The organism is Shewanella sp. 0m-6, from assembly GCF_052977325.1.
Window position 1 is genome coordinate 115,343 of record NZ_JBRIMD010000009.1, and the last position, 57,671, is coordinate 173,013.

Sequence of the window (57,671 nt, forward strand, 5' to 3'; positions counted from 1 at the left end):
GAGCTGAATTTGCCTTTATCAGCGACAAGACTCCCGACTCAGTGAACCCATCACTCTATCGCCAAGCCCAGCTCAATATGGTACCGAATGGTTTATACAAGGTTAGCGATGGGATCTACCAAGTTCGTGGGACTGATTTATCGAACCTAACCCTTATTCGCAGTGACAATGGCTGGATAGCCTACGATGTCTTGCTAACTAAAGAAGCTGCAAAGGCATCACTTAAATTTGCTTTAGCTAACTTGCCTGAAGACGGCGAGCTTCCCGTGGTTGCCATGATTTACTCCCATAGCCATGCCGATCACTTTGGTGGCGCTCGTGGGGTACAAGAGATGTTTCCTAATGTCAAAGTCTACGGCTCAGATAACATCACCAAAGAGATTGTTGATGAAAACGTGCTCGCTGGTAATGCCATGAGCCGCCGAGCCGCTTACCAATATGGTGCAACACTAGGCAAGCATGATCACGGTATTGTTGACGCCGCATTAGGTAAAGGCTTATCAAAAGGTGAGATCACTTATGTGGCACCTGATTACACCTTAAATGGCGAGGGTAAGTGGGAAACACTCACTATTGATGGTCTAGAAATGGTGTTTATGGACGCATCTGGTACTGAGGCTGAATCAGAAATGATCACCTACATTCCATCAAAAAACGCACTTTGGACTGCAGAGCTGACTTACCAAGGAATGCACAATATTTACACCTTGCGTGGCGCGAAAGTACGTGACTCACTCAAATGGTCAAAAGATATTAACGAGATGATTAATGCCTTTGGTAATGATGTTGAGGTGCTGTTTGCCGCTCACTCAGCGCCGGTCTGGGGTAACCAGGAGATCAATGAATTCTTGCGCCTACAACGAGATAACTATGGCTTAGTGCATAACCAAACCTTGAGGTTGGCAAATGATGGCGTAGGCATTCAAGATATTGGCGATGCGATTCAAGATACAATCCCAGAGTCCATCTATAAAACTTGGCACACTAACGGCTATCACGGCACTTATAGCCATAATGCCAAAGCGGTATATAACAAGTATCTAGGCTACTTTGATATGAATCCAGCCAACCTAAATCCGCTGCCAACTCAACAAGAGTCGGCAAAGTTTGTCGAATATATGGGCGGAGCAGATGCTGCGGTTAAACGTGCTAAAAATGACTACGCTCAGGGTGAGTATCGCTTTGTCGCTACGGCACTAAATAAGGTCGTGACCGCCTATCCTGAAAACAATGAAGCGCGACAACTTCTTGCCGATTCTTACGAGCAATTAGGTTATCAGTCTGAAGGCGCAGGGTGGAGAAATATCTATCTTACTGGTGCGCAAGAGCTAAGGGTCGGCATTCAAGCAGGTGCACCTAAGACCGCATCAGCAGATGTCATTAGTGAAATGGATATGCCAACACTGTTCGACTTCCTTGCCGTTAAAATTGACAGTCAGCTCGCCGCAAAGCACGGCTTAGTTAAGATGAATATTATCACCCCAGACACTAAAGACATTCTTTACGTTGAACTTAGCAACGGCAACCTAAGTAACGCCGTTGTCGATAAGGAGCAACAAGCAGATGCCAACCTCATCGTCAACAAAGCGGATGTTAATCGCATTCTACTCGGGCAGGTAACCCTTAAAGCGCTATTAGCAAGCGGTGATGCAAAGCTGACAGGCGATAAAGAAGCCTTTGGCAAAATAGCCAGCAGCATGGTGGAGTTCAATCCTGACTTTGAGATTGTACCGACCCCAGTAAAGTAAGCGGTTAGCTCACTAGCGCAAAGCTCAGTAAGGTAAAGTTCGCTAACAAAAGTGGTTAAACATAAAACGGGGCTATTTGTTGAGGCCCCGCCTTTATTACTCAAAATCCACAAATCACTCTGCTAATATTAATCCGCTAGCATCAATCGGCTAATAGTGACTTTAAGTTAACCTCTGCCGCGTTAATGCTTGCCTGATGGCAGGGGCCAATACTCAGCGCAAAACGATAGTTAGCATCCAAGTGCCCAAGCCAGCAGTGCCAATCTTTAGCAACCGTCATCTGCTGTGGCCGCGCCTTCATTTCGTCTTGCCCATCCCCATGACCTTGAGCTATCGAGAGGCAAATGCTCTGCTTAAGAGGAATGCCCTGTTTAAGGTCAATATTGTGTTTAACTGGAATGTTCTGATTAACAGGAAGATGAGCTGTATCGAGCTCACTTGTAGCAGTCTTTATTGTCGGGCTAATGCTGACTGCTCCATCAAGCTCTAATGACGTTTCAATCAAGGGCGCAAAATCGAAGGCGAAAGATTTCAGCGACAAAGCTAAACCTAAGCCTTTAGCTTTAATGTATGACTCTTTAAGTGCCCATAAGTCGAAAAAGCGCTCGCGCTGTAACGCTGTTGGTAATGCCAACAATGCAGTCTTTTCAGGCTCAGAGAAATAATGACTTAAAATCGAATGAATATTGGTACTACTGCGGCAACGCTCAATATCGACCCCAAACTCAATTGCACCAGTCTGGTTAGCATGCTCAGATCGGAAATTTGATTGAGAATTTGAGTGGGAGTTTGACTGACAGATCCCCACCAGTAGCCAGTCGCCGCTATGGCTGATATTAAAATGGATCCCGGTTTGTTTAAACTGGGCTGCACTTAGCCTAGGCTTGCCTTTATCACCATACTCAAAACACCATTCATGGGGCTTCAAGCTAGCCTGTTTGGATACTTGTCTAGATAAAAGTGCACGCAGATAGCCTCTCACCATCAAGCCTTGATCTTTAGCTTCTTGCTTGATGTAACGATTAACTTTATCGGCTTCATCTTGCGGTAGCCAAGTCTTAATTAAGGCCGCAGAGTCAGCATCGAGCGTCCCTAACCTTAACGGACAAAAATACAGTTTAATTGAAGTAAATTCAGACAAGACGAGCTCAAATGTAAACTTAGGTAATAAGGCTATTGTGGCCTGTTTTAATTAAAAACAACAGTCACAAACTAAAATGGCACCACAATAGCCAAAACCACTGAAATCAATCTTTTAACGCATTAACGAAGACTGCACTCTATCGGGAACCACATCGTAACGGCTAAAGCTCATTGAAAACTGCCCCTCTCCTCCTGTCATAGATTTAAGCCTGGTGGAATAATCTGCAACATTTGCCAGTGGCGCTTCCACACTCACCTCGACCATGCCATTAGTTTGCGCCTGTGTACCACACACTATGCCTCTGGATGCGCTAATATCGCCAGTGATATCACCGACCTGATTCTGTTCAACGCAAATCTGCATATCTACAACTGGTTCAAGAATGACTGGCTGCGCCGATGTGACCGCCTCCATAAAAGCCCGCTTGCCCGCCATCACAAATGCGATCTCTTTTGAATCAACGCTATGGTGCTTACCATCTAATATAGTGACCTTAATATCTTGCATTGGGAAACCACCTAAGCCTCCAGCTAACATCGCTTCACGCACCCCTTTCTCTACTGCGGGGATATATTGACTCGGTACAGAACCACCCACCACTTTACTCACAAACTCAAAGCCCGCGCCACGGGATAGAGGCTGAACCAGCAACTCCACTTCACCAAATTGGCCAGAGCCTCCCGATTGCTTCTTATGACGGTAACGATATTTGGCTTCTCCCAAAATCGTTTCGCGATAAGCAACTGCCGGTGTATCGGTATCCATATCAACGTTAAATAAGGTTTGCGCTTTTTCTAGAGCAATTTGAAGATGTAAGTCTCCTTGGCCTTTCAACACCGTTTGCCCCTCAGCGTCACTTCGACTGATCTGTAAACTCGGATCTTCTGCCACTAACTTGTTCAGCACTTCCGATATTTTTTGCTCATCGCCACGTTTTTTGGGTGATACAGCTAAACCAAAAATTGGCAGAGGCAGAACGAGCTCAGCCAAGTGCAACTCATCTTCATCGTGGCTATCATGTAAAACGGTGCCCACCTCTAACTCTTCAACTTTAGCGATTGCACAAATATCCCCAGGGATAGCCTGGCTAACCTCAATATGTTTATCACCTTGTAGCTTCGTCAGGTGAGTCACTTTAAAGGGCTTGCGGCCACGACCAAGAAACAACTTCATCCCTACGTTTATCGTGCCTTGATAGAGACGAAATACGCCCATGCGGCCAAAAAATGGGTCTATCGACACTCTAAATACATGCGCTAATACATGATCGTTGGCTGACTGGCTAACATCAATTGGCTTAGCCTCATTGGCAAAGCCCTTAAAAAATTGCGGCGGGTTCGCCTCTAACGGACTCGGCATTAATTTAACCAATACCTCAAGTAATGAACTGATCCCAATATCTCTTTCAGCGCTGGTAAAACACACTGGCACTAAATGCCCCATACGTAATGCAGTTTCTAACGGTGCATGCAGTTGCTCTGGTGTTAAAGATTCGCCCTGCTCAAGGTAGAGCTCCATTAATTGCTCATCTTCTTCAAGTACGGTATCGACCAGTTCATCTCTTGCCGATTGCGCCCCAATAAATGCGGTTTCAGTGTGATGATCGTAATGAAGATAGCAATCAACAACGCCATCACCTGCAGTGTTAGGTAGATTAACGGGTAAGCATCGGTGACCAAACTGAGTTTGAATACTTTGCAATAACGCCGCCAACCCCGCCTCATTGCCGTCGATATGATTGATCGCAATCAGTACCGCCTTACCTTGACTTCGGGCGGCATCAAAGGCTCTTTTCGTCACAGGTTCAATACCGACTGCCGCATGGATAACCAAGATCACCGACTCTACACCGGGTAACGGCAATAAAGCGCGTCCAAAAAAGTCAGGCAGACCGGGAGTATCGATGAGGTTGATATGGTGAGAGCTGTAATCAAGATTAAGAAAAGAGGGTTCTAAACTGTGACGGTGGGATTTTTCTTGGGCAGTGAAATCAGCATGATTTGTGCCCCTATCGACCCTGCCCTTTAATGTTATCGCTTTAGCGCGAAACAGCAACGCCTCCAATAGCGATGATTTCCCTGAACCTGTGTGTCCGAGCACCGCAAAATTGCGGATTTGCTCAGTCGTAAACGTAGCCATATTGGCCTCCTTTTATCACATTATTAAATCATTCCATATTTCATCAAGACACGTGTTTCACCTTTGTTAATTGCAAGTATAGATCTGTTAAAAAGCTTAATGCTTGACCTAGATCACCCTTTAATCCACCTACTTAATTCACACAACAAAACAACAATCTAACTTACAAGTGTTCGCCGAATCTGGTCGTATCAGCAATTATTAAGTCCCAGGTGATTGTATTGCCTTATCAGCTCAGGTAGTCTGCTCTGCCATTAGCTTGAAATTATCGACGAAATTGTGATGACAGCAGACTTAGAACTGGGGTTCTAGCGCTATTTGACCATGTAGTCCCAACAGATTATTAACGGATACCCGCTAAACTGATGGCAGAAATAAATAGTGCATACTTAAAAGAAGTTAACAACAACTCGAATAAGTGTACGCAAGTTGACAACGAAACAAGGCATCGCAATGCCACTACGACTCCTGAGATGCGTCGATTCATTCAAGGATCCGAGCTGGGGGTGAGTCAACTCTCAAAAATATTGAATATCAGTGAAGCCACCGTTCGTAAATGGCGCAGACGCGACTCTGTCGAAAATACCCCCAATACACCGCATCACCTCAATACCACGTTAACCCCGCTACAAGAATATGTGGTAGTAGGATTGCGTTATCAATTGAAGATGCCGCTAGACACCTTATTAAAAGCCACGCAGAAATTTATTAACCCTAATGTGTCGCGCTCTGGTTTAGCTCGGTGTTTAAAGCGCTATGGGGTCTCACGGGTCAGTGACATTACTAGCCCTAACGTGCCGATGCGTTACTTTAATCATATTCCGGTCACCCAAGGCAGCGACGTGCAAACCTATACCTTGCATTACGAAACGCTCGCTAAAACCTTAGCTCTTCCGAGCACCGACGGCGACAACGTAGTACAGGTGGTTTCACTCACCATTCCGCCAAAGCTAACACAGCAGCAACCTAGCTCTATTTTACTCGGCATCGATCCCCATAGTGATTGGATCTATCTCGACATATATCAAGATGGCAATACTCAAGCCACCAACCGTTACATGACCTATGTCCTTAAACATGGGCCATTCCATTTACGAAAGTTACTCGTGCGTAACTATCACACTTTTTTACAGCGCTTTCCTGGTGCGACGCCAAATCGCCACACCACAAAAGATAAGCCTAAAACAAACAACAAGACGCCTGATAATCAGGCATCCAGTGGAGACTCATAATGAGCCAGACCTCTAAACCTACACAATCAGCTAAAGCGACTGAGCAAGCACAAGAGTCACAAGCTGATTCACGCTTAAACAAGCGCCTTAAAGATATGCCGATTGCCATCGTTGGCATGGCGAGCATCTTTGCTAACTCTCGTTACTTAAATAAGTTCTGGGATCTTATTAGTGAAAAAATTGATGCTATCACCGAGCTACCATCGACTCACTGGCAGCCAGAAGAATATTATGATGCCAATAAGAGTACGCCAGACAAGAGTTACTGTAAGCGTGGTGGCTTCTTACCAGAAGTCGATTTCAACCCAATGGAATTTGGCCTGCCGCCAAATATCCTAGAGCTAACAGATTCTTCACAGCTACTTTCGCTTATCGTGGCGAAAGAAGTCTTGGCCGACGCCAACCTACCTGAAGGTTACGACAGAGATAAGATTGGTATCACCTTAGGTGTCGGCGGCGGTCAAAAAATTAGCCACAGCCTAACAGCGCGCCTGCAGTACCCAGTGCTAAAGAAAGTATTCGCTAGCAGTGGCATCAGTGACACTGACAGCGAAATGCTGATCAAGAAGTTCCAAGACCAATATGTGCATTGGGAAGAGAACTCATTCCCAGGCTCTCTAGGTAATGTAATTGCTGGTCGTATTGCCAACCGATTTGATTTTGGTGGCATGAACTGCGTCGTTGATGCGGCATGTGCAGGCTCACTCGCCGCGATGCGTATGGCGCTCACAGAGCTGACCGAAGGTCGCTCAGAGATGATGATCACAGGTGGTGTCTGTACCGATAACTCACCATCTATGTACATGAGCTTCTCAAAAACCCCCGCCTTTACCACTAATGAAACCATTCAGCCATTTGATATCGACTCTAAAGGCATGATGATTGGTGAAGGTATTGGTATGGTGGCGCTTAAGCGCCTTGAAGATGCCGAGCGTGATGGCGACCGGATCTATTCAGTGATCAAAGGTGTAGGCTCATCATCTGATGGTAAGTTTAAATCTATCTACGCCCCTCGTCCGTCTGGTCAAGCAAAAGCGTTAAACCGCGCTTATGATGACGCAGGTTTTGCACCGCACACACTTGGACTTATCGAAGCCCATGGTACTGGTACGGCAGCAGGCGATGCAGCAGAATTTGCCGGTCTTTGTTCAGTGTTTCGCGACGACAATGACACCAAACAGCACATTGCACTGGGCTCAGTTAAATCTCAAATTGGCCACACTAAATCAACTGCAGGTACTGCGGGGCTTATTAAAGCCGCACTTGCACTGCATCATAAAGTGCTACCGGCAACAATTAACGTTAGCCAGCCAAGTCCAAAGCTTGATATCGAGAACTCGCCGTTTTATCTAAACACTGAAACCCGTCCGTGGTTACCACGTACTGATGGTACGCCGCGCCGTGCGGGTATTAGCTCGTTTGGTTTTGGTGGCACTAACTTCCACTTTGTATTGGAAGAGTACAATAATGAGCATAAACGCGATGATAGTGAGAAGGCTAAGTACCGCCAACGCCATGTAGCTCAAAGCTTCTTAGTCAGCGCTAGCGATAAAGCGACATTGATAAAGGAGCTAAACACACTTGCAGCATCAGCAGAGCAAGCTGAATTTAACCTCAAAGATGCTGCTGCAAACTACGCCTTACGTGAGCTTGATACAACTGCGCCACGTCTTGGTTTAGTGGCAAACTCTCGCGAAGAATTAGCCAACCAAATTAAGCAAGCGATTGCAAAACTGTCATCGAGTGATGATGCCGCATGGCAGCTGCCTGGTGGCACGAGCTACCGCACAGCCGCGATTGAAGGTAAAGTCGCCGCATTATTTGCAGGCCAAGGCTCTCAGTATCTGAATATGGGCCGCGAGCTTGCCTGTTACTACCCAGAGATGCGCCAGCAGTTTGTGACTGCCGATAAAGTTTTTGCCGCCAACAACAAAACACCATTGTCGCAAACGCTATATCCAAAGCCTGTATTTAATAAAGACGACTTAACAACCCAAGAAGCGATTCTGACCAATACCGCCAATGCACAAAGTGCTATCGGCGCGATCTCTATGGGTCAGTATGAGCTGTTCACCGCTGCAGGTTTTAATGCCGATATGGTGGCGGGTCATAGTTTTGGTGAGCTAAGCGCCTTATGCGCCGCAGGTGTGATTTCAGCTGATGATTACTACAAGCTGGCTTTTGCTCGTGGTGATGCCATGGCCACTAAAGCTAAAACGAAAGACGGTCAAGATGCTGATTGTGGCGCCATGTTTGCGGTTATCCATAAAGCGGATGATTTAGGTACACTTGAAAACACAATCGCCAAGTTCGACGGCGTAAAAGTCGCTAACTACAACGCCCCAACGCAATCGATTATAGCCGGCCCAACCGCCACCACAGCGGATGCCGCCAAAGCACTAGGCGAGCTTGGTTATAAAGCGATTAACCTACCCGTATCTGGCGCTTTCCACACCGAACTTGTTGGTCATGCTCAGGCGCCATTTGCCAAAGCGATTGATGCCGCCAAGTTTACTAAAGCGAGCCGTGCGCTTTACTCAAATGCAACTGGCGCACTTTATGACAGCACTGCAGCAAAGATTAAAACCTCGTTTAAGAAACATATGCTTCAATCGGTACGCTTTACCACTCAACTTGATGCTATGTATGAAGCGGGTGCACGCATATTTGTCGAATTTGGCCCAAAAAACATCCTGCAAAAGTTGGTACAAGGCACCCTTGCAGAGCATATGAGCGACATTTGCGCCATCTCAATTAACCCAAGCCCTAAAGGCGATAGCGACCTACAGCTAAAGCAAGCTGCAGTTCAATTAGCGGTTGCCGGTATCAAGCTTGATAATATCGACCCATACCAGGCCGATATCGCAGCGCCAGCGAAAAAGTCACCAATGAGTATTTCGCTGAACGCTGCCAACCATATCAGTAAAGCAACACGGGCTAAAATGGCTAAGTCACTAGAGACGGGCATAGTAACGTCTCAAATCGAACGTGTGATTGAGGAAAAAGTGGTTGAAGTTGAAAAGCTTGTTGAAGTCGAAAAAATTGTAGAAAAAATCGTTGAAGTTGAAAAGATTATTGAGGTTGCAGCCCCAGCGGGTGCAATGCAAGCCAATGCAGTCCAAGCCCGTTCAGTTGTAGATCCAGTTATAGATTCCGGTATAGAGAGCCAATTTGTGTCTAAAAACAGTAAGCCAGCAGCTCATAGCATTAGCGGTGATGCATTAAGTAACTTCTTTGCCGCGCAGCAGCAAACCGCTCAGCTGCATCAGCAGTTCTTGGAGATCCCGCAGCAATACGGCGAGACTTTCACAACCTTGATGACAGAGCAGACTAAACTGGCAAGTTCAGGTGTTGCGATCCCTGAGAGCCTACAGCGCTCTATGGAGCAGTTCCACCAGCTACAAGCGCAAACACTGCAAAGCCATACCCAATTCTTAGAAATGCAAGCGGGTAGCAATATTGCAGCATTGAACCTACTCAATGGCAACCAAGCAACTTATGCGCCTGTCATTCACAATGAAGCTATTCAAAGCCAAGTTGTTACTCAACCTGCGATTGAAGCTCCGGTAAACAGTGCGCCAGTGCAGCCGACTCAAGCTCCACAAGCACAGCCTGCACCTGTAACAGCACCTGCTCCGATTCAGACTACGCCGGTACAATCAGCTCCTGTTCAAACTGCCCCAGTACAAGTTGCTCGTCAAGCAGCGCCAGCTCAAGCTGCTATCGTACCGACTCATACAAGTGCTACAAGCCCAGCTGTCGCTATTAGCGCTGAATCAGCCTTGAGCTCGCAAACAGCCTTGAGCGCTGCAAAAGTGCAAAGCACTATGATGTCTGTGGTTGCCGAGAAGACAGGTTACCCAACTGAAATGCTAGAGCTTGAAATGGATATGGAAGCCGACCTAGGCATTGATTCTATCAAGCGCGTTGAGATTTTAGGTACAGTACAAGACGAGCTACCGGGTCTGCCTGAGCTTAGCCCTGAAGATCTAGCAGAGTGTCGTACCCTTGGCGAGATCGTGGCTTATATGGGCAGTAAACTGCCAGCTGAAGGCTCTGCGCTTTCAACAACTGCCGCCGCGGCGCCTCAAGTAGCTGCTGCACCAGCAGTAAACGGTCTGAGCGCTGAAACAGCCTTGAGCGCGCAAAAAGTACAGGCTACTATGATGTCAGTGGTTGCCGAAAAAACCGGTTACCCAACTGAAATGCTAGAGCTTGAAATGGATATGGAAGCCGACCTAGGCATCGATTCTATCAAGCGCGTTGAAATTCTTGGCACAGTACAAGATGAGCTACCGGGTTTGCCTGAGCTTAGCCCAGAAGATCTTGCTGAGTGTCGTACCCTTGGCGAAATCGTGGCTTACATGAATAGCAAGCTTTCATCAATTCCAGTTACTACTGCTGCGACTGTTACGCTAGTGGCCACAGCAAACGGCCTTTCTGCCGAAAAAGTACAGGCTACTATGATGTCAGTGGTTGCCGAAAAAACCGGTTACCCAACTGAAATGCTAGAGCTTGAAATGGATATGGAAGCCGACCTAGGCATCGATTCTATCAAGCGCGTTGAGATTTTAGGTACAGTACAAGACGAGCTACCGGGTCTGCCTGAGCTTAGCCCAGAAGATCTTGCTGAGTGTCGTACCCTTGGCGAAATCGTGGCGTACATGAATAGCAAGCTTTCATCAATTCCAGTTACTACTGCTGCGACTGTTACGCTAGTGGCCACAGCAAACGGCCTTTCTGCCGAAAAGGTACAGGCTACTATGATGTCAGTGGTTGCCGACAAGACCGGTTACCCAACTGAAATGCTAGAGCTAAGCATGGATATGGAAGCCGATTTAGGTATCGATTCGATTAAGCGCGTTGAAATTCTTGGCACAGTACAAGATGAACTACCGGGTTTGCCTGAACTTAATCCTGAAGATTTAGCAGAGTGTCGCACTCTTGGCGAAATCGTGGCTTATATGGGCAGTAAACTGCCAGCTGAGGGCTCTAGCGCTGCGGCGGTTCTTAATGTTAGTGCCGCTGAAGGCTCTGCGCTTTCATCTACACCAGCTGCAAACGGTCTAAGTGCCGACAAGGTACAGGCTACTATGATGTCTGTAGTTGCCGAGAAAACGGGTTACCCAACTGAAATGCTAGAGCTAAGCATGGATATGGAAGCTGATTTAGGTATCGATTCGATTAAGCGCGTTGAAATTCTTGGCACAGTACAAGATGAGCTACCGGGTCTGCCTGAACTTAATCCTGAAGATCTAGCTGAGTGTCGCACTCTTGGCGAAATCGTGGCTTATATGGGCAGTAAACTGCCAGCTGAGGGCTCTAGCGCTGCGGCGGTTCTTAATGTTAGTGCCGCTGAAGGCTCTGCGCTTTCATCTACACCAGCTGCAAACGGTCTAAGTGCCGACAAGGTACAGGCTACTATGATGTCTGTAGTTGCCGATAAAACCGGTTACCCAACTGAAATGCTTGAGCTAAGCATGGATATGGAAGCTGATTTAGGTATCGATTCAATCAAGCGCGTTGAGATTCTTGGCACAGTACAAGATGAGCTACCGGGTCTGCCTGAACTTAATCCTGAAGATCTAGCAGAGTGTAGAACACTGGGCGAAATCGTGGCTTATATGGGCAGTAAACTGCCAGCTGAAGGCTCTAAGCTCGCTCCAAGTGCAGCTGAGGGCTCTGCTAATACAAGTGCAGCTGAAGGCTCTGTTAAGCCAGCGCCATTGTCTGCAGAACCAAGAGTAGAACTTCCTCCTCATAGCGAGGTAGCGCTAAAAAAGCTTAATGCGGCGGACAAGCTACAAGACTGTTTCGCCGCAGATACAACCCTTGTGATCAATGATGATGGTCATAACGCGGGTGTTCTTGCAGAGAAACTAACAAAACAAGGTCTTAAAGTTGCCGTTGTGCGTCTTGCTGCTGGCCAGCCACAATCGCCACTTTCAAGCGATGTTGCCAGCTTTGAACTTGCCTCAAGCGAAGAATCTGAGCTTGAAACAAGTATTACTGCGGTTATTGCAGAGATTGAAACTCAGGTTGGCACTATTGGTGGCTTTATCCACTTACAACCTGAAGCCAATGCCACTGAGCAAACAGCAGTCAACCTAGATGCGCAAAGCTTTACTCACGTTAGCAATGCGTTCTTGTGGGCAAAACTGTTGCAACCAAAGCTAGTACAAACACCGCTTGTAGATGCAAAAGCTGACGCTCGTCGCTGTTTCATTACCGTCAGTCGTATCGACGGTGGCTTTGGTTACTTAAATACCGATGCATTAAAAGATGCCGAACTTAACCAAGCTGCACTAGCAGGCTTAACTAAAACCTTAAGCCATGAATGGCCACAGGTTTTCTGTCGTGCGCTGGACATTGCAACAGATGTTGATGCAACACACTTTGCTGATGCCATTACTAGTGAACTATTTGATAGCCAAGTTCAGCTGCCAGAAGTAGGGTTAAGCTTAGTTGAAGGCCAAATTAACCGCGTAACACTCATTGCCGGTGAAGCCTGCAATAAAACCGCTCCAGCCGAGCTAAACAGTACAGATAAAATACTGGTGACCGGTGGCGCAAAAGGTGTGACATTTGAATGCGCGCTGTCATTAGCCGCTCGCACTCAATCACACTTTATTTTAGCTGGCCGTAGCGAATTACAAGCATTGCCAAGCTGGGCTGAAGGTAAGCAAACTAGCGAGCTAAAATCTGCGGCGATTGCGCATATTATCTCAACAGGTCAAAAGCCAACGCCAAAGCAAGTTGAAGCGGCTGTTTGGCCAGTACAAAGCAGTATTGAGATCAACGCAGCCCTAACCGCCTTTAGCAACGTTGGCGCTTCAGCTGAATATGTCAGCATGGACGTGACCGACTGCGCGGCAATCACAGCAGCGCTAAAAGGTCGCTCAAGTGAAATCACGGGTCTGATTCACGGCGCGGGCGTGTTAGCTGACAAACACATTCAAGATAAAACCCTTGCTGAACTTGCACGCGTTTATGGCACTAAGGTCAATGGCCTTAAAGCACTACTTGCTGCACTTGAGCCAAGCAAGATCAAACTGTTAGCTATGTTCTCATCTGCAGCGGGGTTCTACGGTAACACTGGGCAAAGCGATTATGCGATGTCGAACGATATTCTCAATAAGGCGGCATTGCAGTTCACTGCTCGCAACCCTCAAGCTAAAGTCATGAGCTTTAACTGGGGCCCTTGGGATGGCGGTATGGTTAATCCTGCACTGAAGAAGATGTTTACCGACCGTGGTGTGTACGTTATTCCACTTAAAGCGGGCGCTGAATTATTTGCGACTCAGCTATTAGGTGAAACCGGCGTGCAATTGCTAATTGGTACGTCAATGCAAGGCAAAAGCGACACAAAAGCAACTGAGGCTGCTTCTGTAAAAAAGCTTAATGCGGATGAGGTGCTAACAACATCGCATCCGCGTGCTGATGCACAAAATTCACCACTGCAAGCTTTCACCGCAACGCGCCTACTAACCCCAAGTGCGATGGCCTTCATTGAAGATCACCGCATTGGCGGTAACAGTGTGCTGCCAACGGTATGTGCTATCGACTGGATGCGAGAAGTGGCAAGCGACATGCTTGGCGCTCAAGTTAAGGTACTTGATTACAAGCTATTAAAAGGCATTGTATTTGAGACTGATGCGGCGCAAGAGCTAACCCTTGAGCTAACCCCTACAAGCTCTGACCCTGCAACGCTGCAAGCATTGATCAGCTGCAATGGTCGTCCGCAATATAAGGCGACGCTTGTCAGTGACCAAATAAGTAACAAGCTCAGTGAGCGCACTAGCAAGCAATTTAACTTAGGTGCCACTCAAGTGATCACCACGGCTAAAGAGCTTTATAGCAACGGGACTCTGTTTCATGGTCCACGCCTGCAGGGCATCGAGTCTGTTGTTCGTTTTGACGAGCAAGGCTTAATCGCAAAGGTTGCCTTACCAGCAGTAAACCTCGCTGATTGTGGCGAGTTTTTACCGCAAAATCATCTGGGTGGTAGCCAGCCTTTTGCCGAAGATCTACTGCTGCAAGCCATGCTCGTTTGGGCACGACTTAAAACCGGATCGGCAAGTCTGCCTTCGGCAATTGGCGAGTTTGTTTCCTACCAGCCTATGGCCTTTGGTGAAACAGGTGTGATTGAGCTTGAAGTGATTAAACACAACACGCGCTCACTTGAAGCCAATGTGATGCTATACCATGACAATGGCGAGTTAAGTGCCATGTTCAAGTCAGCTAAAATCACCATTAGCAAAAGCTTGAACTCAGCGTTTTTGCCTGCTGCGCTAACAAACAAAACGTTAGCAACTGACAGTGAGGCGACATAGTGGAACAAACGCCTAAAGCAAGTGTGATGCCGCTGCGCATCGCACTGATTTTGCTGCCTGCGCCACAAATGAGTGCTGATAACTTATCAGCACTCTTGCCTGAGTTAAGCGCAACTAACATCTTGAGCCAATCGAGTGAATTTGAACTGGTCAAGCTTCTGGTCGATAACGCAACTGAACACTCAAGTGACAGCTTTGATAAGCTGCTAAATACCAGTATTAACGCGATAAATGCCGGTAAATGGGTACAGCTAGCAACTGCTAAGCAATCTCTGTTGATGCTACCGGCCCTTAAAGCTGCCCAGTTGCGCTTGCACCCACATGCAGTGCTAAGTGCGATGCAGCAACTTACTGATATAACTGCAGATATGAGTTCTGGTACCAGAGCTGCGAGTACAACTGAGCGCACCGATACCATTAATGACGTTCTACGCGCGGCTTTTTCCCAGGCAAAACGTGAGCTCAATAGTGACTGTCATATTGAGTCTTACAGCGAGCTCAGCAGCCACGAACAATTTTCGAAGGTGTATCAACTGATTGAAAAGTTGGCGACTCGCACCCATTACCGAGAAGCAACCAACCAAGGTGTGGCGTTAACCTCCAAACAGGCTAAGAGTCATTTTTGGTTTAGCGGTTTTCATCAAGCGCGGGTTGCAGCAATTAGCTTTACTCATGGCTTAAGCAGTGCCCTTAACTGCACCAGTTATGTGTTAACACAAGGCACAGGCTTTATTGCACCTAAGTCGTTACTGAACGCCAATAGATTGATGTTTATCTTAGCGGGTCACACTCAAACCGAGCTAAAAGCTGAGTTAGATAAGCTAAGTAATGCGTTAAAGCCAATTAGCAGCGCACACGCGCTAGCCTCGAACATGAGTACGGATGCTAGCCAACTTGCGCTATTAGGTTTAATGCAAGATAACTTGCAGCACGCCAGCAACTATCTTGAACAGAACCTTGAACAGAACCAGCGACAAAATCAGCAAGCAGCCTATCAAGCGGTGATCCAGGCGAGTTCGATTGATAGCTTACAGCAAGAGCTAAGCGCATTTGATGATGCCTTAGCCAAACAGTTTGAGATCTCGAAAGCACCTGAGCAGCTGCTGCAATATAAAACCCCAGCGGGGAGTTACTTTACCAGTACCCCTTTAGGTTGCACGGAGCAATCAGGTTTAGCCTTTGTCTACCCAGGCGTTGGTACGGTTTACGCCGATATGCTTAGCGAGCTCCATCAGTACTTTCCAGCGCTTTATGCTCGCCTTGAACGTGAAGGTGACCTTAAGTCGATGTTGCAAGCCGATAGCATCTATCACTTAGATCCTAACGTTGCTCCAGCAATGGAGCTTGGCTCGCTGGCCATCGCCGGTGTCGGTAGCAGTTACCTATTAACTCAACTGCTCGTCGATGAGTTTAAGGTTCAGCCTAACTTTGCGCTAGGCTACTCTATGGGTGAAGCCTCTATGTGGGCGAGCCTTGGTGTTTGGACAAAGCCCCATGAATTGATCAGCAAAACTCAAACCGATCCCCTGTTTACTTCAGCGATATCAGGCGAGCTAACGGCAGTCAGACGCGCTTGGCAGCTAAAAGAGCAAGACGCTGATATTGTTTGGAATAGCTTTGTGGTAAGAAGCGAAGCGGCGCCAATTCAGGCCTTGCTCGGTCATTACCCTCACGCATACCTAGCCATCATTCAGGGTGATACGTGCGTTATCGCAGGTTGTGAGCAGCAATGCAAAGCGTTACTGGCTGCATTAGGCAAACGTGGCATTGCAGCTAATCGCGTCACGGCAATGCATACTCCACCAGCTATGGAAGAGCATGCTAACGTGACGCGCTTTTACACTGAGCCGCTTAATGATGAACTGCCGTCGGCAATTCAATTTATCAGCGCAGCCAATCTAATTGGCAGCACAGATAAGCCTGTTAATTCACAGCCACTCACCAGTGAAATGCTTGCTCAGTCGATTGCAGACACTTTCTGCCATACCTTAGACTTTACTGCACTTATCCATAGCGCTCAGCGCCAAGGCGCTAAGTTATTTGTTGAGATGGGGGCTGACAGGCAAAACTGCACTCTGATAGATAAAATTGCCAAGCAAGATAGCAAGAGCGCGCAGCAGCCATGCTGCACTGTGCCAATGAATGCCAAAGGCAGCAGCGATGTAACCAGTTTACTTAAAGCGCTCGGGCAATTGATAAGCCATAAAGTGCCGCTATCTTTGCAACCATTTATCGATGGACTTCAACGAGAGCTGGCTCTATGTCAGTTACAAGCTAATCAGGTAGACCAAATTAGCTCTCAAGAAAATCATTTACTTAAAGGGGAAGTCTAATGTCTTTAACAGACAACACTTCTAACCACCCAGTATCAAATAGCTCGGAGCAGCGCACGAGCAAGCAGAGCAAAATTGCCATTATCGGCTTAGCGACACTTTATCCCGACGCCAAGAGTCCTGAAGAGTTTTGGCAGAACTTACTGGATAAACGCGACTCTCGCACCACATTAACGGATGAAAAGCTCGGGGCAAACAGCTGCGACTACCAAGGCGTTCAAGGACAATCAGACCGTTTTTATTGCGATAAAGGCGGCTACATTGACAATTTTAACTTTGATGCCCGTGGCTACAAACTCCCCGAACAAAGCTTACACGGCTTAGATGATAGTTTTCTGTGGGCGCTCGATACCAGTCGCAAAGCCTTACACGATGCAGGGATCAGCCTAGACGATACCAACCTCGCCCGCACAGGTGTGGTGATGGGCGCATTATCATTTCCGACTACCCGTTCAAACGACCTATTTCTGCCGATTTATCACAGTGCAGTTGAAAAGGCGCTACAAGATAAGTTGGGCTGCAAAGGGTTTAAACTCAATCCGACCAATGCCCATAGCCAGCGCGCAGCAAGCGAGAAAAGTCTCTATGCTGCTAACGGCGCAATTGCCCATAACAGCTCAAAATTAGTTGCCGATGCACTCGGTCTTGGCGGCGTACAACTGAGTCTTGATGCCGCCTGCGCAAGCTCTGTTTATTCACTAAAGCTCGCCTGTGACTACTTAAGCACGGGTAAAGCAGACATCATGCTCGCGGGCGCAGTATCGGGTGCCGATCCCTTCTTTATCAACATGGGGTTCTCTATCTTTCACGCCTATCCAGATCATGGTGTGTCAGTACCGTTTGATGCTAGCAGTAAAGGCCTGTTTGCCGGTGAAGGCGCTGGCGTACTGGTACTTAAGCGTCTTGAGGATGCTGAACGTGATAACGATAAAATTTATGCCGTTGTCAGTGGCGTCGGTTTATCAAACGACGGCAAAGGTCAGTTTGTATTAAGCCCAAATCCAAAAGGTCAGGTAAAAGCATTTGAACGTGCTTACGCCGCCAGCGATATAGCGCCTAAAGATATCGAAGTGATTGAATGTCACGCAACCGGTACGCCACTGGGTGACAAAATTGAGCTGACCTCAATGGAAACCTTCTTTGAAGATAAGCTAGAGGGCAGCGACGCGCCGTTAATAGGCTCAGCTAAATCTAACTTAGGCCACCTGCTTACTGCAGCCGGAATGCCGGGGATCATGAAGATGATCTTCGCCATGAAAGAGGGCTTTTTACCGCCGAGCATCAACATTAGTGATGCCATCTCTTCACCGAAAAAACTGTTTGGAAAACCTACTCTACCTAGCATGGTACAGGGCTGGCCAGATAAACCATCGAATAATCATTTTGGTGTGAGAACCCGTCACGCGGGGGTGTCGGTATTTGGCTTTGGTGGCTGTAATGCGCACCTTTTGCTTGAGTCATATAACGGCAAAGGCACTGTTGTAACACAAGCAGAGCAAGCAACTCAGCCTACTAAGCCCGCTCGTCAAGCTCAGCCGCTAAAAGTGGTTGGCCTTGCCTCGCACTTTGGTCCGCTCAGTAGCATCAATGCGTTAAACAATGCGGTGACCCAAAACGGTAACGGCTTTATCGAGCTACCGAAAAAACGCTGGAAGAGCCTTGAAAAGCACAATGAACTTTTAGCTGAATTTGGCTTAGCATCGGCGCCTAAAGGCGCTTATGTCGATAACTTCGAGTTAGACTTCTTACGCTTTAAACTGCCACCAAATGAAGATGACCGTCTGATTTCACAGCAGCTTATGCTGATGCGTGTCACAGACGAAGCCATTCGTGATGCCAAGCTTAAGCCAGGGCAAAAAGTTGCGGTATTAGTGGCAATGGAAACCGAGCTTGAGCTGCACCAGTTCCGTGGCCGCGTAAATCTGCATACCCAACTGCAAGAAAGCCTTGCCGCTATGGGCGTCGATTTAAGTGATGATGAATACCAAGCACTTGAAGCGATTGCCATGGACAGTGTTCTTGATGCAGCAAAGCTGAATCAGTACACCAGCTTTATTGGTAATATCATGGCGTCACGTGTGGCATCATTATGGGACTTTAATGGCCCAGCCTTTACCATTTCTGCTGCAGAGCAGTCAGTTAGCCGCTGTATCGATGTTGCGCAAAACTTGATCATGGAAGATAACCTCGATGCTGTGGTCATTGCCGCCGTCGATCTATCGGGTAGCTTTGAGCAAGTGATTTTGAAAAATGCCATTGCTCCGGTTGCCCTTGAACCTAACCTTAGCCCAACCTCTACAACGTGGAATGTGGGTGAAGGTGCTGGCGCAGTGGTGTTAGTTAAAGATCAAAGTACATCTGGCAGCTCATATGGCCAAATTGATGCACTTGAATTTGCTAAAACGGCTGAAGCGGCTTTGGTCACCGACAAGTTACTCAGCCAAACCGCTATCGATTTTAATGCGATTAAAGTGATTGAAACTATGGCCGCGCCAGCGAGCCAAATTCAATTAGCGCTGAGTGCTGCTTCACAAGTGACTCATACTGCTGCCGAGCAACGTATTGGTCACTGTTTTGCGGCAGCGGGCATGGCAAGTCTATTACATGGCTTACTAAACTTAAATAAACACCCCCTAAAGCAACACTCTGTAGCCAAAGCTGGTAGCGTTAATTGCGCGCTGATCAATAACATCAGCGAGAATCAACTATCACAGTTATTGATTAGCCAAACGGCCAGCGAGCAACACGCATTAACCGAGCGTTTAAGCAGTGAGCTTAAATCTGATGCTAAACACCAACTAGTTAAGCAAGTCACCTTAGGTGGCCGCGATATCTACCAGCATATTATCGATACGCCGCTTGCAAGCCTTGAAACGATTACGCAAAAGTTGGCGCAGGCGACAGCATCGACCGTGGTAAACAAAGTTAAACCGATTAAGGCAGCTGACTCAGTCGAAACGGCTGACTTAGTAAAGCCACAAATAACAATTGCAGCACAACAGACTGCAAACATTGGCGTCACCGCTCAGGCACCCAAACGTGAATTAGGTACCCCACTAATGACAACGAATACAATAAGCAATACAACAGACAAGACTCTCGATATTGCCCCTGGCGACCTGGCCAGTTTTCAACAGAATCAACAGTTAACTCAGCAAGCTCACCAAGCATTTTTACAAAGCCGCAATGCGGGTATGAAGGTAGCTGATGCGCTGCTAAAACAGCAGTTAGCTCAAGTGACAGGTCAGGTAGCAGAAGCTGTGACAACACAAGCACCAGCTCAAGTTGCCGCTTTTCAACAATTCGATACACCTGCAGCTGTTGTTGCTCAAGCGGCAGAGGTTGCAGCATTAGTGCCCGATCACGCTAACGTGCCGCCATATTCTCCGCCAGTACCTGCACTTAAGCCATGCATCTGGAGCTACGCTGATTTAGTCGAGTATGCAGAAGGTGATATCGCCAAGGTGTTTGGCAGTGATTACGCTATCATCGATAGTTACTCACGCCGCGTACGCCTACCAACCACAGACTACCTACTGGTATCACGTGTAACCAAACTCAATGCGACTATGAATGAGTTTAAGCCGTGTTCAATGACCACCGAGTACGACATCCCAGTTGATGCTCCGTATCTTGTAGATGGCCAAATTCCGTGGGCAGTCGCGGTTGAATCAGGTCAGTGCGACTTGATGCTAATTAGCTACTTAGGCATCGACTTTGAGAACAAGGGCGAGCGCGTTTATCGTTTACTTGATTGCACCCTCACCTTCTTAGGCGATCTGCCTCGTGGCGGCGACACACTGCGTTACGACATTAAGATCAACAACTATGCTCGCAATGGCGACACCTTGCTGTTTTTCTTCTCATACGAGTGTTTTGTTGGCGACAAGATGATTTTGAAGATGGACGGCGGCTGCGCTGGCTTCTTTACCGACGAAGAGCTTGCTGACGGTAAAGGGGTTATTCGCACCGAAGATGAGATAAAAGCCCGCAGTCTTGTGGTTAAGCAACGCTTTAATCCGTTATTAGATTGCCCTAAAACGCAATTTAATTATGGCGAAATACATAAGCTGTTAACTGCGGATATTGAAGGCTGTTTTGGCCCAACTCATCAAGGCGCTCATCAACCATCACTGTGTTTTGCTTCTGAAAAGTTTTTGATGATAGAACAAGTCAGCAAGATTGATCGCACTGGCGGCACTTGGGGGCTTGGCTTAATCGAAGGTCATAAACAACTGGAAGCAGACCACTGGTATTTCCCGTGTCACTTTAAGGGCGATCAGGTGATGGCAGGCTCGCTCATGGCCGAAGGTTGTGGTCAATTGCTGCAGTTCTATATGCTGCACCTTGGTATGCACACCCAAACTAAAAATGGTCGTTTCCAACCATTAGAGAACGCCTCACAGCAAGTTCGCTGCCGCGGCCAAGTGCTGCCGCAATCTGGCGAATTAACTTACCGTATGGAAGTGACTGAAATAGGCTTTAGCCCTCGCCCTTATGCAAAAGCTAACATCGATATCTTGCTCAACGGCAAAGCGGTGGTAGATTTCCAAAACCTAGGTGTGATGATCCGCGAGGAAGATGAGTGCACTCGTTACCCAACTTTTGCTAACGTCACTGCTATTGAAAACACTCAAGCGCCTGCGGCTAGTAAAGAGTCTGAGCCTTCAGCGTCTCTTAACAAAAAGTCATACCAGCCTGCATCAGCAAACGCTCCGTTAATGGCGCAAATTCCTGATCTGAGCAAAGAGCCAAACAAGGGCGTGATTCCTATCTCGCACGTTGAAGCGCCCATTACCCCAGATTACCCGAATCGTGTACCCGATACCGTGCCGTTCACGCCGTATCACATGTTTGAGTTCGCCACAGGTAACATCGAAAACTGTTTCGGGCCTGAGTTCTCAATCTATCGCGGTATGATCCCGCCACGTACGCCATGTGGCGACCTGCAGGTCACCACTCGCGTCATTGAAGTTAACGGCAAGCGCGGCGAATTTAAAAAACCATCATCGTGTATCGCTGAGTATGAAGTACCTGCTGATGCATGGTATTTCGACAAAAATAGTCACCAGGCTGTAATGCCTTACTCTATTTTAATGGAAATATCACTGCAGCCTAACGGCTTTATCTCAGGTTACATGGGCACAACCCTTGGTTTTCCGGGCCTTGAGCTATTCTTCCGTAACTTAGACGGCAGCGGTGAGCTACTGCGTGATGTTGATTTGCGCGGCAAAACCATTCGTAACGACTCACGTTTGTTATCAACGGTGATGGCGGGCACAAACATCATTCAGAGCTTTAGCTTTGAGCTCAGCGTTGATAATGAGCCTTTCTATCGCGGTACTGCGGTATTTGGATATTTTAAAGGTGACGCCCTTAAAGATCAGTTAGGTCTAGATAACGGTAAAGTCACTCAACCTTGGCATGTGGCTAACGGCGTTGCAGCAAGTGATAAGATCAACCTGCTCGACAAAGGCTGTCGTCACTTTAACCCACCTGTAGGCAAGCCTCATTATCGCCTTGCAGGCGGACAGCTTAACTTTATCGACAGCGTTGAAATTGTCGATAATGGTGGCACCGAAGGCTTAGGTTATCTCTACGCTGAGCGCACTATCGATCCAAGTGATTGGTTCTTCCAATTCCACTTCCACCAAGATCCAGTCATGCCTGGCTCGTTAGGTGTCGAAGCGATTATCGAAACCATGCAGACATATGCTATTAGTAAAGACTTAGGCGCTGGCTTTAAAAACCCTAAGTTTGGCCAGATTTTATCGAACATCAAGTGGAAGTATCGCGGTCAGATCAATCCGCTCAACAAACAGATGTCGATGGATGTGAGTATCACCTCGGTTAAAGATGAAAATGGTAAGAAGGTGATCACCGGTAATGCCAGCTTAAGTAAAGATGGATTGCGTATTTACGAAGTGTTTGATATAGCCATCTGCATCGAAGAATCTCTATAAACCGGAGTGAGTGACTGGCTATTTTACTCAATTTCTGTGTCAAAAGTGCTCACCTATATTCATAGGCTGCGCACTTTTTTCTGGAAATTGAGCAAAAGTATCTGCGTCCTAACTCGATTTATATAATGAATGATTTAATAGCAACTAGCTGCGTTCTAAACCATTAAAAAGTAAATGAATTAGATTGAAAATTTAGTTAAAAGAATAGCTAAGAGCCGCAAGCTCGATATAAATGATTAAGGGTCTTACAAATAATGAATCCTACTACAACAAGTGAAATGCTTTCTCCATGGCCATGGGCTGTGACAGAGTCAAATATTAGCTTTGACGTGCAAGTGATGGAGCAACAACTTAAAGATTTTCGCCGTGGCTGCTATGTGGTAAACCACAGCGAACATGGCTTTGGTATCGCGCAATCAGCAAATATCGTCACTGAACAAGCCGCTAACAGCACAGATTTACCAGTGAGTGCTTTTACCCCAGCTTTGGGTACGGAAAGCCTTGGCGACAGTAATTTCCGCCGTGTTCATGGTGTGAAATATGCCTATTACGCTGGCGCAATGGCGAACGGTATTTCATCAGAAGAGCTCGTTATTGCACTGGGTCAGGCCGGTATTTTGTGCTCATTTGGCGCCGCGGGTCTTATCCCAAGCCGTGTAGAAGCCGCGATTAATCGCATTCAGGCGGCGCTGCCAAATGGCCCATACATGTTTAATCTTATCCATAGCCCAAGTGAGCCAGCGTTAGAGCGTGGCAGCGTGGAATTATTTTTAAAGCATAAAGTACGTACCGTTGAGGCGTCGGCTTTCTTAGGCTTAACACCGCAAATTGTTTATTACCGCGCCGCGGGTTTAAGCCGTGATGCACAGGGTAAAATTGTTGTCGCCAACAAGGTGATAGCCAAGGTGAGCCGCACCGAAGTGGCTGAAAAGTTCATGATGCCTGCCCCAGCCAAAATGCTGCAAAAACTGGTTGATGACGGCTCTATCACAGCCGAGCAGATGGAACTGGCACAACTTGTGCCGATGGCGGATGACGTAACTGCAGAAGCAGACTCGGGCGGACACACTGATAACCGCCCATTAGTAACGCTTCTACCTACGATTTTGGCCCTAAAAGAAGAGATCCAAACCAAGTACCAGTACGACACACCGATTCGTGTCGGTTGCGGCGGTGGTGTTGGCACTCCCGATGCGGCGCTAGCGACATTTAATATGGGCGCCGCGTATATTGTGACAGGCTCAATTAACCAGGCTTGTGTTGAAGCGGGCGCCAGTGAGCATACCCGTAAACTACTTGCCACCACCGAGATGGCCGACGTCACCATGGCTCCTGCTGCTGATATGTTCGAAATGGGCGTAAAACTGCAAGTGGTGAAGCGTGGTACCTTATTCCCGATGCGCGCGAATAAGCTTTACGAGATCTACACTCGTTATGACGCTATTGAAGCTATCCCTGCTGATGAGCGTGAAAAACTCGAGAAACAGGTGTTCCGCTCAAGCTTAGATGAGATCTGGGCGGGTACCGTTGCCCACTTTAATGAACGCGACCCAAAACAGATTGAGCGTGCAGAAGGTAATCCAAAACGTAAAATGGCATTGATTTTCCGCTGGTACTTGGGGCTTTCAAGCCGCTGGTCAAATTCAGGCGAAGTTGGCCGCGAGATGGATTATCAGATTTGGGCAGGTCCAGCACTAGGTGCTTTCAACCAGTGGGCTAAAGGTAGCTACTTAGATAACTACCAAGAGCGTAACGCAGTCGATTTGGCTAAGCATCTTATGTATGGCGCAGCTTATCTTAACCGCGTCAACTCACTAACGGCCCAAGGCGTTAAGCTTCCAGCTCAGTTACTGCGCTGGAAGCCGACTCAAAGAATGGCATAAGCCCAGCCTTTAGATAAAACGACCTTAAAAAGCCACTAACTTCTGTTGGTGGCTTTTGCTTTATATGCACGCTTTGCGCTTCTTTACCTCATCAATTACCCGTCAGCTATACAGCTTCAATCTATAGTCAAACTCTACATTTCAATTCTATATTTCAATTCTATATTTCAATTCTACATATAGAATCACCTTTAAAATCGACAGATAAATGCCACAGCTCTTACTCGCTTGCATCCATAACGGCAAAGTAAGCAGACCTGTTTTAAAAAGTTGGCTCCACACCATTTAATAAGCTTTACTTAAGTAATGCTCTGTTTTAAAAGGTTTCTAACTATCGTTAAATTAAAACCCCAAACCTTTAATCAACTACAGCTACGGATTTCGGTTGCGATATTTGTATTATTCGCCAGTGCGGTGTTTGCGTTTAGAGTTTGGGTACAGATCCCTCTTGTTGAAAAGTCACTATTAAAAGTCTCAGAACAAGAGCTCATCGCGCTAGACTTTGCCTTTAAGCAGATGATTAAACCACTGCATACCCTTAATTATGATTACGCTGTTTGGGACAGAACTTACAGCTACATGAAATCAAAAAGTGCTACTGCCAAGCAGTTTTATGAGCAGCATGAATACCCTGATGACACCTTTAAAAGTTTAGAAGTGGATGGCGTCTTTATTTTTAACAACGCTAATAGGTTGGTTTTCTCTAAAGGGTTCAATCACAGCAGTGATCAGTCTCTTGAGTTTGGGTTTACCAATTTCACCCTATACCCACAAAACAAAGCGCTGTCTCCACAGCAAAAACAGGCGCTGCCGTCAATCGATGAGCCCATAAGCAGCCCTGAGGATGTACCATCAAAAACCGGGGTTATCTCGACAAAGTATGGGCCTGCACTGTTTAGCTCAACCTCGATTTTACAATCCAACCGCAGCGGCCCAGCTTTAGGCTATTTAGTGTTTATCAGACTCATAAATAAAGAGTTTATTAGCGAGCTATCTCAATATACCTCAGCAGGTGTAGAGATGAGCTTATTGAGTGCACAAGACAATGCTACATCTATGTTTAATTTAGGCTCACACAGAGTACTCAATAACCTCTCGCCAACATCAGAGCGCATTGTTCGCAATATCGATGGTAAACCGCTGTTCAAACTCATCCTTAAGCACACCAATACCATGCCGCCTCCCGTTTTAACCGTTGGCGTATTTGTCTTACTTGCAGAAATGACCACCCTACTGCTTTTGGCCTATTTGTTATATTCCTATTTCTTAGTGCGCCCGGTACAAAAACTGGCAAATGATATCGAAGAGATGGAAAGAAGCAGAGAGATAAAAAGGTTGCGGTACCGCTACCCCATCACAGAGCTAGTCAATGTCGCGACCCATTTCAACGCCCTTATGGGCACGATTCAAGAACAAACTCAACTGCTCAATGAGCAAGTCTACATCGATAATTTAACCAAGATCCCCAATCGCCGCGCGTTTGAGCAACGGCTTGACACCTATTGCCAGCTGCTTGCAAGACAACAGATAGGTTTTACGCTGATCATTGCCGATGTTGACCACTTTAAGGAGTATAACGACACCCTTGGTCATTTAGCTGGAGATGATGCCTTGAGTAAAGTCGCGCAAACCCTTACACAGCAATTTTACCGTGCTGAAGATATCTGTGCTCGATTTGGTGGAGAAGAATTTATTATGCTGTTTAGGGATATTCCCGATCAAGCATTACAAGGTAAACTAGAGGCGATACTCAACGCGTTTAAAGAGATGGCATTGCCTCATCCTTGTAGCCAAACAGCCCCATTTGTCACCATCAGTCTTGGGGTTTGCAAGGTCATTGCAGTTGAAGGTTTTGAGTTTAAAAACGACGTGCACATTATTGCTCACCAAGCCGCGTTACTTGCAGATAAAGCCTTATATCAAGCCAAAAAAGCAGGTCGTAATCAATATAAACAGATCACAATATCAGTCGATGTGATTGAAGCATTAGAGACCAATCACGCAAGCGACGAATAAGGTTATAAGGTTATAAGGTTATAAGGTTATAAGGTTATAAGGTTATAAGGTTATATAAGTCAGCTACTCAACCCACACTCCCCTGTCACAGACGCAATCACTATCCGTTATCCGTTATCCGTTATCCGTTATCCGTTATCCACGAGCGTTCAAATCGAACTGGCCACTTCAAAGTTGTTATATTCAACAATTAACGATGGTGAATTATTAGCAATGGATCAAATAAAATACACCATTAAGAATGTAAACTTGTGTCTAAATTTAAACTCCCATATATGAAGAGTATCAAATGAAGCCTAATGCAAAAGGATTTACACTGATAGAGTTGGTCGTAGTGATTATCATCCTAGGTGTGTTAGCCGTTATAGCGCTCCCTAAGTTTATCAATTTGCAAGACGATGCCAGAACGGCTGCAATGGCAGGCCAGTTTGGCGCTTTTAAAAGTGCTGTTGCACTTTATCACAGCGGCTGGGTAACTGCTGGCGATACGGGGGCCGTCGATAAACTGCCGAGTTTTGGCGAGGGTAATGTGTCATCAACTCCAACAGGTTTCCCTTACTCTACCTCTGGAACCGATACCGAAGTATTTACAGCCTGTAAAGAGGTTTGGCATGGCATTACCTCAACAGACTTCACTATTGCCCATGTAACTGATGCTGATTTAATGACTGCAGATGTCGATATTGCATACACCTATGGCGCAGACAGGTGCATCTATCGTGATCTATTCTTTATTCAACGCGGCGAAACAACACAAGTAATGGAGTATTACTTCAATACTGGCGTGGTTACCGTAAAAGACGCTTTTTATCATTCTGACGGGAGCTCAAGCAGTACTGCTAGGCCGTAATCACTTTCAGCCCTTCATAACGGCCAGCAATCGACAACACTCAGTAAAAAACTCCCGATAAGACTCCTCAACAAAGAGCTTTATCGGAAGTCATGCTTACCATATGGCAAGTCGCTACTCGTTAACCTGCTTTGCTAAGGGCGTTATTTGCAATTGATGAATAATCTCACCGGGTAACAAAGGGGTACTTTGTTGGCTCACATATTCGTCAAAACCTGCACGATAGAAATCGGATAACGGATGCCCAGATTGCCCACCTGGAATTGTCATAATCCCATTTCCCTCATCACCCGCCTGTACGATAAAGCGCTGCGACGCACCAAATGACGCCCCTTGCACTGCTGGCATAAAGCTGTCGCCAAAGCCTGCAACTACCGGCATATCGAGCAATGCGCTTAGACTTGGGATCTGTTTAGAAAACGGATGCTGGATCTTCAGCTGGTTTACCTTTCCCCAGGCTAAGTCAGCCATATCGCCGCTATTACTGTCACTGTCACTATGTTTAGCCAGAAGCTTCGCCTTACTCTGCAAATACATATCCGTTATGTATGATGACCAATCATCTTGTCCCTGAGGTAACCAGCTTTGCGCTTGGGAATGAATTAGCTGCCACATACCTGGCTCTAAATAACGTTTAATCGGCGATAAACTCAGGTCATATTTAGCCAGTTCTGTTTCCAATGGCGCAAAAGTGCTATCAATTAATTGGCTACGAAAATTACGCACTAAGCTATAACCCACAGAGTCAGCGCAGGCACAAGCCTGCCATGATTTCAAATAAGCAATATCTTCAGCAAAACGCTCAGGTTGCAAAGTGAGTTCATTGAGTAACAACTGATGCCAGTCTTGCAAAAATCGCGCTTGATTATCGAGCTGTAGCTGATAAAAGTCCTTCACAGAAAAATCTTCAGTCTCAAATAATCGGTCTCGTATTTGCGTGCTGCGAGCCCCAAGAGCATAACCACCGTCACCAAGACGTTGATGTTCTTGAACAGATACGACTCGAGAGTTACCTGTCCATAATCGGTTATTTTCAGGGTTGATCAGCTGTGGCAATGCAACACTCTGTTGTAACCAATTCAGGTTCTGAAAAGCTGAAGTCGCGATTGCGACATTACTTGGGTTAGTCCTTGATGGGAACGCCCCGGTTGGTTTCCAGGCCGCGCTCCCCGCGTTATCCACCAACAACATATTTTGTACTGGGATCCCCATGTTATTGGCCACCTCAATACCTTGTTCAACGCTGTTAATACCGTCTAACTCAATTAGATCCATGTCTACCGCATAGTCGCTATGACCCACCCATGATAATGCGTACCTTTGGTCACCCATCTCTTGAACTGGACCATAAGGCGAGATTTGAACGGTGTAACTCACCTCTGAATCGGGTAAAGCAATTATTTCATTTTCCAGATAGATAGGCGTTTGCTCATCAATCGCCACCCAATCGGCAGTGTCGATATAGGCGTTAGTAAAGCCCCATGCCACCTTACCATTACTGCCAACGACAATAGCGGGAGCCCCCGGCAATGATACGCCGGTCACTTGCACATTTTCGCCGGCTTTTTGATAGTTCAGTTGGGCGCGATACCAGATGATGGGCACAGCAAAAGACAGGTGCATGTCATCAGAGAGCATAGCGTTGCCGTTCGCGGTCAACTCACCTGTCACCGCCCAGTTATTACTGCCAATATCCAATGGCTCGGCAATTTCTATATGCTTGGCTTGAGTGAGTAGCTTTTTAGCTAGCGTAGGGACGGGTATGTCAGCTAGTGCAAATTGACTGCCATCTAGCGCCGCTTGATATTGGCTAGGCTGAATGAGAAAATCCACCATATCACGACCAAAAAGTACCTGAATTTGAGTTAAGGCTAAATCACGCTTAATCGTGTTGCCTTGTAAATCCAGATACATGCTGTAAATAACCAGCAAGCTGTCGGCTGGCACCCAAGATCTCGGCGTTGCGCCCGTCACTATGTATTCGAATGATTCAAGAGATTGCGCAGCAAGTGCATCGTTCACCCCCTGAGCATATGTGGTCAGTACGTTTAAGTGCTCAGCATCCAAGTTGCTAATAATCAGCTCGGCGCGTTTACGCAGTTGATGAAAACGACGACGCTTATCTAAATCTAATGCTTTTTCGCCGAAGATCTCCGCTAGCTCACCGGCAGAGTTTCTTCGCAGCAGATCCATTTGAAAGAACCTATCTTGCCCATGAGCGTAGCCTAAGCCATAGGCTGCATCTTGTCGGTCACTGGCATGAACAACTGCGGTGCCAAGCCTATCGCGCCCAAGAGTCACAGTTTGCTTAACGCTATCACTGGTCACACTTTTATCGAGTGCGGGTAAGCTCAAAGATAACGAGAGGTACACACCCCCCAAGGCGGCTACGGCAGCTGACGAGGTGCCAATAAGTGCTATTTTTATTATTTTATGCATTTAGCTATTCCCTGCGCTATATTCCCTGCGCGATTAAAGTAAGCTTTTTCCTATCATAAACGCCGTTACAAAAATGTTAAACAAGCATTTGAGTTTTATCCACACCGATAACCAAAGCAGCACGTCTTACTCATTTACCCCGATGAAGGTAATTTATGGCAAAATAGCCTCGCCCCTTTAAATGCTATTAGTAGAAATTAATATGGCTAAACCCAATAAAAAAGGTCCAACACAAACAGTCGAAATCTTTTGCGCAAAATGTAAAGCTCAACTGTTTAAGTATCGAAAAGGCGGAAAAGGGACGCTGGTAAAATGTTTCAAAGAACGCATCGTCGAGGACTTCACTCAAACGCCTTGCCAATGCCCTAATTGCGAGCAGCTATTCGCTCGAGATACACTTATCCGCGGTGCGCCTGCATTTAAAATGATTGGCGGCAAGGTCACGATGAAATAAGCAAAGTGGCAGTTCATCAAGCAAAAAGTTAAATATCAGAATTAATCAATTCGCGCCCAACTTCAAACATACTGTTATAATGGTTTGCAGCAACACCGTTATCGGCGAAATTCATCGCCATAACCGCTAACCATATTGATATCTATCAGACACCTAATTGAGACTCGCATGCCGTTTTCTAAGCTTGGATTAAGCACTCCCATCGTTAAAGCCGTTACTGAGCAAGGCTACACTAGCCCGACTCCGATTCAAGCTAAGACTATTCCCGTTATTTTAAGTCAGCGTAACCTGATTGCGGCAGCGCAAACCGGTACCGGTAAAACGGCCAGCTTTGTACTGCCAATCTTAGAGATGCTAAGCCAAGCCGAGACTCAACGTAAAAAGCGTATTCGTGCGCTGATTTTAACCCCAACCCGTGAGCTTGCGGTGCAGGTTGAAGACAACATTAGCCAATATGGTAAGCACCTAAATCTAACCTCAATGGCCATGTACGGTGGCGTTGATTCAAAGCCGCAACGTCAGGGCTTAATTGATGGTGTCGATATCTTGGTTGCCACGCCGGGTCGCCTACTCGATATGTACACCCAGCGCGCGATTCATTTCGACGAGCTAGAAATCCTCGTGCTTGATGAAGCTGACAGAATGCTTGATATGGGCTTTATTGAAGACATCAATAAGATCATCGAAAAGCTGCCTGTAGATAGACAAACGCTGCTATTTTCAGCAACCCTATCTAGACAAGTCAAAGAGCTGGCAAGGGCTACGATTAATAGACCTATCGAAATTTCTGTCACTCATAACACTGACAACAAGCCTAAAATTGAACAGTGGTTAGTTACCGTTGATAAAGACAAAAAATCTGCGCTACTGAGCCATTTAATTCAAGAGAATAACTGGCAACAGGCGCTTATTTTTATCGAAACAAAACAGGGTGCCGCTAAGCTTGTTAGCCAACTTGAAAAACGTGGCATTGTTGCAGAATGTATTCATGGCGGCCGTAGCCAGGAGATCCGTGAGCAAATCCTTGCAGACTTTAAATCCGGCAAAATTGGTTTATTAATCGCAACAGGAATTGCGGCACGTGGATTAGATATCGATGAGCTGCCACTGGTGATTAACTACGACCTGCCTTACCCTGCTGATGATTATATTCACCGTATTGGTCGTACCGGACGAGCTGGCGCCAGTGGTCAAGCCGTTGCGTTAGTCTCAAAAGATGACTTTAAGAATTTATGTATGATTGAAAGCCGTTTAGGCCATTTGATTGAGCGTAGAGAAATTGAAGGCTTTGCGCCAAGAAAAGAAGTTCCGATTTCAATTTTAAATTTTAAACCTAAGAGCAAACAACTTGCTGTTGGTGATAAAGCGCCGCGTAAAGAGGCTAATTCTAAAGATGTTAGCTCTAAAGGCGCTAGATCGAAAGATGCGAGGCATTCAGACACTAAGCCAAGCCATAACGATAAAGCAGACCAAAACAAGAGTAATAAACTACCGCCAAACCCTTGGAATTTATAGACTACTTCTGCCAGTACTTCTGCCAGTACTTCTGCCAGCACTCCTGTCAGTATTATTAGCTCAATACAACTGAAGTTATCGGTTTAGCAGTAAGCATACAAGCAAAAAGGGTTTAGCAGCAGCTAAGCCCTTTTTTAATATCAGCTAATACTTATTAAAAATAGTACTCATAAACAATTTCATTTTAAACAAGAGTACTCAGGCATAGTAATACTTATACGTAATAATACTCAGCCATAGTAAAACGCTATCAAGCCTCCTAGCTATCAGCCTGCGCCCTATGCCAAAAAACCATACTGTACTACTCGTACTAACAAACCATACTGTCCCGCCCGAGCTATAAACCTCATGCTATTAAACTCATGCTATAAACACTGTGCCCAACAACCATTTGTTAACCACGGCAACTATTTGTTAACCTAGTGAACTATATAATGTTTAACCGGTTCCCCTAGGAGCATCATGCTTGCATTTATGCAGAAGAACACTTCAAGACCACGCCTGCTTATCGCCGCCATCGTATTAACCGGCTTACTGGCTATCAGTGTTTTTTTTGCCATTAAGGATCGGCAATCGCCTCAATTAGCACCGGGCTCAATTTTGATATTACCCGTTAGTGTTGAGTTAAATGCTCTTGAATTAGATAGCCTTGAGTTAAATAGCCCTGAACTAGATAGCCTTGAGTTAAATGCTCTTGAATTAGATAGCCTTGAGTTAAATAGCCCTGAGTTAGAGAGTGATAACAATGACTGGCAAGCCTATGCACAAATGGAGCAAGTGATATTAGCCCTTGGCACCTCAGCTCAGTATCCGGTGCTCCAGGTTGAAGATGTAATATCGATGCTGTCACAAGCGGAAAGCTATATTCAAGACCCAGAACCTATCGATCTTAATCGGCTTTTTACTCTTTCAGGTAGCAGCTTGATTGTCGAAAGCTCGCTGTCATTGGAAGCAAAGCAGTATCGACTTCAATACCGTTTTTTGAGCGCTAAAAAAGTGATTACAGGCTCAATCAAAGGCGCTTCAATCTCTGCTGTCCAAAAAGAACTCGCTGAACGTATACAAGACTTTGCAGGACAGCCTTTTAGCCAGAATGCACAGCGCCAGCAAGCTTGGTTTAGCAACCCCCAACTCATCAATGCGCTAGAACAGATCCAATACGCACAACTTGACGATGCACAATCGAGCCTTAATGAGCTGTTAGCACAATCTCCTAATAATCTTATTGCCATAAGGCGACTGGCCGAACTAATCATGGCTCAAAGTGAAGAGCTAGATGATAAGGGGGCACAAGAAAAGTTAGCTATAAGCAAGCAGTGGCTTGATCGTGGGATCAGCGCTGCCAATGACACCAACAATCAACGCCAGCTGGCGCGATTAAAGTTCGCATTAGCACAAAACAAGCTTAAAAATGGTGAGCTTGAACTGGCAATTAGTGAGCTTTCACAAGCAAGAATATTAGCCGCCAATACCCAGGATTGGCTATATTTAGGCTATATTTCTAACTGGTCTGGACATATTTATCAGCGACTAAATCGCTATAAAAATGCCAATGCACAATATCAGCTTTCATTCGATTACCAGCAAAAAGTAGGTTACCCAGCAGGCCAAGTTGCAGCACTTAACAACTTAGCTAAGCTGCAGATGTTGCAGCACAATTATAGCCTCGCCTATAAAGCGATAAAGCAATCCGTAGCCATAGTGACCCAAAGAGATTTGAGTCAGCTTCGCGAGCCAACATTTACACTATTAGCGCAAATAGAAGATAAGCTTTAACTTTAGCGCCGTTTAAATGGCCGGCATAACAAGCCGTTATCAAGCTATCACCAACAGTATCGCAAGCAAACAAATCACACTTAAACACTTGATTTTAAGCAGATATAAACTACAAAACATCAACAGGATCACGCTTCAAGACCTAAATACTCTAAGCTCGCACTGCAGCTGGGGGGATAAATCCGCAAACACTAAATCATCCGGTTAAGGAATGTTGACCCCTTAAGGTGTCAAGCCCGCCCAAGCCGTAACAAATCAATACACCTGTTAATAATAGTGACGCTTGCGAGCAATAACTAGCCAGTTGATTTTTATCATAAATAGATAAATGTGATCAACTTTAAAAATTTGTTTTTTTATCAGATAAAGCAGGGAAATTAGCTCACTCTAAACAAGACCCTACCTAAATTAGAGTATAAAATGTCGCCCGCTAAAGAGAATCATTCTCATTTTGTTGTAATCAGTTAAGGTGCGTCATGAATAAGCTCAAAGTTAGTGTACTGGCGATAGCTGTCAGTACGGTACTCAATGCCCAGGCTCAAGAAGCTGTAGTGGAATCAAAGTCAAGCCCAGAAACGAGTGCACAAAAGCATGAAGTGATCGTTATTTCTGGCTCTCGTATGGAGCAAGATATCGAGCAGGTTGCTGGCTCTATTTTGGTCATTGATGAAGATACCATTGAAAAAAGCATGAGTAATGACTTTGGCAGCCTATTTAGAAATGAATCGGCTATTGGCGTTAAAGGCGGTGCAGGTAAACCGACCACAGTGACCATTCGTGGTATCGGCGGCAACCGCGTGATGATGGTTAAAGACGGTGTGCGCGTTAACAACCAGTACGCCTCACCATTAGGCCCTGGCGCTGAAGGTACTGGCCGCGGCCTTACTGAAGTACAAAGCCTAAAACAAGTGGAAGTGGTTAAGGCCGCCGCCTCGACCATGTATGGTTCTGACGCACTAGGCGGCGTAGTGGTTATGCGCACCAAAGATGCTAGCGATTACCTAATGGGTGATGACTATTATGTGTCGCTTAATACTGGCTATGCGGGGATCAACAACGAATACAGTGCAGGTTTTACCAGTGCAGCAGCTTATGGCGGCTTTGAAAACCTGCTGACTTATCAGCACCGCAAAGGCGAAGAACTGCCAAACTTCTATGACACTCAACCAGACAGTGATCTAGTGCAAGACAGTGTGCTGTTTAAGAGTAAGTACCACTTCAATGACTACACCTCTGTGCAGTTGACCTTAGATTATCTAGAGCAGACCCTTAAGCGCTGGGAATACGATTTTGATAAAGACAATGCGCTTGAAGAAAATATCGATACCGACCGAGACACTCAAGTCATTAATGGTGCCGTGCAGCTGGTGTCTGACAAGCCAACCCAAATGCATGATACGCTGACGGTAACCGCCTATTTTGGCCAAACCGAGCAATTAGAGCACAGAGACTACTTTGAATGGAATAAAGCTGAAACTGTTTACGGTTTGAGTGAAGTTCGCGACTACAGCTTTGAAGATCAGCGTATAGGTCTTAACAGCACCTTTAGTAAGTATGTTGGCGGCGACAACTATGGTCATCAGATCACCTATGGTTTGGACTACGAGTTTTCGACCATGTCTCGTCATCGCGAGGTCAACGACCCGCAAACAGGCGAAACAAATACGCCATTTACCTTTGCCACTACCGACAGCCAGCGCCTAGGTATTTTTATGCAGGATGATGTCACTCTACTTGATGGCGATTTGAATTTAATTGCGGGTTTGCGTTATGACTATTTCCGCAATACCCCAGATCAACAACAAGCCGTTGACGCAGGTAAAGATGCCGCAGACTTCCAGAGCATGAGTGACAGTTTCTGGTCGCCTAAAGTGGGTTTAGTCTATCAATTATCAGACTCAGTCAGCGTCTATGGTCAGTATGCCTATGGCTACAAGATGCCAACGCCAGATCAAAAATGGGGTGAGTTAGAAGTCGATGCAGGCTCGATGACAGATGTGATTATTCAGGCTAACTATGACTTAGAGTCTGAGCAGTCTCATACCTGGGAAATCGGTGTTCGCGGTAATCACAGCGACACCCAATATGAACTGACAACATTCTACACGCTGGCCAAAGACTTTATTGACTGGCAGTATGTCAGCTTTAAACCTCCTGTGTTTATTCCTGGCTTCCCGCCAGTGATGGAGCCAATGGAGTTTAAGTACCAGTACTACAACCGCGATCAAGTAACCTTGTACGGCGCTGAAGCTCAAGTTAACCATTGGCTAACTGATAGCATTGAGCTATGGGGTAACATCTCATACACCTATGGTGAAGATGAAAACGGTGATTACCTTAATAGTGTCAGTCCGCTAAAAGGTAACGTAGGTGCTAATTGGTATACTGATATTGCTGATATGGAAGCAGATTTTGGTGCGGTAGTGCGCTGGGCGGATGATATGAGCCGTACCAATGATATCGAGCTAGCCGAGGAAGATATTTGTGCCATGGGCATGTGCATTCCTAAAGAGAAGTTTAATGAGGTGTACGGTACGCCTGGTTATGCGGTTATGGATCTCACCTTTGGTTTAAGAATTAACGACAGCTGGAAACTACGTGCTGGCGTTTATAACCTATTTGATAAAGAGTATATCGATTACGCCGATGTTGCAGGCCAATCGGTATTCTTACTCGGCGCAAGTATGGGCCTTGAAAAAGAAGACTTTACTCAACCAGGTCGCTACTTCAACGTGAGTGTGAACTATCAGTTCTAACCCTAGTTTAATGATATAGCACGAATAAAAAATGCAGCCTTGGCTGCATTTTTGTTCATTCCCTTTAAATCATCTAAGCCTGTTGCCACTGACTAAAACTGACAACTGCGCGAGTATCGTCTTATCGCAAGTAAACTAAATAGTGCTAATAACAAACCCACTGATACACTTCCGCCATAGTAATCCTCTTCGATATACACATCATCCCTATCGCTACTCTCTAATGGCAAAGCATATAAGCTATCAAAATCGTTCGAGCTCACGGTCGCCACTATGTCACCGTAACCGACTTCATAGAGATCAATTAACACATCGTAATAATCAGTTCGGTAACCAAAATCCAGCCTGGTTAGCACCTCAAAATCATCATCGGTGGCATCACCATAAATACTAAAAATGTCTGTGGTGTAGTAATGCTCCCACGGCCCACCATTGCGACTTAGATATAACTCAGCAAACACATCCGCCCGTTCATTGACATAGCTCCCCTGCACATCGGCATCAAACGTCACACTAAAGGTCTGATAAAAACCGTCATAATCGTTATCAATAAACAAACGGCTATAGGCATCGTAGATATAAAAATCTCGGTAGATGCCATTTGCAAATTGCTTAACCGAACCGCTCTTTACTAGGCTCTGCTGCGCCTGAGCCGCCTTATCGATATGGGACTGGATGATTAGTTCTCTGCTCAACTCTCGCATCTGCTTTTCAGGGCTAGCTCCCCCTTTTGCTTGCAACGCCTGTTCTGCTAGCACTTGCTTAGCTCTTTGGGCATCTAGCTGACTGATTTGCTGCTCAGATAAGCTGTTAGAGTTGTTTATTACTTCAGCCTCTGCCGAAACAGTTTTAGCAACCGAGACACTTTTCGGCTGCGAAAGCAGGCTCATATCCGAACTGGCACTAGCAGGTAGCATGAACATCATAGGGAGCATTAACAGTGCAAGTTGAGCTACTCGCGCCAACGTGCATTTTTGCTCACTTATATGAGTTGTATCTGTTGTATGAGTTGTATGAGTTTGTTTTGTGTTCATCTTCACCTCGAAGTTCTTTCTTAATGAGGCCATTAGAGTCCACAGAGTGTGAACACAAGCTGAACGTTAAAAATCGTAATGATTCGACTTCTAACCTAGAAAATAAAATTGTTTAGTTTGAGCAGTAAATACAGGGAAAGTAAGGCAACATCTTATAGCACTAATCTCACCACGAAGCGCTTCGCTTTCACGGAGGTAACGGAGGTAAAGATGAAGAGCTTAAGCCAATATCTCAAAGCAGAAACCAAGATATTATCATTAAAAGCATACGTTGGCTTGTGTAGCGCCACGCTACCACAAGCACCGCCATTAATCCCAAGCCCCTGTGGTTGCAATGTATGTCAGTAGTTTGATGCTCCTAAGATTGAGGTGAACTATCAGATACTGGCTAGCGTATTTTCTTCCATACCCAAAAGCTTATTTTCCTTTACCTAATATACCTAATCTCATATTCAGCGAATAAAAACTGATATTTGCACTAACATTAAACAATTAGTATCAGGTAATACGCAAAAAAAATGGCAATACAAAAGGAAACCTAATGGCTAAGTTAAAACAGTATTTAGTTAAAATTTGGCATCTAATGAAAAGACCGAGCGTACATTATAGTGTTGCTTTTCTTGTGTTAGGTGGCTTTGTTGCTGGTGTGATTTTCTGGACAGCTTTCAACAAAGGTTTGGATATGACAAGTACAGAAGAATTTTGTAGCAGCTGCCACCAAAACGTATACGAAGAGATGGCGCTAACAGCTCACTTTACTAACGCCAGTGGCGTTACCGCAGAGTGCCATGATTGTCATGTTCCCCATAACTGGACAGATAAGATTGCCAGAAAAATGCAAGCCTCGAGAGAAATATGGGGCTACCTCACGGGTGCTATTAATACCCAAGAAAAATTTGAAGCTAAGCGACGTGAAATGGCTGAACATGAATGGGTAAGGTTGCAAGCTAACAACTCTCAGGAATGTCGCAATTGTCATAACCTCAATTCTATGGATATCACTTTGCAGTCTCCGCGCGCTGCCAATATGCATTCTACCTACCTGCTAACAGGTGAGAAAACCTGTATTAATTGCCACAAAGGTATTGCCCACAACTTACCAGACATGAAAGGTGTTGATGGTTTTTAGCGCTGCGAAAAAAGCATTTAGTACAACAAATTCTATGGATTAGGTTACTCACCTTAACTGGAGGACACATGAATACAAATGATAGCCATGACAAAGGGCAAGAGTTAACAGTGGTTTTCTTGCTGGCAGTGGTAATCGGTCCACTAGCGACATCAATATTAATTTCAATCTATGGCTTTATTGTGTGGTTTAGCCAAATTCTAACGAGTCCACCAGGTCCAACTTTTTAAGAGTGAACGCTATGGAACAGGAATTTCATGTAACAAGCATGGTTGTGCAAGTAAGGCCCGCTCAAATGTCGCAAGTTAAACAGACAATTGCACTAATGGATGCCGCTGAAATAGCGGTAAGCAATGAAATGAAGCTTGTTGTTGTACTTGAAGGAGACAGTCAACGCACCCTAATGAAGAGCATAGAAATGATAAATGGTCTCCCAGGGGTGTTATCTGCTGCTATGGTTTATCAACAAAGCGAAATACTGGAAGAGGGTGAATAATGAAGATGAATCGACGCCAATTTATCAAAGCGAATGCCGCCTTGTCAGCTGCCAGCGTGGCTGGGCTCGCCTTACCCAGTAGCGCTAGTAATTTAATCACGAGTACAGAAAAAACCAAGATTGAATGGAACAAAGCTCCTTGTCGATTTTGTGGTACAGGTTGTTCCGTCATTGTAGGTACAAAGGACGGTAAAGTTGTAGCCACCCATGGAGACGAAAAAAGCGAAGTTAACAGAGGCCTCAACTGTATCAAAGGCTATTTTCTTTCAAAAATAATGTATGCCGATGATCGACTACAAACACCCATGCTAAAAATGAAAGATGGCAAACATAACAAAAACGGTGAGTTTACCCCTATAACCTGGGATGCCGCTTTTGACATTATGGCTGCAAAGTGGAAAAAAACACTGAAAGAGAAAGGGCCTACTGCCGTTGGTATGTTTGGTTCTGGTCAATGGACTGTGTGGGAGGGATATGCCGCAGTTAAATTGATGAAGGCAGGGCTTTGTTCAAATAACTTAGAATCTAACGCTCGTCATTGTATGGCCTCTGCTGTAGGTGGCTTTATGCGTACCTTTGGTATCGATGAACCTATGGGTTGTTATGATGATATCGAAGCCGCAGATGCATTTGTGTTATGGGGTTCAAACATGGCCGAAATGCACCCTATTCTATGGTCCCGCTTAACAGATAGACGACTTGGTCATGACCATGTAAAAGTTAACGTGCTATCGACCTTTGTAAATCGCTCATTCGAACTGGCTGATATGGATATTATTTTTACTCCACAAACTGATTTAGCCATTCTGAACTTTATAGCGAACTACATTATTCAAAATAACAAAGTTAACTGGGACTTTGTAAATAAACACGTGAACTTTCGAAAAGGTGAAGTCGATATTGGTTATGGCTTACGCCCTACTAATCCACTACAGGTCAATGCTAAAAATGCCGATAAGGCCAATGACTCAACCCCTATCGATTTTGATGAATTTAAAGCATTTGTTGCTGAGTATAATGTGCAATCGGTAAGTGAGTTATCTGGCGTACCTGAAGAAAAATTAATTACCCTCGCAGAGCAATATGCCGACCCAAATATCAAAGTGATGTCTTTCTGGACCATGGGATTTAATCAGCATACTCGAGGAGTATGGTGTAACAACCTCATTTACAACATTCACTTGCTGGTTGGTAAAATATCGACCCCAGGCAATAGCCCATTCTCATTAACCGGGCAACCATCAGCTTGTGGTACAAGCCGTGAAGTCGGTACCTTCTGTAATCGTTTACCAGCAGACCTTGTCGTCAACAAAGCTAGCGACCGCGCTAGAGCAGAAGAAATCTGGAAAATTCCAAGTGGGGTTATTCCACCTAAGCCGGGGTTTAACGCTGTTGAGCAAAATCGAAAGCTCAAAGATGGCGAATTAAATATGTACTGGATCCAGGCCAATAACAATTTACAAGCAGCAGCAAACCTAAATGAAGAAAGTCTACCCGGTTACCTTAACCCTGAAAACTTCATTGTAGTATCTGATGTTTACCCTACGGTAACGACCCAAATTGCAGATTTAGTCTTACCTGCTGCTATGTGGGTTGAAAAGGAAGGGGCGTATGGTAACGCCGAACGTCGAACCCAGTTTTGGCGACAAATGGTCAAAGCGCCGGGTGAAGCACGCTCGGATCTGTGGCAACTAATGGAGTTTTCAAAGCGATTTACTACTGATGAAGTTTGGCCTAAAGAGGTACTTGCTAAACATCCTGAGTTTAAGAGTAAGACCATTTTTGAAGTGTTATTTAAAAACGGTAATGTGGATCAATACCCAGAAGATTCGCTTAATCCAAATTACCTTAATGATGAATCACATTACTTTGGGTTTAATGTACAAAGAGGAATGTTCGAAGAATATGCAACATTTGGACGCGGCCATGCCCATGATCTTGCTCCCTTTGAAGATTACCATAAAGCCCATGGTTTACAGTGGCCAGTAGTTAAAGGTAAGCAAACCAAATGGCGCTTTAGAGAAGGCACAGATCCTTATGTCAAACCAGGCAGTGGCTTTGATTTTTATGGCCATGCCGATGGCAAAGCGGTTATTTTTGCTCAACCTTATGAGCCTCCAGCAGAGTCACCAGATAATGAATATGACATGTGGCTATCGACCGGTCGCGTACTTGAGCATTGGCATACCGGTTCAATGACACAAAGGGTGCCGGAGTTGTATCGAGCCTTTCCCGATGCGCTGTGCTTTATGAACCCAACAGATGCTAAAAATCGCGGTTTACGTCGTGGCGATGAGGTGAAAATAATCTCCCGGCGCGGTGAAATGAAATCTAGAGTCGAAACTCGTGGACGAAACAAAATGCCACTGGGTATGGTTTACGTGCCATTTTTCGATGCAAGTCAGTTAATCAATAAAGTGACCTTAGATGCTACAGATCCAATTTCTAAGGAAACTGATTACAAAAAATGTGCAGTGAAAGTACTCAAGGCATAAGGAACAACATGATGAAAACAGTGATCCAATTATCTTTGTTAATAATGCTTAGTTTGCCTCTATTGCATGCTTCAGCAAATGATAGTAATGCCAAAACTATCGCTGTTGATCAGATGGCAACACTGAGAAAGGCACCAATTAATGTCGAACCCACTCCACCTAATATGCCTAAAGTGATTAACTTGGATATAAAGGAGATGAGAAATTACCCTATGCAGCCTCCAGTGATCCCACATAAAATTGATCATTATCAGGTTAATCTTAATGTAAATAAATGCATGTCCTGCCACGCTCGTAAACGTACCCGCATGTCACAAGCACCAATGGTGAGTGTGACCCACTTTAAGAGTTGGGATGGCAACTTTTTAGCGGAGTTGTCACCTACACGTTATTTCTGTAGCCAATGCCATGTGGTTCAAACTGATGCAAAATTACTTGTACCGAACAATTTTGTTGATATGGATAGCTTAGTGAAAGAAGAAGACAAGGTTATCGATACGCAATCGAGTAAGTAACGACATACACTAATCCTCCCCCGAAAAGTAGCAACAGTTTCGATAGGGGGCATTGATGGAAGCAAGGGTGAAGTCCATTTTTATGGACTTTATGAGCGAGAGCCTCCGACGGCGAACGGGTCGTTAAACAAGGTGTTGTTGATCAGGCAATTCTTTAACATCCAGACATCTCTGCATTCTTCATAAATAAATAGAAGGAGTAGAACAGCCGATAGAGCTGATTCAAGAAAGCCATTTTATAGCCAATCTACCTGTAGCCAACCTGCCACATTCAGCCAGCGTTCATCTAACCTTATGTATATCTATGCACTAACTTGGCATAGACAGGATAATTCTAGGCTTATGGCTATCTAGGCTTTGGCTTAACATAGGCAAGCTAATGACTAATCGAATAGGATCTTTTAAACTGGCTGTATCTCAACCCTTTGGTACCTTTAATGAAAACTGCTTTATCTATCATATTGCTCTCGCTCTCACTATTAGCCGCACAGCCTGCTGCGGCGAGTACTGTGCATGCCGTCACATCTATGATGTCGGTCTCTATGAAGGCCAATAGTAATCAGCAGCAGAAATTAAAAGTTCGCAGCAAAGAGCAGGCTGTACAGTTGGCGAAACGCCAGTATCGCGGCAAAGTGCTGAAGGTGCAGTCTAGCCGGGTTAATGGCAATCCAGGTTATAGCGTAAAGCTACTATCGAATGACGGTGTGGTTTTTTATGTCAACGTCGATGCCAAAACAGGCCGTGTTTCTCGCAACTAACTTTAGGCTATTGCTTGCAACGTTTTATTATCGAGCCGTACAACAAGGAGCCAGACCATGAGATTGTTATTAGTTGAAGATGATTTAGAGCTGCAATCAAACCTTAAGCAGCACCTTATCGAGGCCAATTACACCGTCGATACTGCCGATGACGGCGAGATAGGGCTATTTCAGGGCCGCGAATATAATTACGATGCAGCGATAATCGATGTAGGCTTACCTAAACTTGATGGTATTGCGCTGATTACTCAGTTAAGAGCACTTGAGATTGGCTTTCCTATTCTTATTTTGACCGCCCGCGATAGCTGGCAAGATAAGGTTGAAGGCTTAGATGCTGGCGCCGATGATTACCTCACTAAACCCTTTCATCCTGAAGAGCTCGTCGCGCGTTTAAAAGCCCTTATCCGCCGCTCTGCAGGTAAAGCCAGCCCTATTATCACCAATGGCCCCTTTAGCCTGAACACCAGTAGCCTTGAGATTATAAAATCAGGCGAGGTGATCACGCTCAGCAGTTCTGAGTACAAGCTGTTTGAATACTTGATGCTACATATTGGCGAAGTGAAATCAAAAACGGTGCTAACAGAGCATATTTACGACCAAGATTTTGACTTGGACTCTAACGTCATTGAGGTGTTTATTCGGCGCTTACGCAAAAAGCTCGACCCTGATAATCAAATAGGTCTTATCGAAACCCTTCGTGGCCAAGGTTATCGTCTTGTGTCACTCGATGACGACGCGAAACAGTAAGCCAATGATTAACCTCAAGCGCTTGCCCACTGTAATGCACTCTTTAAAGGCACGTCTTATCGTCAGCGCCATGCTGCTGAGTTTAGTCTTGATCCCTATCGTGGGCTTAACCCTAAACGATGCGTTTAAATTGCAGGTCAAGAGTGCCTCGGTCAAAGAGCTGAAAGCCTACGTTTATTCTATCTTGGCGGTGACCGAAGTCGACAATCAGCAACTGTTTATGCCAGAAGTGTTATTGGAAAATCAGTTTAACGTGATCCAGTCTGGCCTGTACGCCTTAATCACTATTCCCGAAGGCCTACAACAGACACTCACATCGGCATCCACATCGACAAGTGACCATAAACAAGACTCTAGCTTCGATGCTAAATTTGTTAAGCCTGAAACCCTAAAGCCGGCAAGCGATCAGAATATCGCCGAGCAACAAGTCACAGCCGGAACAGAGGTCGCTTGGCGATCTAACTCATTGCTTGGCATCGACCTCACTTCGGCAATCACCACTGCGGTTCATACTGACCCGGCCTTTCCACAACCAGAAAAAGGCCAAGGCCAGTTCAGTGAGATTATGCTTAATGGCGAACCTCATTTGGTCTATGGCTTTAGTGCGAGTTTCGAAACCCAGCAAATTGATAAGCACGGGGATGAGCAGATCACCCGTTTTCCTGTCACGATTTATATCATTAAAGATCAAAGTGACTACCAGCTACAGGTTAATGAGTTTAATCAGCAACTTTGGCACTGGTTATTGATCTTGATGGCCGCCCTGCTTTCAATTCAAATGTTATGGCTATGGTGGACACTAAAACCCCTCACTCGTTTACAAAATGAATTAGCCGCGATTGAAAACGGTAAAGCCGATCACTTAAATGATAACTATCCCACCGAACTCAGTGCCGTTGCCAAGCAGCTCAACACCCTGCTCAATACTGAGCAAAATCAACGTAAACGCTATCGTAATGCCTTAGCTGACTTGGCCCACAGCCTAAAAACACCGCTGGCGGTTATTCAAAGTCAGAAAGATTTAAGTCCACAATCATTCGAGCAGATATCTCATATCAATCGCATAATCGGCCACCAGCTCAAACGAGCGCAATCGGCAGCAGGCTCTGCCTGGCACTTAGGCGTAGAGGTGGCTGAAGTCTCAGATAAACTGGTGCGCAACCTGCCCAAAATATACTGCCAGCCAGCAATCACTATCAATCAAGATGTCGACAGAAGCGCCGTCTTTAAAGGCGATTCCAGCGATTTGACTGAGATTCTAGGTAACCTGCTGGATAACGCCTGTAAGGCCGCAACCTGCCAAGTGTTATTAACAGTAAAGTCTGTCGACTCTTGCTTAGTTATCGATATCGAAGATGATGGTAAAGGGATCGATGAGGCGCTGCATTCACAAATATTTGAGCGTGGCATTCGCGCCGACTCTTACCAGCAAGGTCATGGTATAGGTCTGGCAATTGTGCGCGACTTAGTCGATAGCTATCAAGGCCAACTCATTGTCGGCCAGTCGGCCAAACTCGGTGGTGCTCAATTCGAGCTGCGCTTTAACAGCTAATTTAACGGCACTCATCTAACGGCTCTAATCTACCCGCTTTTTGGCTTTCAGCTTCTGTTCATCTTGGATTTTTTATACTGATGCTAACGTATAAGGAGAGCATATGAACAGATTCAAAAAATGGCGCTGGCTATTTGTCATCACACTTGTCATTGCAATGCCTTTGATGATGTCTGCCGCCACAGTCAACGCACAAGATCACGACGCCGAGCGCGCTCAATATACTGAAAGTCAGTACAGTGAGGGCCAGTTAGCGCAAATGCTTGCGCCTATCGCCCTATATCCCGATAGTTTGCTTACTCACATTTTGATTGCCGCGACCTATCCATTAGAGGTGCTGCAAGCTCATCGCTGGCAACAGTCTCACCAACATTTAAGCAGCCAAAAGCAGATAGACAAGGCGCAAGATAAAGACTGGGATCCCAGTGTGGTCGCGCTTATCGCCTTTCCTAATGTGCTACAAAAGCTCAGTGAAGATCTCAATTGGACCCAGTCTATTGGTGATGCCTTTTTACAAGATGAAGCACAGGTTTTAGACAGTATTCAAACTCTGAGACAGCAAGCTGATAATGCCAACAGTCTTGAGCAGATGGATAATATGCAGGTCACTCGGGTGAATAATCAGATAGTGATTGAGCCGGTGAGAAAAGAAATTGTTTATGTGCCTTACTATGACCCAAGATCAGTTTACGGTTATTGGCGCTGGTATAACTATCCGCCAGTCTATTGGGCGGTTTATCCTGGATATATCAGACCCAGTTACGGCCACTTTTATTGGCGCGCGGGTGTACATATCAGCTTTAACTATTATTTTAGTGCATTCCATTGGCACAAACGCCAGGTTGTGGTGGTACATCACCATAATTCGCACCGATATCGTCATCACGGCCGTATCGTAACCAGCCATGGTGCAAAACGCTGGGCCCACAAGCCTCAGCATCGACGCGGTGTGGCTTACAGTAATAATGCGCTTAGGCACAAATATAACAGCCATCATCCTAGTCGCGCTCAGAGTAAAGCGTTACGACGAAACGATAGCAAGCATGTGGCCAACAACATGGTAAACAGCCGTGAGCGGAATAACAGCCATGAGCGTGTAAACAGCCATGAGCGTGTAAACAGCCATGAGCGGATCAATCGTCATGATCCAATTAAGAACCATGACCGCATTAAAAATCAGATGCAAAACAAAAGCCGTGAGCGCGTGCAAACTCACCAGCAGAACACCCATAAACGTGAACAGCAGATGCGCACTAAGCTACAACCCAGCTCAAAGGCAGACAGCCGACACAATATATCAACAAACAGTCGGCCCCAACATGCTGCGACCAAGGTTCTGCAACCAAGAGTCAATAAAAGCCATACCACTAAGCCGCGACCCGCCCCTAGTAGCCATGCATCTAGAGGCAATTCGCCAAGGAACGACTCGCCAAGGAACGACTCGCCAAGGAGCAATTCAACAAGGAATAACCAGCACAAACCAAGGAAAAATTAAGCTATCACATCACTAGCGACATAAAAAACGTCGTCAATCGATGGCATTTTTTATTTACAAACAAATACTTAACGTTAAGTTTTTGCTATTTATGTACTATGCACCTAGATGCTTAGAGAATAAGATAATTAGATGCTTAGACATTGCTCGCGCTCAAGCAGCTCGGTGCATTGCAGTAGTCGCGTATCAATCTCTTTAAAGCGTGGACGTAAGCCGATGCTGGGCTGTAAACATGCGAGTTTTAACTGCAACAGCTGGGCAAGAATCGCTTCACTGCTGTCTAGTTTAGATTGTGAGCCTGTTTTTACTGGTAAGCATTGCCCAAGTAAATCCTCTATTAGGCACCCTAAGGCTCGCACTTCAATTGCTTCCATCGCTTCTTGTTGCAGTAAAGGCAATTGGCTTAAATTGGTCGCAGCGCCAAAATCACCAAATAGGATCTCAGCGTTATCATTGTACATAGTGTTATGGGCGTAGATATCACCATGACTCACTTGGTTATGGTGCAGATGAGTTAGGCCTGATGCCATCTGTTTCAAGATAAGCAATATCTGTTTTAGTTCAAATTGAGTGCCAGCAGTGAAGGTGTCTCGCGTGCAAGTATCCAGTGATGGCGGCAGGCCTAAGTTTTGATAGTGACTAGGAATAAGCTCCATCACTAAACCAGAGCGTTCAGCTTGACTAAGCTGGGCTACAACCTTAATGAGATTGTGATGGTGCCCAGCCTGTAAGCAATTAGCTAACTCATCTTTGGGGTAACCATCGCTAGTGACCTCGCCTTTAAATATTTTAACGGCAATATCAACTGGAGTAGCTGTTAACGCTGCTGGTTGCTTAAGCCATTTAGCGCGGTAAATAACGCCCGACGCACCTTGGCCAATAACCTCTTTAAGTTCAATATCATCAAGACTCACACTAGGCATAGTGACAACAGCTAAGCCTGGTTCATTGATTAAGCCAGATTTATTGACTAAGCCAGTTCCACTCACTAAGCCCGACTCTGCCACTAAGGCTTGTGGCTGCGGTTTTAACGGACTTCCGTCAAGCGCTAACCAGCTTAGGGATGGCAACTGAAATAACCAATCTGGCAACGACTTAAAGGCATTAGCCGATAGGCGAGCTAATTCTAGTTTGGTGCATTTGGCCATACTCACAGGTAAAGCCGTCAGCTTATTGCCCGCCAAAGCTAACTTTTGTAATCGATGTAAACGCCCCATATCCTCAGGTAAAGATTCGAGCTGATTGTCGGTTAAAATAAGCCAGCGGGTATTTTCTGGTAAGGCCTTTTCTGGCAGGCGTTTTAAATTGTTCGACTTAAAGCTGATCATTTCCAGCTTAGGGCACTGTGCAAGTACCTGTGGCACAGATTCAAAGCTGTTATTGGTGAGAAACAAAATCTTTAATTGATGCAAATCACTTAAATTATCAGGCAACTCACACAGTTTGTTGTCAGATAAATCAAGTACCTCCAAACTATCTGCGAGGGAAAAAATCGCTGCTGGAAACTGTGTTAAGCCTTCAGAGATCTGTAGGCGTTTAATTCCCTTTAACTGGCCAGAGGTTAACTGCTCAATGGTGTGCAAAATCTTGTTCCTAATTGCCGCTGAAAAATAGCCCGCAATACTATACGATTCACGGGCATAGAGAAAGGCATGCATAAACCAATCTGCCTCAATGTGTTTGGCTATCGGTTCAATGATCCATACTCGCTTTATCGCGTATTGACAGAGCGTATTGATATAACATTGTATTTTGACTTAACCCTACTCCACTTTGGATAAAGGCCTACAGATGAAAAAATCCCAAACAGCTAAAGTCCCCAGTAGTCGGCTATCGCGACTCACCTCCTTAGGCGGTTTAGCGTCGCGATTAGCGGGAAGTATTGCTGTCGAGGGCGCCAAAAAACTGAGTCAGGGTCAATCACCTAAGTTACAAGATTTAGTGCTAACACCGACAAATATTGGCCATATTGCCGATAAGCTTGCTCAGATGAGAGGAGCGGCCATGAAAGTCGGCCAAATGCTGTCTATGGATTCTGGCGAGCTAATGCCAAAAGAGCTGAGTGCTTTGTTAGCAAGGCTAAGATCTGACGCCAAAATCATGCCCCATAAACAACTCGTCGCCGTGTTAAAACAAAACTGGGGAGAAGATTGGTTAGCACCTTTAGCACATTTCGAATTACGTCCATTTGCAGCGGCGTCAATCGGTCAGGTACATCAAGCAACCCTCGCAAATGGCAACAAACTTGCGGTAAAAGTCCAGTATCCCGGGATCCGTAATAGTATTGATAGCGATATCGACAACGTCGCAGCTCTGCTGCGTATATCGCAATTAATCCCTCAAGGTCTACAGTTTGAGGCATTACTATTAGAAGCTAAAAAACAGTTACATATTGAGGCCGATTACCACGCCGAGCTCACCATGTTAAAACGCTACAAACGCCTTATTGCCGATGAAGAGACATTTGTGTTGCCATCAACCTATGATGAATTATGCACGGCAGACATTCTGGTTATGGACTTTATCGAAGCACAGAGCATTGAGTCTGTAGCGAACTTAAGCCAAGGCGTGCGCAATAGGGTTGCCAGTGAGCTGCTAAGGCTGTTTTTTAGAGAATTATTTGAATTTAAGCTGGTGCAAACAGACCCTAACTTTGCCAATTTTCAGTATCAACACTCACAGCAGAAAATAGTGTTACTCGATTTTGGTGCCACCCGTGATATTCCGGCTCCGCTATCGGACAATTACAAACAGCTCATGAGTGCAGCCAAAGTTAATAACAGAGAGTTAATGGAAGAGGCAGCCCAAAAGATTGGCTTCTTTCAAGAGGCCATTAGTGAACAGCAAAAAACGGTTATTCTAGATATTTTCTATCAAGCCTGTGAACCACTCAGAAGTGAGCAAGCCTATCATTTTGGCGACAGCACGCTCGCGACACGGATCAAAGCGGCGGGTATGTCGATGAGCACAAAAGCTGACAAATGGCATACCCCGCCTGCCGATGCGATTTTCGTTCATCGAAAATTAGCGGGTATTTACTTACTTGCTTCAAAACTCGATGCACAGGTTGATGTTAAATCCATTTTCGAAGCCGCTATTAGGACACCTTAGCCCGATTATCTCGCTCGAGCTTTAACAGATCTTGGCCTTTGGTGATCGCAACAACAGCCTTTGATTTAAACTCGCGTAGGTAAAGGATAATGACAACCAAAATACTCGCGCAAATCAACACTAATGGATGATAGAACCAACACAGGGCTGCCATCGAAAAATAATAACAACGTAAACCATAATTATAAGAGTGTGCAGCTTGATCTTGTACCACAGCCATCTGCTTAGCGTAAGCACAAAGGTTTTCATTGTTCCCAAGCTTATCAACAGGCGCGGCTCCCACCATCACATTTAAAAAGCCATATTGACGCATTGACCAAGTAAATTCGAAAAAAGCCAACACAAAGATAAAGGTCAGCATACCTAGCTTGACTTGAACTAATGCATGATTTGGGGCGGCCGCAAACGGTATCGTTGCTATAACAGCCTCAAGTCGCTCAGCCTGAGCAAACAGGGTTAACACACCCGCGAGCACAAACATGGTGGTCGAGGCAAAAAAAGCGATATTGCGCTCAAGGTTTGCCAGCAGCGCCGCTTCACTAACTCGCACTTCTCGCTTTAGCAACTCATACATCCAGTGAATACGATGCTGATGCAAGCAGCGGGCAATACAGTTAGTGTTTTTAGCTTTGCGTTTGGCAAAGAGTGCATAGCCGACCCAGCTAGTTATAAAACAAAATAGTGCAAAAAGGTCGAGTAGCGAAATAGTCATGCTTGGGTCCGTCAAGAGGAAAACGCATCATAATTTAAATCTATCAGCAGCAGTAATAGCAGGGCTAAAGTCTGATAAATGGTTAATAGGTGTTAAATAGGCAAAAATCTAAATTAATATTTATTTTACTCGTTTTGCTTGTAGATCCTTTTTTACAATCTCTAACGCAGCCAATGCAACGTCAGTAGCAATCTGGTTATTCTCCAGTAGAAAGATAAGATCGACTGCGAGCTTTACTTCCTCAGGAGCCTTATCGAGCGCATTAATTGGCTTATTTTCACTCATGATTTTTAGATTCACGTTCTTCGATAACAATTAGCGCACCATTATACTCAGACAACCCCATAGCCTCAATTAAGAAACTTGATGTAGATCTTTAGTTTTGCACCAGAATATCTATTTGTCGTGGCTGTAGGGCTTTATTACCTCTGAAAGCCTAGATATACTCGGCGTTAGAAGACACAATCAATATTGTGAATAGTAAATACAAAGGTAAATAACTCCTATGGCAAAAATGGATTTCTCGGTGATCAATGACACCACAGCAAAATCTTTTATCGAACAAAAAAACCTTATTAAAAGAGTATTTAAAGGTAACACTGTTCTGTGCCCTGTGTGCAATCAAGCACTTGAAATGAAGCTACCAGTTAGGGGTCAAGAAGAGAGTGTTTCAGGTATTTGCTGCAAGAAAGGTTGTACGGATATAGAACTTGATATGGAGCTTGTGCTTTAGCACTGAGCGCTCTATTGCGGAAAATATGCTATTTGGGGATAGTATGCTTTTTCGAGCAGTACGCTTTTTAGAACAGTACTAGCTATCAGTAATAATGGCTGCCAACTTAAGATGTTGAGCAGCCATTTTTTATCTACTCGCCACGTTTTTGATAGTGGTAGTGATAGTGATAGTGATAAGCCCTGTGGCGCTGCGTTACCGCTTAGCCAGCTAAAGACTCACTCTCACTCGGCCTGTATGGGTAATAGCACTTCGAATACACAGCACAAGAGTGGTTGATACCGATATTGACAGGGTGACAAAAATCGCAACTGAAATCACTATCTGATACTTGATGGCGATTAACGGATCGACTCCCCCTAAAATCTGTCCCGTCATCATGCCGGGCAGCGTCACTAACCCCATGGTTGCCATTGAGGCCAAGATCGGTGCGAAAGATTGCTGCATCGCCATTTGCACAAATGGCAAGCTTGCCTGACTCGGTAAAGCGCCCAGCGCCAATGCACCTTGATATTCAGCCTTTCTATCATTAAAGGCTCCAAACAACCGCTGCAGCGCCACAATATTGCCGCTTAAACAGTTGCCCAGCAACATACCTGCGGTAGGAATTAAGAATTGCGCGGCATAAAGGGGCTCTGGCGATAATAGATAGACCATCATCAACCACAGTACAGGGAACATTCCCAAAGCTAAGCCTGATAAAACCGGAAAGTAGAGTAACTTCTTAGGTAACTTTGCTTTGCTGATAATCGCACTCGCTCCCACAAGTAACATCACCATTAGCCAAGCTAAATTGACCCAAAGATTATTGAGTATAAATAAATACTGTAGATACAAGCCCACCAGCACCAGCTGAGCAGTCATACGCAGCACCGCCCAAACCATATCAAAAGTGAGCGCTAGACGAAAATATCGACCTATCGCGATAGGGATCACTAGCACTAACATAAATAGGCCTAACTGCAGCCAACCTATATCCATCTCATTTTTCTCTAATCACTAAGCCCGTGCCACAATATAACTGAAATAGCGTTAATGACACTCAATTGTGGCGGTTATCCATAACGAAATATTCACCCATTAGGAAAAACTTGATCAATATCTAATGAATTCACTATTGCCCTTGTTAGACTCTGGTCACTTTTTGCTATTTTAGAAACCATGATTATGAAGCAGCAACTACTTGAGCGATTCTTAAGCTACGTCAGTTTTAATACTCAATCTGACGGCAATAGCCAAAGTGTACCTAGCACAGACAGCCAATTTGTTTTTGCACAACATCTTCGTCAAGAGCTTATTAGCCTTGGATTTGACGATGTGCAACTCTCTGACAAAGGCTACTTAACCGCAACGGTACCTAGCAACGTAGAAGGCGCTCCTTGCATCGGATTTATTGCGCATTTAGATACCGCTCCCGACTACAGCGGAGAAAATGTATCGCCGCAAATCATTGAAAAATATGATGGCAAAGAGATTCAATTAGGCCTTGAGGCTGTACTGTCGCCAGAGAAATTTACCAGTCTAAAGCAATATATCGGCCAAACCCTTATCACCACCGACGGCAACAGTTTACTCGGCGGAGACGACAAAGCTGGCATCACAGAGATCATCAGTGCATTGCACCACCTTGTAACTCACCCAGAGATCCCTCACGGTAAAATAAGACTTTGCTTCACCCCAGACGAAGAGATTGGCCGCGGCGCCGATCATTTTGATGTCGAGGGCTTTGGTGCCCAGTGGGCTTACACTGTTGACGGTGGTCAAGTTGGCGAGCTTGAATATGAAAACTTTAACGCTGCCACTGCAATAATCACCGCCACGGGAAACAACTGTCACCCCGGTACCGCCTATGGCGTGATGGTTAATGCCCAAACTATTGCGGCGCGTTTCCACGCAAAAATGCCGCTAAAAGATACACCGGAATACAGCCGAGACTATGATGGTTTCTTCCACCTACTTGGCATGGAAGGCGTTACCGAGAAAGCGACACTGACTTATATCATTCGAGATTTCGACTTTGCGCTTTTTGAGCAGAGAAAACGCTGGTTGGCTGAGGTTGTTGAAAAATATAATGCCGAGCTTGCTATCGGTAAATTAACCATAGATATTCAAGACTCCTACTTGAATATGAAACAACAAGTTTTACCCCACCCACATATTATCGATATCGCTAAACAAGCGATGCAAAACTTAAACATAGAACCCATTATTAAGCCGATTCGTGGTGGGACAGACGGCTCTCGCCTGTCATATATGGGCTTGCCTTGTCCAAATATATTTACTGGTGGGCATAACTTCCACGGCAAGCATGAATACCTGTGTCTTGAGTCGATGGAGCAAGCTAGCAAGACGATTATTGAAATCGCTAAGCTGACCGCATTACATAAATAGACGCGTCGCCAAGATCAAAATATAAAAGGCCTGTGATTACAGGCCTTTTGGTCAATCCGGTTAATCGCGCTATTTTCCTTGGCAGCAAAAAGTATTTGCTTCCCTCTGCGCGCTCTCTACACTTAGGCTATTCATATTCAACTCGACACTACCAAAATGAACGCTGCTATCATAGGTGCCACAGGACTCATAGGCCAATTACTGCTACAAAAATTGATCGATTCAGGATGCTATGAGCACATTTTAGTACTCGGTAGAAATCAGCCAAAATACCGATTAACACAAAACACTCAAGTCACATTTTTACAATGCCAACTTAATGAACTTTCCTCTCTCGAGCTTCCATTTACAGTCGGTCATGCCTTTTGTTGTCTCGGCACCACCATCAAGCAAGCTGGTAGCCAACAAGCCTTTATCGCCGTGGATAAAACAGCCTGTATCGATTTTATTGCCAAGTGCGAAGCCAGTAACAACTATGTCGTGACCGCCCTTGGTGCAAACAGCCAGTCAAAAACATTTTATAATCGCGTCAAAGGCGAAACCCAAGAGGCTCTTGCGAGCTTATTGAATAAAAACCAACAACCCACATCACCTAAGCGATTATGGTTATTTCAGCCAAGCCTGCTTTTAGGAGAGCGTTCGAATACACGAGTATTAGAAGATCTGGGTAAGTCATTATCTCGCTTAGTCTCACCGCTATTTATTGGCGCGCTGAGACAATATCACCCCATTGAGGCTGAAAAAGTGGCGAATGCCATGTTGGCGCATGCTCTATCAGCATTAGAGTCCAATGCAGCATCGCCTCAACGTGTCACTTTGGTTGCTAATAAAGAGATGCTATAGCCGGCATGACTATTGACTCCATACCTATAACATCCTTTAAAATAGCATCCTTTAAAATAATGGCCCTTAACATAGCGGCCTTTTACCCTGTCATCGAGAATACCTTTGAAGCTCAGCAAACGCCTCCAATATATCAACAGCCTGATTAACACCCACTATGATCAGATTTGGGATTGCTGCTGCGATCATGGCTTGTTAGGCGCGGCATTACTACAACGAGGCGCGGCAAGTCATATCCACTTTGTCGATGTAGTGCCAAGCTTGATGGCTGAGGTGAAAAGTAAACTACAGCGGTTTTATCCCGATGCAAACAAAGAAGAGCAAACGCCTGTAACAAGTCCTAAAAGCTGCTGGCAAGTGCATTGCTTAGATGTGGCTAAACTCGATTTAGGCGCTAAAGAGCAGCGTCAATTGATTATCATCGCTGGCGTAGGTGGCGAACTGACGGTTGAACTCGTGCAGCAAATTGTTACACGCCACCCAGAGCATTCACTTGAGTTTATCCTTTGCCCTGTGCACCATATTTATACCGTCCGTACACAGATGCAGAAACTCGGTTTAGGCCTAGTGCATGAGCAATTAATCCAAGAAAATAAGCGTTTCTACGAGATCTTGCATTTATCAAGCAGCAGCCAAGAAACAATAAGCCCTGTTGGCTCAATAATGTGGGATCATAGCCGTGAGCTAGATAAAGCTTACTTACAGAGTACTTTAAAGCATTACCACAGAATGGCTCTAGGTTTAGAAAAGGCTAATTTAACAATCGAGCAGCAAAATGAAAAAGCAGAGATTGAACTGATTATTGCAGACTATCGAGCCTTAACCGCTCAATAAGTTTCCCTGCACGCAACTGGTAAACAGCCCGTCATTTGCAGCGGTAAGCCGGTTACCCCCACTTTGTCGCTATAGGGTATAATCCCGCATCTTTCATTTAGTCCCCCTTAACCAATACGAGCTGAGCTGACCCATGCGCCTGTTAAAATCGACCATTCACGCCGACATCGCCCACCTTGCCACAGATGAACTTGCGACTAAAAGCTTTCACCGTCAAGCGGCTCGAGGGGTTATTCTTAAAGGCGAAGAGATCTTAATGCTCTACACCGAGCGCTACCATGACTACAGTATTCCAGGTGGTGGCGTTGATGACGGTGAAGATATTCAAAGCGGACTTATTCGTGAATTAGAAGAGGAAACTGGGGCGAAGCATATCGAGATCATCAGTGAATTTGGCCTATATGAAGAGTTTAGGCCCTGGAATAGAGATGGTTTTGATGTGGTACATATGGAATCGTTCTGCTTTGTTTGCGATATTCATGCCGAGCTTGGCGAAACAAAATTAGAGGCCCATGAGATCCAAAATGGTATGACCCCAGTGTGGATAAATATTCACCAGGCCATCGCCCATAACGAGCACACCATGGCTAACAGCCCTAAAAAAGGTATGTCGATTGAACGAGAAACCTTTTTGCTCAAGCGTATCGTGGCAGAGCTTTTATAAGCAATTGTACATTTTGGTTTAATATAGAAAAGCGTGGACTTTTAACCCATCCACGCTGTAATCACTCTTTGTCGCCTTGAAGTTTCACAACCGCTAATTCAAGCCTTTTAATCTCTCGTGCAGTCGCATTACGATTCATCTCGTTATAGATCCACATCTTAATCGCGATCTGCATCATACTTGCCAACAGCAACGTCACCCCCCACTTGATTAGCGCCACCGAACTGACGACGACAAAAAAGAATTGATAGCCTGACCACAACATAAGCAAGCTCAGCACAAAGGCAATAATGCTCATTAATATCATCCAGCCGCCTAAACGCCCCTTATAAGCATCGCCCAACATAGTAAACAGGCTTGGGCCGCGTTTAAGTTGACTACTTAGCTGCTCAGATTCTTTTAGTAATTGCTTGCGGATTTTCTCATCGATATCCATAAGTTTGCTCCTATTTGTGTCTCTTGTGCTAACGCTTCTTTCTAGATGTCTTTTCTAACCGCCGGGCTCTAACACTTGCTTTAGCAGCTCTCAGGCTCTGAACAAACGCGACTTAATCGTTCCATGTTGAATGCAGATAAACGGCTCCTTTATCTGTTTGAATAAAGACGATGCAGCTGAGTAAAAGGTTCACCCAACCTAATAAAAAAAGGGAGCATTTGCTCCCTTCTACCTGCCGCTTTGGCAATTTAAAAATGATTTAAGCTTAAAAGAATAAAACTTAAAAATAGACGAACAAGTTGATGATCATGGCATTGATAATATCGATAAAGAAGCCGCAGACTAACGGTACGATAATGAAGGCCCTGTGGGCGGCACCATATTGCTGTGTCACCGCGGTCATGTTAACAATCGCCGTTGCTGTCGACCCAAGTGTGACGCCACCAAAACCAGAGCAGATCACCGCAGCCTCATAGTCTTTACCCATCATTCTGAACACCACGAAAATGGTAAACATCACTGACAAGAATACCTGCACAGACATAACCACCGAGATATACAGTAAGCTACCTTCTAATTCCCAGATTTTAAGGCTCATCAAAGCCATGGTTAAGAACATACCTAGGCAGATATCTTGAATAAGTGACAAGCCTTGTGAAGCATCATCTAAATAGGTTCTATCTTTGACCGCTCTACGGTTGATAATAACCCTGCCCACATTACCGATAATAATGCCGGCTAATAGACAGGCAACGAACATCGGCAGCTTAACGCCAGCTTCTTGCAGCGATAAATCAATAAAATAGCCAATAATTAGTGTAACGTTGAGCCATAACCAAGCACGTAACACACCAAAATAATCGACCTTAATATGCGATGAGCCGGCTTGATGGCTGGTACCAATATCAAGATCTGAGTCTGGATTGGCTTTCACATTGTGTCGCTTCATCAAATATGCCGCAATTGGACCACCAATCACACAGGCAGATATAAGCCCTAACGTATTTGATGCTATACCGAGCTCGCTGGCATTCACAATCCCAAGCTCTTCAACAAAGGTTGGCGTCCAAGCCATTGCGGTTCCCACTCCGCCAATCAATGAAATAGAACCCGACATCAAGCCAGCCTTTGGATCTAGGCCAAAT

37 protein-coding genes (2 of these 37 running past the window's edge) are annotated in these 57,671 nt (G+C 45.4%); 27 read left to right on the plus strand and 10 right to left on the minus strand.

Features of this window, described 5'->3' with window-relative positions:
• On the plus strand, positions 1 to 1,748 hold the 3' portion of the coding sequence (locus ACVBJC_RS09430) for an alkyl/aryl-sulfatase (RefSeq protein ID WP_447160614.1). It extends 238 nt beyond the left edge of the window; only the last 1,748 of its 1,986 coding nucleotides appear in the window; its start codon lies off the left edge, out of view; the stop codon is at positions 1,746 to 1,748.
• Between the two features lie 142 nt (positions 1,749 to 1,890).
• On the opposite strand, the gene ACVBJC_RS09435 is transcribed toward ACVBJC_RS09430, so the two are convergent.
• Together ACVBJC_RS09435 and fusA are read right to left on the minus strand one after the other, a co-directional pair.
• Positions 1,891 to 2,889 carry a 4'-phosphopantetheinyl transferase family protein gene (locus tag ACVBJC_RS09435; protein ID WP_447160615.1) on the minus strand — a complete coding sequence of 333 codons (999 nt, stop codon included), beginning with the start codon at positions 2,887 to 2,889 and terminating at the stop codon, positions 1,891 to 1,893.
• A 114-nt stretch (positions 2,890 to 3,003) separates the two neighbouring features.
• Complete coding sequence (gene fusA, locus ACVBJC_RS09440; RefSeq protein WP_447160616.1) at positions 3,004 to 5,031, minus strand: elongation factor G; 2,028 nt, start codon at positions 5,029 to 5,031, stop codon at positions 3,004 to 3,006.
• 365 nt (positions 5,032 to 5,396) lie between these two features.
• Between fusA and ACVBJC_RS09445 the strand changes: the two genes are divergently transcribed.
• From ACVBJC_RS09445 to ACVBJC_RS09475, 7 genes are all read left to right on the plus strand, one after another.
• Positions 5,397 to 6,263, plus strand: coding sequence for a transcriptional regulator (locus ACVBJC_RS09445; protein WP_447160617.1), 867 nt, complete (start codon positions 5,397 to 5,399; stop codon positions 6,261 to 6,263).
• Positions 6,263 to 14,596 carry an eicosapentaenoate synthase subunit PfaA gene (gene pfaA / locus ACVBJC_RS09450; RefSeq protein ID WP_447160618.1) on the plus strand — a complete coding sequence of 2,778 codons (8,334 nt, stop codon included), beginning with the start codon at positions 6,263 to 6,265 and terminating at the stop codon, positions 14,594 to 14,596. The genes ACVBJC_RS09445 and pfaA overlap by 1 nt, the downstream gene beginning before the upstream one ends.
• A complete protein-coding gene (locus tag ACVBJC_RS09455; RefSeq protein WP_447160619.1) occupies positions 14,596 to 16,929 on the plus strand; it encodes a PfaB family protein in 2,334 nt (777 codons plus the stop codon). Before pfaA ends, ACVBJC_RS09455 begins: the two co-directional genes overlap by 1 nt.
• Positions 16,929 to 22,892 (plus strand): eicosapentaenoate synthase subunit PfaC, encoded by a 5,964-nt coding sequence (gene pfaC, locus ACVBJC_RS09460; RefSeq protein ID WP_447160620.1) that lies wholly within the window; start codon positions 16,929 to 16,931, stop codon positions 22,890 to 22,892. Before ACVBJC_RS09455 ends, pfaC begins: the two co-directional genes overlap by 1 nt.
• A gap of 254 nt (positions 22,893 to 23,146) precedes the next feature.
• Positions 23,147 to 24,775: an eicosapentaenoate synthase subunit PfaD gene (pfaD, locus tag ACVBJC_RS09465; RefSeq protein ID WP_447160621.1), complete on the plus strand. Its 1,629-nt coding sequence runs from the start codon at positions 23,147 to 23,149 to the stop codon at positions 24,773 to 24,775.
• A gap of 306 nt (positions 24,776 to 25,081) precedes the next feature.
• Positions 25,082 to 26,791: a sensor domain-containing diguanylate cyclase gene (locus ACVBJC_RS09470; RefSeq protein WP_447160622.1), complete on the plus strand. Its 1,710-nt coding sequence runs from the start codon at positions 25,082 to 25,084 to the stop codon at positions 26,789 to 26,791.
• A 289-nt stretch (positions 26,792 to 27,080) separates the two neighbouring features.
• Positions 27,081 to 27,641 (plus strand): type II secretion system protein, encoded by a 561-nt coding sequence (locus ACVBJC_RS09475; protein ID WP_447160623.1) that lies wholly within the window; start codon positions 27,081 to 27,083, stop codon positions 27,639 to 27,641.
• A 114-nt stretch (positions 27,642 to 27,755) separates the two neighbouring features.
• Here the strand turns inward: ACVBJC_RS09475 and ACVBJC_RS09480 are convergent, their stop codons facing one another.
• Positions 27,756 to 30,080, minus strand: coding sequence for a penicillin acylase family protein (locus ACVBJC_RS09480; RefSeq protein WP_447160624.1), 2,325 nt, complete (start codon positions 30,078 to 30,080; stop codon positions 27,756 to 27,758).
• 202 nt (positions 30,081 to 30,282) lie between these two features.
• On the opposite strand from ACVBJC_RS09480, the gene ACVBJC_RS09485 reads away from it, so the two are divergent.
• The 4 genes from ACVBJC_RS09485 to ACVBJC_RS09500 all read left to right on the plus strand — a co-directional run bounded on the left by ACVBJC_RS09485 (position 30,283) and on the right by ACVBJC_RS09500 (position 36,581).
• Positions 30,283 to 30,534 carry a hypothetical protein gene (locus ACVBJC_RS09485; protein WP_447160625.1) on the plus strand — a complete coding sequence of 84 codons (252 nt, stop codon included), beginning with the start codon at positions 30,283 to 30,285 and terminating at the stop codon, positions 30,532 to 30,534.
• 168 nt (positions 30,535 to 30,702) lie between these two features.
• Positions 30,703 to 32,049, plus strand: coding sequence for a DEAD/DEAH box helicase (locus ACVBJC_RS09490; protein ID WP_447160626.1), 1,347 nt, complete (start codon positions 30,703 to 30,705; stop codon positions 32,047 to 32,049).
• Between the two features lie 462 nt (positions 32,050 to 32,511).
• A complete protein-coding gene (locus tag ACVBJC_RS09495) occupies positions 32,512 to 33,825 on the plus strand; it encodes a hypothetical protein (RefSeq protein WP_447160627.1) in 1,314 nt (437 codons plus the stop codon).
• 476 nt (positions 33,826 to 34,301) lie between these two features.
• The gene (locus ACVBJC_RS09500) at positions 34,302 to 36,581 is read left to right on the plus strand and encodes a TonB-dependent hemoglobin/transferrin/lactoferrin family receptor (RefSeq protein WP_447160628.1); all 2,280 of its coding nucleotides are present in this window, start codon (positions 34,302 to 34,304) and stop codon (positions 36,579 to 36,581) included.
• Between the two features lie 92 nt (positions 36,582 to 36,673).
• On the opposite strand, the gene ACVBJC_RS09505 is transcribed toward ACVBJC_RS09500, so the two are convergent.
• A complete protein-coding gene (locus tag ACVBJC_RS09505) occupies positions 36,674 to 37,615 on the minus strand; it encodes a choice-of-anchor H family protein (protein WP_447160629.1) in 942 nt (313 codons plus the stop codon).
• A gap of 541 nt (positions 37,616 to 38,156) precedes the next feature.
• Between ACVBJC_RS09505 and ACVBJC_RS09510 the strand changes: the two genes are divergently transcribed.
• The 9 genes from ACVBJC_RS09510 to ACVBJC_RS09550 all read left to right on the plus strand — a co-directional run bounded on the left by ACVBJC_RS09510 (position 38,157) and on the right by ACVBJC_RS09550 (position 46,802).
• Entirely contained in the window at positions 38,157 to 38,744 is a 588-nt protein-coding gene (locus ACVBJC_RS09510) for a NapC/NirT family cytochrome c (protein ID WP_447160630.1), read from the plus strand.
• Between the two features lie 68 nt (positions 38,745 to 38,812).
• Positions 38,813 to 38,974 (plus strand): periplasmic nitrate reductase, NapE protein, encoded by a 162-nt coding sequence (locus tag ACVBJC_RS09515; protein ID WP_447160631.1) that lies wholly within the window; start codon positions 38,813 to 38,815, stop codon positions 38,972 to 38,974.
• Between the two features lie 11 nt (positions 38,975 to 38,985).
• Positions 38,986 to 39,240, plus strand: a complete 255-nt coding sequence (locus ACVBJC_RS09520) for a chaperone NapD (RefSeq protein WP_447160632.1) — start codon at positions 38,986 to 38,988, stop codon at positions 39,238 to 39,240.
• Between the two features lie 5 nt (positions 39,241 to 39,245).
• Positions 39,246 to 41,735 carry a nitrate reductase catalytic subunit NapA gene (gene napA / locus ACVBJC_RS09525; RefSeq protein ID WP_447160656.1) on the plus strand — a complete coding sequence of 830 codons (2,490 nt, stop codon included), beginning with the start codon at positions 39,246 to 39,248 and terminating at the stop codon, positions 41,733 to 41,735.
• Positions 41,736 to 41,746: 11 nt separating this feature from the next.
• On the plus strand, positions 41,747 to 42,250 hold the full coding sequence (locus ACVBJC_RS09530) for a nitrate reductase cytochrome c-type subunit (RefSeq protein ID WP_447160633.1): 504 nt from the start codon (positions 41,747 to 41,749) through the stop codon (positions 42,248 to 42,250).
• Between the two features lie 437 nt (positions 42,251 to 42,687).
• Entirely contained in the window at positions 42,688 to 43,008 is a 321-nt protein-coding gene (locus ACVBJC_RS09535) for a PepSY domain-containing protein (protein WP_447160634.1), read from the plus strand.
• A 57-nt stretch (positions 43,009 to 43,065) separates the two neighbouring features.
• On the plus strand, positions 43,066 to 43,755 hold the full coding sequence (locus ACVBJC_RS09540; RefSeq protein ID WP_447160635.1) for a response regulator transcription factor: 690 nt from the start codon (positions 43,066 to 43,068) through the stop codon (positions 43,753 to 43,755).
• A 4-nt stretch (positions 43,756 to 43,759) separates the two neighbouring features.
• Positions 43,760 to 45,307 carry an ATP-binding protein gene (locus tag ACVBJC_RS09545; protein WP_447160636.1) on the plus strand — a complete coding sequence of 516 codons (1,548 nt, stop codon included), beginning with the start codon at positions 43,760 to 43,762 and terminating at the stop codon, positions 45,305 to 45,307.
• Positions 45,308 to 45,410: 103 nt separating this feature from the next.
• Positions 45,411 to 46,802 (plus strand): DUF3300 domain-containing protein, encoded by a 1,392-nt coding sequence (locus ACVBJC_RS09550; RefSeq protein ID WP_447160637.1) that lies wholly within the window; start codon positions 45,411 to 45,413, stop codon positions 46,800 to 46,802.
• Positions 46,803 to 46,930: 128 nt separating this feature from the next.
• Here the strand turns inward: ACVBJC_RS09550 and ACVBJC_RS09555 are convergent, their stop codons facing one another.
• Complete coding sequence (locus tag ACVBJC_RS09555; protein ID WP_447160657.1) at positions 46,931 to 48,385, minus strand: protein kinase; 1,455 nt, start codon at positions 48,383 to 48,385, stop codon at positions 46,931 to 46,933.
• A 208-nt stretch (positions 48,386 to 48,593) separates the two neighbouring features.
• Between ACVBJC_RS09555 and ACVBJC_RS09560 the strand changes: the two genes are divergently transcribed.
• Positions 48,594 to 49,913, plus strand: coding sequence for an ABC1 kinase family protein (locus ACVBJC_RS09560; RefSeq protein ID WP_447160638.1), 1,320 nt, complete (start codon positions 48,594 to 48,596; stop codon positions 49,911 to 49,913).
• Here ACVBJC_RS09560 and ACVBJC_RS09565 read toward each other — a convergent pair.
• Complete coding sequence (locus tag ACVBJC_RS09565; protein ID WP_447160639.1) at positions 49,900 to 50,625, minus strand: DUF599 domain-containing protein; 726 nt, start codon at positions 50,623 to 50,625, stop codon at positions 49,900 to 49,902. The two genes, ACVBJC_RS09560 and ACVBJC_RS09565, sit on opposite strands and share 14 nt — an antisense overlap.
• A 120-nt stretch (positions 50,626 to 50,745) precedes the next feature.
• Complete coding sequence (gene rsmS / locus ACVBJC_RS09570) at positions 50,746 to 50,940, minus strand: pleiotropic regulatory protein RsmS (RefSeq protein ID WP_447160640.1); 195 nt, start codon at positions 50,938 to 50,940, stop codon at positions 50,746 to 50,748.
• Between the two features lie 190 nt (positions 50,941 to 51,130).
• On the opposite strand from rsmS, the gene ACVBJC_RS09575 reads away from it, so the two are divergent.
• Positions 51,131 to 51,358 carry a hypothetical protein gene (locus ACVBJC_RS09575; RefSeq protein WP_447160641.1) on the plus strand — a complete coding sequence of 76 codons (228 nt, stop codon included), beginning with the start codon at positions 51,131 to 51,133 and terminating at the stop codon, positions 51,356 to 51,358.
• Between the two features lie 210 nt (positions 51,359 to 51,568).
• Here the strand turns inward: ACVBJC_RS09575 and ACVBJC_RS09580 are convergent, their stop codons facing one another.
• Positions 51,569 to 52,339, minus strand: coding sequence for an ABC transporter permease (locus ACVBJC_RS09580; protein ID WP_447160642.1), 771 nt, complete (start codon positions 52,337 to 52,339; stop codon positions 51,569 to 51,571).
• 186 nt (positions 52,340 to 52,525) lie between these two features.
• Between ACVBJC_RS09580 and pepT the strand changes: the two genes are divergently transcribed.
• The 4 genes from pepT (at position 52,526) to ACVBJC_RS09600 (ending at position 56,090) form a co-directional block, all read left to right on the plus strand.
• Complete coding sequence (gene pepT, locus ACVBJC_RS09585; RefSeq protein WP_447160643.1) at positions 52,526 to 53,749, plus strand: peptidase T; 1,224 nt, start codon at positions 52,526 to 52,528, stop codon at positions 53,747 to 53,749.
• 156 nt (positions 53,750 to 53,905) lie between these two features.
• On the plus strand, positions 53,906 to 54,592 hold the full coding sequence (locus ACVBJC_RS09590; RefSeq protein ID WP_447160644.1) for a nucleoside-diphosphate sugar epimerase: 687 nt from the start codon (positions 53,906 to 53,908) through the stop codon (positions 54,590 to 54,592).
• Between the two features lie 105 nt (positions 54,593 to 54,697).
• Positions 54,698 to 55,426 (plus strand): tRNA (adenine(22)-N(1))-methyltransferase, encoded by a 729-nt coding sequence (locus ACVBJC_RS09595; protein WP_447160645.1) that lies wholly within the window; start codon positions 54,698 to 54,700, stop codon positions 55,424 to 55,426.
• A 133-nt stretch (positions 55,427 to 55,559) separates the two neighbouring features.
• Complete coding sequence (locus ACVBJC_RS09600) at positions 55,560 to 56,090, plus strand: NUDIX hydrolase (RefSeq protein WP_447160646.1); 531 nt, start codon at positions 55,560 to 55,562, stop codon at positions 56,088 to 56,090.
• A gap of 61 nt (positions 56,091 to 56,151) precedes the next feature.
• Here ACVBJC_RS09600 and ACVBJC_RS09605 read toward each other — a convergent pair whose 3' ends face one another.
• Entirely contained in the window at positions 56,152 to 56,526 is a 375-nt protein-coding gene (locus ACVBJC_RS09605) for a DUF6768 family protein (protein ID WP_439267719.1), read from the minus strand.
• Between the two features lie 280 nt (positions 56,527 to 56,806).
• Positions 56,807 to 57,671, minus strand: the 3' portion of a protein-coding gene (gene gltS, locus ACVBJC_RS09610; protein WP_447160647.1) for a sodium/glutamate symporter. It continues 365 nt past the right edge of the window; only the last 865 of its 1,230 coding nucleotides appear in the window; the start codon falls outside the window, past its right edge; its stop codon occupies positions 56,807 to 56,809.

Coding starts and splice junctions, on each gene's coding strand:
- fusA (WP_447160616.1), bottom strand. CDS start 5,031: ATGGCTACGTTTACGACTGAGCAAATCCGCAATTTTGCGGTGCTCGGA.
- ACVBJC_RS09445 (WP_447160617.1), top strand. CDS start 5,397: ATGGCAGAAATAAATAGTGCATACTTAAAAGAAGTTAACAACAACTCG.
- pfaA (WP_447160618.1), top strand. CDS start 6,263: ATGAGCCAGACCTCTAAACCTACACAATCAGCTAAAGCGACTGAGCAA.
- pfaC (WP_447160620.1), top strand. CDS start 16,929: ATGTCTTTAACAGACAACACTTCTAACCACCCAGTATCAAATAGCTCG.
- pfaD (WP_447160621.1), top strand. CDS start 23,147: ATGAATCCTACTACAACAAGTGAAATGCTTTCTCCATGGCCATGGGCT.
- ACVBJC_RS09470 (WP_447160622.1), top strand. CDS start 25,082: ATGCTCTGTTTTAAAAGGTTTCTAACTATCGTTAAATTAAAACCCCAA.
- ACVBJC_RS09475 (WP_447160623.1), top strand. CDS start 27,081: ATGAAGCCTAATGCAAAAGGATTTACACTGATAGAGTTGGTCGTAGTG.
- ACVBJC_RS09480 (WP_447160624.1), bottom strand. CDS start 30,080: ATGCATAAAATAATAAAAATAGCACTTATTGGCACCTCGTCAGCTGCC.
- ACVBJC_RS09485 (WP_447160625.1), top strand. CDS start 30,283: ATGGCTAAACCCAATAAAAAAGGTCCAACACAAACAGTCGAAATCTTT.
- ACVBJC_RS09490 (WP_447160626.1), top strand. CDS start 30,703: ATGCCGTTTTCTAAGCTTGGATTAAGCACTCCCATCGTTAAAGCCGTT.
- ACVBJC_RS09495 (WP_447160627.1), top strand. CDS start 32,512: ATGCTTGCATTTATGCAGAAGAACACTTCAAGACCACGCCTGCTTATC.
- ACVBJC_RS09500 (WP_447160628.1), top strand. CDS start 34,302: ATGAATAAGCTCAAAGTTAGTGTACTGGCGATAGCTGTCAGTACGGTA.
- ACVBJC_RS09505 (WP_447160629.1), bottom strand. CDS start 37,615: ATGAACACAAAACAAACTCATACAACTCATACAACAGATACAACTCAT.
- ACVBJC_RS09510 (WP_447160630.1), top strand. CDS start 38,157: ATGGCTAAGTTAAAACAGTATTTAGTTAAAATTTGGCATCTAATGAAA.
- ACVBJC_RS09515 (WP_447160631.1), top strand. CDS start 38,813: ATGAATACAAATGATAGCCATGACAAAGGGCAAGAGTTAACAGTGGTT.
- ACVBJC_RS09520 (WP_447160632.1), top strand. CDS start 38,986: ATGGAACAGGAATTTCATGTAACAAGCATGGTTGTGCAAGTAAGGCCC.
- napA (WP_447160656.1), top strand. CDS start 39,246: ATGAATCGACGCCAATTTATCAAAGCGAATGCCGCCTTGTCAGCTGCC.
- ACVBJC_RS09530 (WP_447160633.1), top strand. CDS start 41,747: ATGAAAACAGTGATCCAATTATCTTTGTTAATAATGCTTAGTTTGCCT.
- ACVBJC_RS09535 (WP_447160634.1), top strand. CDS start 42,688: ATGAAAACTGCTTTATCTATCATATTGCTCTCGCTCTCACTATTAGCC.
- ACVBJC_RS09540 (WP_447160635.1), top strand. CDS start 43,066: ATGAGATTGTTATTAGTTGAAGATGATTTAGAGCTGCAATCAAACCTT.
- ACVBJC_RS09545 (WP_447160636.1), top strand. CDS start 43,760: ATGATTAACCTCAAGCGCTTGCCCACTGTAATGCACTCTTTAAAGGCA.
- ACVBJC_RS09550 (WP_447160637.1), top strand. CDS start 45,411: ATGAACAGATTCAAAAAATGGCGCTGGCTATTTGTCATCACACTTGTC.
- ACVBJC_RS09560 (WP_447160638.1), top strand. CDS start 48,594: ATGAAAAAATCCCAAACAGCTAAAGTCCCCAGTAGTCGGCTATCGCGA.
- ACVBJC_RS09565 (WP_447160639.1), bottom strand. CDS start 50,625: ATGACTATTTCGCTACTCGACCTTTTTGCACTATTTTGTTTTATAACT.
- ACVBJC_RS09575 (WP_447160641.1), top strand. CDS start 51,131: ATGGCAAAAATGGATTTCTCGGTGATCAATGACACCACAGCAAAATCT.
- ACVBJC_RS09580 (WP_447160642.1), bottom strand. CDS start 52,339: ATGGATATAGGTTGGCTGCAGTTAGGCCTATTTATGTTAGTGCTAGTG.
- pepT (WP_447160643.1), top strand. CDS start 52,526: ATGAAGCAGCAACTACTTGAGCGATTCTTAAGCTACGTCAGTTTTAAT.
- ACVBJC_RS09590 (WP_447160644.1), top strand. CDS start 53,906: ATGAACGCTGCTATCATAGGTGCCACAGGACTCATAGGCCAATTACTG.
- ACVBJC_RS09600 (WP_447160646.1), top strand. CDS start 55,560: ATGCGCCTGTTAAAATCGACCATTCACGCCGACATCGCCCACCTTGCC.
- ACVBJC_RS09605 (WP_439267719.1), bottom strand. CDS start 56,526: ATGGATATCGATGAGAAAATCCGCAAGCAATTACTAAAAGAATCTGAG.